The sequence below is a fragment of the Polaribacter pectinis genome, from assembly GCF_014352875.1.
GTDB lineage: Bacteria > Bacteroidota > Bacteroidia > Flavobacteriales > Flavobacteriaceae > Polaribacter > Polaribacter pectinis.
Genome location: NZ_CP060695.1, coordinates 1,082,573 through 1,140,243, shown reverse-complemented (window position 1 = coordinate 1,140,243; position 57,671 = coordinate 1,082,573). Strand labels below are relative to the sequence as shown.

At 29.3% G+C, this 57,671-nt stretch carries 59 protein-coding genes (2 of these 59 running past the window's edge); 20 read left to right on the top strand and 39 right to left on the bottom strand.

Annotated elements, in window-relative coordinates; all coding sequences use genetic code 11:
- The 5 genes from H9W90_RS05395 to H9W90_RS05375 all read left to right on the top strand — a co-directional run.
- Nucleotides 1–261: the end of a hypothetical protein gene (locus tag H9W90_RS05395; protein ID WP_187483434.1), read on the top strand. Its footprint begins 1,086 nt before the window's first position; the window shows 261 of its 1,347 coding nt (coding positions 1,087–1,347); its start codon lies beyond the left edge, outside the window; it ends in the stop codon at nucleotides 259–261.
- A 97-nt stretch (nucleotides 262–358) separates the two neighbouring features.
- Nucleotides 359–1,837 (top strand): cysteine--tRNA ligase, encoded by a 1,479-nt coding sequence (gene cysS / locus H9W90_RS05390; RefSeq protein WP_187483433.1) that lies wholly within the window; start codon nucleotides 359–361, stop codon nucleotides 1,835–1,837.
- Between the two features lie 4 nt (nucleotides 1,838–1,841).
- Complete coding sequence (gene yidD, locus H9W90_RS05385; RefSeq protein WP_187483432.1) at nucleotides 1,842–2,084, top strand: membrane protein insertion efficiency factor YidD; 243 nt, start codon at nucleotides 1,842–1,844, stop codon at nucleotides 2,082–2,084.
- A 51-nt stretch (nucleotides 2,085–2,135) separates the two neighbouring features.
- A complete protein-coding gene (lgt, locus tag H9W90_RS05380; RefSeq protein WP_187483431.1) occupies nucleotides 2,136–2,996 on the top strand; it encodes a prolipoprotein diacylglyceryl transferase in 861 nt (286 codons plus the stop codon).
- A 4-nt stretch (nucleotides 2,997–3,000) separates the two neighbouring features.
- Nucleotides 3,001–3,315 carry a DUF6787 family protein gene (locus H9W90_RS05375; protein WP_187483430.1) on the top strand — a complete coding sequence of 105 codons (315 nt, stop codon included), beginning with the start codon at nucleotides 3,001–3,003 and terminating at the stop codon, nucleotides 3,313–3,315.
- 117 nt (nucleotides 3,316–3,432) lie between these two features.
- Here the strand turns inward: H9W90_RS05375 and H9W90_RS05370 are convergent, their stop codons facing one another.
- Complete coding sequence (locus H9W90_RS05370; RefSeq protein WP_187483429.1) at nucleotides 3,433–3,699, bottom strand: hypothetical protein; 267 nt, start codon at nucleotides 3,697–3,699, stop codon at nucleotides 3,433–3,435.
- 82 nt (nucleotides 3,700–3,781) lie between these two features.
- On the opposite strand from H9W90_RS05370, the gene H9W90_RS05365 reads away from it, so the two are divergent.
- On the top strand, nucleotides 3,782–4,411 hold the full coding sequence (locus H9W90_RS05365; RefSeq protein WP_187483428.1) for an NUDIX hydrolase: 630 nt from the start codon (nucleotides 3,782–3,784) through the stop codon (nucleotides 4,409–4,411).
- Nucleotides 4,412–4,464: 53 nt separating this feature from the next.
- Nucleotides 4,465–5,280, top strand: a complete 816-nt coding sequence (locus tag H9W90_RS05360; protein ID WP_187483427.1) for a lysophospholipid acyltransferase family protein — start codon at nucleotides 4,465–4,467, stop codon at nucleotides 5,278–5,280.
- Nucleotides 5,281–5,421: 141 nt separating this feature from the next.
- Here H9W90_RS05360 and H9W90_RS05355 read toward each other — a convergent pair whose 3' ends face one another.
- The 7 genes from H9W90_RS05355 to H9W90_RS05325 form a co-directional block, all read right to left on the bottom strand.
- Complete coding sequence (locus tag H9W90_RS05355; RefSeq protein ID WP_187483426.1) at nucleotides 5,422–5,793, bottom strand: hypothetical protein; 372 nt, start codon at nucleotides 5,791–5,793, stop codon at nucleotides 5,422–5,424.
- 286 nt (nucleotides 5,794–6,079) lie between these two features.
- Nucleotides 6,080–8,284 (bottom strand): M1 family metallopeptidase, encoded by a 2,205-nt coding sequence (locus tag H9W90_RS05350; protein ID WP_187483425.1) that lies wholly within the window; start codon nucleotides 8,282–8,284, stop codon nucleotides 6,080–6,082.
- A gap of 179 nt (nucleotides 8,285–8,463) precedes the next feature.
- Complete coding sequence (locus H9W90_RS05345; RefSeq protein ID WP_187483424.1) at nucleotides 8,464–10,590, bottom strand: M1 family metallopeptidase; 2,127 nt, start codon at nucleotides 10,588–10,590, stop codon at nucleotides 8,464–8,466.
- Between the two features lie 70 nt (nucleotides 10,591–10,660).
- Nucleotides 10,661–11,158, bottom strand: coding sequence for a DUF6702 family protein (locus H9W90_RS05340; protein ID WP_187483423.1), 498 nt, complete (start codon nucleotides 11,156–11,158; stop codon nucleotides 10,661–10,663).
- A gap of 29 nt (nucleotides 11,159–11,187) precedes the next feature.
- On the bottom strand, nucleotides 11,188–11,994 hold the full coding sequence (locus tag H9W90_RS05335; RefSeq protein ID WP_187483422.1) for a peptidase associated/transthyretin-like domain-containing protein: 807 nt from the start codon (nucleotides 11,992–11,994) through the stop codon (nucleotides 11,188–11,190).
- 9 nt (nucleotides 11,995–12,003) lie between these two features.
- Nucleotides 12,004–12,786 carry a BamP family beta-assembly machinery protein gene (locus H9W90_RS05330; protein ID WP_187483421.1) on the bottom strand — a complete coding sequence of 261 codons (783 nt, stop codon included), beginning with the start codon at nucleotides 12,784–12,786 and terminating at the stop codon, nucleotides 12,004–12,006.
- A 114-nt stretch (nucleotides 12,787–12,900) separates the two neighbouring features.
- Nucleotides 12,901–13,434 (bottom strand): lipocalin family protein, encoded by a 534-nt coding sequence (locus tag H9W90_RS05325; RefSeq protein ID WP_187483420.1) that lies wholly within the window; start codon nucleotides 13,432–13,434, stop codon nucleotides 12,901–12,903.
- A gap of 59 nt (nucleotides 13,435–13,493) precedes the next feature.
- Between H9W90_RS05325 and pepE the strand changes: the two genes are divergently transcribed.
- Complete coding sequence (pepE, locus tag H9W90_RS05320) at nucleotides 13,494–14,198, top strand: dipeptidase PepE (RefSeq protein ID WP_187483419.1); 705 nt, start codon at nucleotides 13,494–13,496, stop codon at nucleotides 14,196–14,198.
- Nucleotides 14,199–14,270: 72 nt separating this feature from the next.
- Here the strand turns inward: pepE and ribB are convergent, their stop codons facing one another.
- From ribB to tpx, 6 genes are all read right to left on the bottom strand, one after another.
- Nucleotides 14,271–15,416, bottom strand: coding sequence for a 3,4-dihydroxy-2-butanone-4-phosphate synthase (ribB, locus tag H9W90_RS05315; RefSeq protein WP_187483418.1), 1,146 nt, complete (start codon nucleotides 15,414–15,416; stop codon nucleotides 14,271–14,273).
- Between the two features lie 4 nt (nucleotides 15,417–15,420).
- Nucleotides 15,421–16,866 (bottom strand): LptF/LptG family permease, encoded by a 1,446-nt coding sequence (locus tag H9W90_RS05310; RefSeq protein ID WP_187483417.1) that lies wholly within the window; start codon nucleotides 16,864–16,866, stop codon nucleotides 15,421–15,423.
- Nucleotides 16,867–16,963: 97 nt separating this feature from the next.
- Nucleotides 16,964–17,620, bottom strand: a complete 657-nt coding sequence (gene lolA1, locus H9W90_RS05305; RefSeq protein ID WP_187483416.1) for an outer membrane lipoprotein periplasmic chaperone LolA1 — start codon at nucleotides 17,618–17,620, stop codon at nucleotides 16,964–16,966.
- Nucleotides 17,621–17,653: 33 nt separating this feature from the next.
- Nucleotides 17,654–20,113: a DNA translocase FtsK gene (locus H9W90_RS05300; protein ID WP_187483415.1), complete on the bottom strand. Its 2,460-nt coding sequence runs from the start codon at nucleotides 20,111–20,113 to the stop codon at nucleotides 17,654–17,656.
- A 42-nt stretch (nucleotides 20,114–20,155) separates the two neighbouring features.
- Nucleotides 20,156–20,536 (bottom strand): diacylglycerol kinase family protein, encoded by a 381-nt coding sequence (locus H9W90_RS05295; protein ID WP_187483414.1) that lies wholly within the window; start codon nucleotides 20,534–20,536, stop codon nucleotides 20,156–20,158.
- 4 nt (nucleotides 20,537–20,540) lie between these two features.
- On the bottom strand, nucleotides 20,541–21,038 hold the full coding sequence (tpx, locus tag H9W90_RS05290; RefSeq protein WP_187483413.1) for a thiol peroxidase: 498 nt from the start codon (nucleotides 21,036–21,038) through the stop codon (nucleotides 20,541–20,543).
- A gap of 129 nt (nucleotides 21,039–21,167) precedes the next feature.
- On the opposite strand from tpx, the gene H9W90_RS05285 reads away from it, so the two are divergent.
- Nucleotides 21,168–22,568, top strand: coding sequence for an MATE family efflux transporter (locus H9W90_RS05285; protein ID WP_187483412.1), 1,401 nt, complete (start codon nucleotides 21,168–21,170; stop codon nucleotides 22,566–22,568).
- Nucleotides 22,569–22,592: 24 nt separating this feature from the next.
- Complete coding sequence (locus tag H9W90_RS05280) at nucleotides 22,593–22,817, top strand: DUF8828 family protein (protein ID WP_187483411.1); 225 nt, start codon at nucleotides 22,593–22,595, stop codon at nucleotides 22,815–22,817.
- A 3-nt stretch (nucleotides 22,818–22,820) separates the two neighbouring features.
- Here the strand turns inward: H9W90_RS05280 and H9W90_RS05275 are convergent, their stop codons facing one another.
- The 3 genes from H9W90_RS05275 to H9W90_RS05265 all read right to left on the bottom strand — a co-directional run bounded on the left by H9W90_RS05275 (nucleotide 22,821) and on the right by H9W90_RS05265 (nucleotide 26,624).
- Nucleotides 22,821–23,291, bottom strand: coding sequence for a hypothetical protein (locus tag H9W90_RS05275; RefSeq protein ID WP_187483410.1), 471 nt, complete (start codon nucleotides 23,289–23,291; stop codon nucleotides 22,821–22,823).
- Between the two features lie 212 nt (nucleotides 23,292–23,503).
- The gene (locus H9W90_RS05270; protein WP_187483409.1) at nucleotides 23,504–24,307 is read right to left on the bottom strand and encodes a CPBP family intramembrane glutamic endopeptidase; all 804 of its coding nucleotides are present in this window, start codon (nucleotides 24,305–24,307) and stop codon (nucleotides 23,504–23,506) included.
- A gap of 109 nt (nucleotides 24,308–24,416) precedes the next feature.
- Entirely contained in the window at nucleotides 24,417–26,624 is a 2,208-nt protein-coding gene (locus tag H9W90_RS05265; protein WP_187483408.1) for an endonuclease MutS2, read from the bottom strand.
- Nucleotides 26,625–26,660: 36 nt separating this feature from the next.
- Between H9W90_RS05265 and H9W90_RS05260 the strand changes: the two genes are divergently transcribed.
- A complete protein-coding gene (locus H9W90_RS05260; protein ID WP_187483407.1) occupies nucleotides 26,661–27,326 on the top strand; it encodes a uracil-DNA glycosylase in 666 nt (221 codons plus the stop codon).
- Between the two features lie 237 nt (nucleotides 27,327–27,563).
- On the opposite strand, the gene H9W90_RS05255 is transcribed toward H9W90_RS05260, so the two are convergent.
- The 10 genes from H9W90_RS05255 to rlmD form a co-directional block, all read right to left on the bottom strand.
- Nucleotides 27,564–27,704, bottom strand: coding sequence for a hypothetical protein (locus tag H9W90_RS05255; protein ID WP_187483406.1), 141 nt, complete (start codon nucleotides 27,702–27,704; stop codon nucleotides 27,564–27,566).
- Nucleotides 27,705–27,721: 17 nt separating this feature from the next.
- The gene (locus tag H9W90_RS05250; protein ID WP_187483405.1) at nucleotides 27,722–28,582 is read right to left on the bottom strand and encodes a substrate-binding domain-containing protein; all 861 of its coding nucleotides are present in this window, start codon (nucleotides 28,580–28,582) and stop codon (nucleotides 27,722–27,724) included.
- Nucleotides 28,583–29,452, bottom strand: a complete 870-nt coding sequence (locus H9W90_RS05245) for a nucleoside phosphorylase (protein WP_187483404.1) — start codon at nucleotides 29,450–29,452, stop codon at nucleotides 28,583–28,585.
- 1 nt (nucleotide 29,453) lies between these two features.
- Nucleotides 29,454–30,398 (bottom strand): DUF1835 domain-containing protein, encoded by a 945-nt coding sequence (locus tag H9W90_RS05240; protein ID WP_187483403.1) that lies wholly within the window; start codon nucleotides 30,396–30,398, stop codon nucleotides 29,454–29,456.
- Between the two features lie 50 nt (nucleotides 30,399–30,448).
- Nucleotides 30,449–30,772: a translation initiation factor gene (locus tag H9W90_RS05235; RefSeq protein ID WP_187483402.1), complete on the bottom strand. Its 324-nt coding sequence runs from the start codon at nucleotides 30,770–30,772 to the stop codon at nucleotides 30,449–30,451.
- Nucleotides 30,773–30,902: 130 nt separating this feature from the next.
- Nucleotides 30,903–31,850, bottom strand: a complete 948-nt coding sequence (locus H9W90_RS05230; protein ID WP_187483401.1) for an isopenicillin N synthase family dioxygenase — start codon at nucleotides 31,848–31,850, stop codon at nucleotides 30,903–30,905.
- 58 nt (nucleotides 31,851–31,908) lie between these two features.
- On the bottom strand, nucleotides 31,909–32,613 hold the full coding sequence (locus tag H9W90_RS05225; protein WP_187483400.1) for a DUF6048 family protein: 705 nt from the start codon (nucleotides 32,611–32,613) through the stop codon (nucleotides 31,909–31,911).
- On the bottom strand, nucleotides 32,594–33,049 hold the full coding sequence (locus tag H9W90_RS05220) for a DUF6452 family protein (protein ID WP_187483399.1): 456 nt from the start codon (nucleotides 33,047–33,049) through the stop codon (nucleotides 32,594–32,596). Before H9W90_RS05220 ends, H9W90_RS05225 begins: the two co-directional genes overlap by 20 nt.
- Before the next feature lie 16 nt (nucleotides 33,050–33,065).
- Nucleotides 33,066–33,356: a 4a-hydroxytetrahydrobiopterin dehydratase gene (locus tag H9W90_RS05215; RefSeq protein ID WP_187483934.1), complete on the bottom strand. Its 291-nt coding sequence runs from the start codon at nucleotides 33,354–33,356 to the stop codon at nucleotides 33,066–33,068.
- A gap of 79 nt (nucleotides 33,357–33,435) precedes the next feature.
- The gene (gene rlmD / locus H9W90_RS05210) at nucleotides 33,436–34,890 is read right to left on the bottom strand and encodes a 23S rRNA (uracil(1939)-C(5))-methyltransferase RlmD (RefSeq protein ID WP_187483398.1); all 1,455 of its coding nucleotides are present in this window, start codon (nucleotides 34,888–34,890) and stop codon (nucleotides 33,436–33,438) included.
- 326 nt (nucleotides 34,891–35,216) lie between these two features.
- Here rlmD and rocD point away from each other — a divergent pair, with 326 nt between their 5' ends.
- Both rocD and H9W90_RS05200 read left to right on the top strand, forming a co-directional pair.
- Complete coding sequence (gene rocD / locus H9W90_RS05205) at nucleotides 35,217–36,491, top strand: ornithine--oxo-acid transaminase (protein WP_187483397.1); 1,275 nt, start codon at nucleotides 35,217–35,219, stop codon at nucleotides 36,489–36,491.
- Between the two features lie 100 nt (nucleotides 36,492–36,591).
- Nucleotides 36,592–37,044, top strand: coding sequence for a DUF5362 family protein (locus tag H9W90_RS05200; protein WP_187483396.1), 453 nt, complete (start codon nucleotides 36,592–36,594; stop codon nucleotides 37,042–37,044).
- 65 nt (nucleotides 37,045–37,109) lie between these two features.
- Here the strand turns inward: H9W90_RS05200 and H9W90_RS05195 are convergent, their stop codons facing one another.
- On the bottom strand, nucleotides 37,110–39,734 hold the full coding sequence (locus tag H9W90_RS05195; protein ID WP_187483395.1) for an AsmA-like C-terminal region-containing protein: 2,625 nt from the start codon (nucleotides 39,732–39,734) through the stop codon (nucleotides 37,110–37,112).
- Nucleotides 39,735–39,865: 131 nt separating this feature from the next.
- Nucleotides 39,866–40,189 carry a YbaB/EbfC family nucleoid-associated protein gene (locus H9W90_RS05190; RefSeq protein ID WP_187483394.1) on the bottom strand — a complete coding sequence of 108 codons (324 nt, stop codon included), beginning with the start codon at nucleotides 40,187–40,189 and terminating at the stop codon, nucleotides 39,866–39,868.
- 69 nt (nucleotides 40,190–40,258) lie between these two features.
- Here H9W90_RS05190 and H9W90_RS05185 point away from each other — a divergent pair, with 69 nt between their 5' ends.
- The 3 genes from H9W90_RS05185 (at nucleotide 40,259) to capB (ending at nucleotide 44,874) form a co-directional block, all read left to right on the top strand.
- A complete protein-coding gene (locus tag H9W90_RS05185; protein WP_437440068.1) occupies nucleotides 40,259–42,442 on the top strand; it encodes a S9 family peptidase in 2,184 nt (727 codons plus the stop codon).
- Nucleotides 42,443–42,542: 100 nt separating this feature from the next.
- The gene (capA, locus tag H9W90_RS05180) at nucleotides 42,543–43,541 is read left to right on the top strand and encodes a cysteate synthase (RefSeq protein WP_187483393.1); all 999 of its coding nucleotides are present in this window, start codon (nucleotides 42,543–42,545) and stop codon (nucleotides 43,539–43,541) included.
- 85 nt (nucleotides 43,542–43,626) lie between these two features.
- Nucleotides 43,627–44,874, top strand: coding sequence for a cysteate-C-fatty acyltransferase (gene capB / locus H9W90_RS05175; RefSeq protein ID WP_187483392.1), 1,248 nt, complete (start codon nucleotides 43,627–43,629; stop codon nucleotides 44,872–44,874).
- Between the two features lie 72 nt (nucleotides 44,875–44,946).
- Here the strand turns inward: capB and H9W90_RS05170 are convergent, their stop codons facing one another.
- A complete protein-coding gene (locus H9W90_RS05170) occupies nucleotides 44,947–45,888 on the bottom strand; it encodes a hydrogen peroxide-inducible genes activator (RefSeq protein WP_187483391.1) in 942 nt (313 codons plus the stop codon).
- Between the two features lie 117 nt (nucleotides 45,889–46,005).
- On the opposite strand from H9W90_RS05170, the gene H9W90_RS05165 reads away from it, so the two are divergent.
- Nucleotides 46,006–46,479 carry a Dps family protein gene (locus H9W90_RS05165; RefSeq protein ID WP_187483390.1) on the top strand — a complete coding sequence of 158 codons (474 nt, stop codon included), beginning with the start codon at nucleotides 46,006–46,008 and terminating at the stop codon, nucleotides 46,477–46,479.
- 52 nt (nucleotides 46,480–46,531) lie between these two features.
- Here the strand turns inward: H9W90_RS05165 and H9W90_RS15390 are convergent, their stop codons facing one another.
- The 3 genes from H9W90_RS15390 to H9W90_RS05150 all read right to left on the bottom strand — a co-directional run bounded on the left by H9W90_RS15390 (nucleotide 46,532) and on the right by H9W90_RS05150 (nucleotide 49,201).
- A complete protein-coding gene (locus H9W90_RS15390; RefSeq protein ID WP_254712529.1) occupies nucleotides 46,532–47,173 on the bottom strand; it encodes an acyloxyacyl hydrolase in 642 nt (213 codons plus the stop codon).
- A gap of 3 nt (nucleotides 47,174–47,176) precedes the next feature.
- A complete protein-coding gene (locus H9W90_RS05155) occupies nucleotides 47,177–48,064 on the bottom strand; it encodes a 3-hydroxybutyryl-CoA dehydrogenase (protein WP_187483389.1) in 888 nt (295 codons plus the stop codon).
- Between the two features lie 177 nt (nucleotides 48,065–48,241).
- The gene (locus tag H9W90_RS05150) at nucleotides 48,242–49,201 is read right to left on the bottom strand and encodes a Gfo/Idh/MocA family protein (protein ID WP_187483388.1); all 960 of its coding nucleotides are present in this window, start codon (nucleotides 49,199–49,201) and stop codon (nucleotides 48,242–48,244) included.
- Between the two features lie 117 nt (nucleotides 49,202–49,318).
- Between H9W90_RS05150 and H9W90_RS05145 the strand changes: the two genes are divergently transcribed.
- Entirely contained in the window at nucleotides 49,319–49,960 is a 642-nt protein-coding gene (locus H9W90_RS05145) for a protein-L-isoaspartate(D-aspartate) O-methyltransferase (RefSeq protein WP_187483387.1), read from the top strand.
- A gap of 42 nt (nucleotides 49,961–50,002) precedes the next feature.
- On the opposite strand, the gene H9W90_RS05140 is transcribed toward H9W90_RS05145, so the two are convergent.
- The 3 genes from H9W90_RS05140 to H9W90_RS05130 form a co-directional block, all read right to left on the bottom strand.
- Complete coding sequence (locus H9W90_RS05140; RefSeq protein WP_187483386.1) at nucleotides 50,003–50,431, bottom strand: DUF2147 domain-containing protein; 429 nt, start codon at nucleotides 50,429–50,431, stop codon at nucleotides 50,003–50,005.
- Nucleotides 50,432–50,494: 63 nt separating this feature from the next.
- On the bottom strand, nucleotides 50,495–51,019 hold the full coding sequence (locus tag H9W90_RS05135) for a KdsC family phosphatase (protein ID WP_187483385.1): 525 nt from the start codon (nucleotides 51,017–51,019) through the stop codon (nucleotides 50,495–50,497).
- A complete protein-coding gene (locus tag H9W90_RS05130) occupies nucleotides 51,009–51,704 on the bottom strand; it encodes a Rossmann-like and DUF2520 domain-containing protein (RefSeq protein ID WP_187483384.1) in 696 nt (231 codons plus the stop codon). Before H9W90_RS05130 ends, H9W90_RS05135 begins: the two co-directional genes overlap by 11 nt.
- 74 nt (nucleotides 51,705–51,778) lie before the next feature.
- Between H9W90_RS05130 and H9W90_RS05125 the strand changes: the two genes are divergently transcribed.
- Nucleotides 51,779–52,936, top strand: a complete 1,158-nt coding sequence (locus H9W90_RS05125) for a trans-sulfuration enzyme family protein (protein ID WP_187483383.1) — start codon at nucleotides 51,779–51,781, stop codon at nucleotides 52,934–52,936.
- On the opposite strand, the gene H9W90_RS05120 is transcribed toward H9W90_RS05125, so the two are convergent.
- The 3 genes from H9W90_RS05120 to H9W90_RS05110 form a co-directional block, all read right to left on the bottom strand.
- Nucleotides 52,933–53,613, bottom strand: a complete 681-nt coding sequence (locus tag H9W90_RS05120) for a DUF2490 domain-containing protein (protein ID WP_187483382.1) — start codon at nucleotides 53,611–53,613, stop codon at nucleotides 52,933–52,935. The genes H9W90_RS05125 and H9W90_RS05120 overlap by 4 nt on opposite strands.
- 67 nt (nucleotides 53,614–53,680) lie before the next feature.
- Entirely contained in the window at nucleotides 53,681–55,309 is a 1,629-nt protein-coding gene (gene pckA, locus H9W90_RS05115; protein WP_187483381.1) for a phosphoenolpyruvate carboxykinase (ATP), read from the bottom strand.
- A gap of 26 nt (nucleotides 55,310–55,335) precedes the next feature.
- A complete protein-coding gene (locus tag H9W90_RS05110; protein ID WP_254712528.1) occupies nucleotides 55,336–57,177 on the bottom strand; it encodes an SLC13 family permease in 1,842 nt (613 codons plus the stop codon).
- A 298-nt stretch (nucleotides 57,178–57,475) separates the two neighbouring features.
- Here H9W90_RS05110 and bshB1 point away from each other — a divergent pair, with 298 nt between their 5' ends.
- Nucleotides 57,476–57,671, top strand: partial view of a bacillithiol biosynthesis deacetylase BshB1 gene (gene bshB1 / locus H9W90_RS05105; RefSeq protein ID WP_187483380.1) — the 5' end (the start) only. 521 nt of this gene lie beyond the right edge of the window; 196 of the gene's 717 nt are visible here — the first part of the coding sequence; its start codon is at nucleotides 57,476–57,478; its stop codon lies beyond the right edge, outside the window.

The window sequence follows — 57,671 nt, the reverse complement described above, 5'->3', positions numbered from 1 at the left end:
AAAATAAATAACGACGTAAATTTTTCTGATAAATTCGGGAAAGTTACAGTTGAGAGTTTCAATCCAAATTTTGGAGAATTTGTTTTAAATTTAAGTAATTCTGAAGCAATTCTTAATTTAGGAGAAGTTCATTCGAATTTTAAATACCAAGTAAATAAAGTAAAATTAAATAACGAACGTGTAAAATATTTTAAAAACAATAACAAAACAGCTAATTTACTGAAAGTTAATGGTGAATATAGTAGTATTGTTATTAAGTAAAATGCCTCTTCACTTTTTATTAAACTTCACTTAAATTCCATTTCTCTATTCTCTATAAAGTGCCTATCTTTATCCACTGTAAATAGTCACTTTTTTAATGGAACGCTACAAAGAAAATCAATTGAAAATATACAATTCTCTCTCTAAAAAGAAAGAGGATTTTAAACCCATAACAGAAGGTTACGTAGGCATGTATGTCTGTGGGCCAACAGTTTATAGCAATGCACATTTAGGAAACGTAAGAACTTTTATGTTTTTTGATGTTGTTTATAGATATTTATTGCATTTAGGTTACAAAGTACGTTATGTGCGTAATATTACAGATGCTGGGCATTTAGAAAACGATGATGATGAAAGCGAAGATAAAATTGCGAAAAAAGCACGTATCGAAAAAATTGAGCCAATGGAAGTTGTGCAACGTTACACAGTCGATTTTCATAATGTGCTTAAAAACTACAACTTTTTACCACCAAGTATAGAGCCAACTGCAACTGGACATATTGTTGAACAAATAGAAATGATTAAAGAAATCATTGAAAAAGGTTTAGCGTATGAAGTAAATGGTTCTGTTTATTTTGATGTTTTAGAATATAATAAGACAAATCATTATGGAATTCTTTCAGGAAGAAAAGTGGAAGATTTAATTCATAATACAAGAGCTTTAGACGGGCAATCAGACAAGAAAAATCCACAAGATTTTGCACTTTGGAAAAAAGCAGAAGAACGTCATATTATGCGTTGGCCTTCTCCTTGGAGCGATGGTTTTCCTGGTTGGCATTTAGAATGTTCTGTAATGAGTACAAAATATTTAGGCGAAAGTTTCGATATTCATGGAGGAGGAATGGACTTAAAATTTCCACATCACGAATGTGAAATTGCACAATCGCAAACATGTTCTGGCGTAACTCCAGTAAATTATTGGATGCACACAAACATGTTGTTGTTAAATAGCCAGAAAATGGCAAAATCGACAGGAAATTTTATTTTACCAAACGAAATTTTATCAGGAGAAAACGATATTTTACCAAAAGCATTTTCAGCATCTGTAGTTCGTTTTTTTAACATGCAAGCCAATTATAGAAGTATTTTAGATTTTTCTGGTGACGCTTTAGAAGCATCAGAAAAAGGACATGCTAAATTAATGGAAGCTGTTAATTTTGTAGATAAAATTGAAGCTGAAAAAACATCAACATTCGACGTTCAAAATTGGAAAAAAGATTGTTATGCTGCAATGAACGACGATTTTAATACACCAATTTTAATTTCACATTTGTTTGATGCTGTAAAATTAATCAATCAAATTAAAGAGAAAAACGCAAGTTTAACTTCAGAAGATGTAGAAGAATTAAAAACGACTTTAAATAGTTTTGTTTTTGATGTTTTAGGTTTAATGAATGAAAATTCTCAAGACAATTCAGAAAAGATAAATGGAGTAGTGGAGTTGTTAATTAAATTGAGAAAAGAAGCAAGAGAAAATAAAGATTGGGCATTGTCAGACCAAATTAGAGACGAATTAATTGCATTAGGTATACAATTAAAAGATGGAAAAGAAGGTACAACGTTTTCAGTAAATTAAACGTTTGAAAAAAATACTTTCATATCCATTTATTTTGTTAGTTCGTTTTTATCAAACAGCAATTTCGCCATTTACACCCGCAACTTGTAGATATTCTCCAACGTGTTCACACTACACAATAGAAGCTTTACAAAAACACGGTTTATTTTCTGGAGGTTGGTTAGCGTTAAAAAGAATTTTTAGTTGTCATCCTTGGGGAGGAAGTGGTTATGATCCTGTTCCAGAAAAATTAGAAGAAAAAAAATAGAAGTTATATTTTAACTTTGAATTATAAATTTTAAACTTTGAATAAAAGAGTATGAGTTTTTTAGCAATTGAGTGGAACCCTTCTATAGGAATAGATTTAGGTTTTTTTGTAGTTCGTTGGTACAGTTTAATGTTTGTAGCGGCTTTTTTATTGGGATTAAGATTAATGAAAAAAATCTATATAGACGATAAAACTCCATTAGAAAAGTTAGACGTATTATTTATGTACGTTTTTATTTCGATGTTAATAGGAATGCGTTTAGGCGATGTTTTCTTTTATAGTTGGGATTATTACCAAAATCATTTATTAGAAATATTTTTACCAATAAAAGAAAGTGCAAACGACTCTTTATTCGGCATTATAAAAGGTTGGAAATTTACAGGTTTTACAGGTTTTGCAAGTCATGGAGCAGCAATTGGTATTCCTATTGCAATGTATTTCTATGCAAAAAAACACTTAAAGAAACCATGGTTATTTATTTTAGATAGATTGGCTATTATGGTTGCTTTAGCTGGCTTTTTCATTCGTTTGGGTAACTTTTTCAATTCAGAAATTTACGGAAAAGAAACAGGATCTAATTTTGGAGTCATTTTTAAAGCAGCAGGAGAAACCACAGCAAGACACCCAACACAATTATATGAAGCGTTCAGTTATTTAGCCTTATTTTTTGTAATGTGGCACTTATTCTGGAAAACAAAAAGAAGAGAACAAATAGGGTACCTTTTTGGTTTATTTATGGTAGTTCTTTGGTCTTTACGTTTTGTAATAGAATTTTTAAAAGAACCTCAAGTTCAACAAAGAGGAGAAGAATGGTTGTTCAGTCCGCTAAATACAGGTCAAGTTTTAAGTATTCCTTTAGTTTTAATAGGAGTTTGGTTAATGTTGAGGAAATCTAAAAAAGAAGTTCAATAAGTTTATGGATAAATTAAAAGAACGCTGGGGAATTGAAAGTAATTGGTCTCTTTTAGCAATATTTATAGTTTTTGCAATTAATGGTTCGTTTGCAGCTTGGGTTGCAAAACCTGTCACTAATTTTTTAGGCTTAAATCCTGATACTATATCTGGTTTTATTTATTGGCCATTAAGAATTTTATTAATCTTCCCAATTTATCAATTAACCTTACCAATTGTGGGTTGGTTATTTGGGCAATTCAAATTCTTTTGGGCTTTCGAAAAGAAGTTTTTAAGTAGATTAGGTTTAGGCTTCTTGTTTAAAACTAAAGAAGATTAATTTTTAGGGCGTTTTAACGGGCTTTCCACTATATCTTTTTGCTGAAAAAGCAAAAAGGATGTCGTTTCAATCCCTAACGCGCTCATTTACTAACCAATAGCAATTAAGAGAACTTATTTAAACTTCAATAATTTCTTCGTTTTTCCTTTTATTAATTCCGTAACTATAAATCCACATAATAGTAAATGTTGGTATAATATCTAACGGGAGTATCTCTTCTAAAAAAGAAATAATACCGGCAACTTTACCTTCTTTTCCTTTGTACATTTTTGTCATTATATAACCAGAAAGTGGTGCCCAAGCTAAATCTAAAAAAGGAATTGGTATAAAACCAATAGCATCTAAAACAAGACTAGCAGCTAATTTTTTGTATTTGTTATTCATACTTTAGTCTATTCAAATTTCTTGCCAAAAAATATTCAATTTCTAAAGAAAGCCATAATTTAGCTAAAAATAGATATTTCAAGTGAAATTTAATCAATTTATACAAAAAATAGAATCTTTAAAGTCTTTAGAATTAGGAGGTTTAGAAGCACAATTTAAACTTGCGCCAGAACTTCGTTTAAGGTATGATGCAGATAAAATAAAAGCAAATAACCCAAGAAAAGCTGCAGTATTGGCATTGTTTTATCCAAATAAAGACAATCAAACAACTTTTCTATTAACAGAAAGAGCAAGTTATAAAGGCACACATTCTGCACAAATAAGTTTTCCTGGTGGTAAATTAGATACTTCCGATGCAAATTTAGAAGAAGCTGCTTTAAGAGAAGCTTTTGAAGAAGTAGGAGTTATGCCCAATTCTGTAGAAATTATTAGAGAACTAACAGATGTATATATACCACCAAGTAATTTTTTAGCAACTCCTTTTATAGGTTTTGTAGAAGAAAAACCTCTTTTTACTACCAATTATGAAGTAGAAAAAACCATAGAAGTTTTAGTAGCCGATTTATTAAATGATGCTTATTTAACAACTGTTAATTTAAGTACATCTTACATGGATAAAATTGATGTACCTTGCTTTAAACTTAACAATAATATTGTTTGGGGAGCAACTGCTATGATGCTTTCGGAAATTAAAGAACTTTTAAAGCTTTAAACTTTGTTAATAGTTTTGTAAATTTGTTATAAACCAAGTAAAAACAAACTATAATGCCCTTATTTAAGAGGAATATCTTTGGTCATATCTTATTTTTAAAAAAGATGATCATAAGAATTTTTGGACTAATTTCTCATGGAAGATATCGTAAGTTTAATAATTTACAGATTGAAGGATCAGAAATTTTAAGAAAATTACCAGAAAGAAATGTGTTGTTTATTTCTAATCATCAAACGTATTTTGCAGATGTTGCAGCTATGTTTCATGTATTTAACGCTTCTTTAAGTGGTAGAGATGATACCATAAAAAATGTTGGGTATATTTGGAATCCAAAATTGAACATCTATTTTGTTGCTGCAGGAGAAACTATGAAATCTGGTATTTTACCAAAAATATTTGCCTATGCAGGTTCCGTTTCTATAGATAGAACGTGGAGAAGCAAAGGTAAAGACGTAAACAGACAAGTAAAAAACTCTGATATTTCTAACATTTCTAAAGCCATAAAAGATGGTTGGGTAATTACGTTTCCTCAAGGAACAACTACGCCTTTTAAACCAATTAGAAGAGGAACAGCACATCTTATAAAAACTTGTAAACCAATTGTTGTACCAATTGTTATAGACGGTTTTAGACGTTCTTTTGATAAAAAAGGATTAAATATAAAAAAGCGTAATGTTTTACAATCTATGGTTATTAAAGAACCGTTAGAAATAGATTATGAAAACGAAGACATTGCAGAAATAGTAACAAAGATTGAGTACGCAATTGAACAGCATCCTTCATTTTTAAAAGTATTATCTCCTAATGAAGCAGAAGAATATATTAAAGAAGAAGAAGAGTTAAATAAAAAACGTGAGTTTTGGTCTTAAACTAATTCTTTAAAATGTATAAAAAAAAAGCATCCAATTTGCTGAATTTGTTTCAGTAAATTGGATGCTTTTTTTATGATTAGCTAATCAATCTTGTTTTATATTCACATAGTATTTACTCCAGAAAATTGAATTTTAAAACTAATTTAATTTAGGGAATGTACAATTTGAACCAGATCTTGCCGCTAGTATAGTGTATCTACCATTTGAATAGCATTTATGATGATATACAGTTTTGCCTGGTTTTACATTAATTACATATGGACTCGTTGAATTTAAATTACCATTAGTATCTCTTAAATAAAAAGCAACTCTAATTGAATAAGGATAAGGGTTTGTATACCATATTTTTAAGGAAGTACGAGAGCCACAAGCTGCATCTCTTTTTCCTCTAAAATTTCTATTAAAGGTTTCGTCCCACCAACAATCAGAATTTGTTAACTCATTTTCAAAGGAAAAACTCCTCCTATTTGATGTTAATTCATTATCATTTTTATTTAAAGTAAATGACATTAGTATTATTGAACTTGCTACAATTAAAATAGCCGTAATTGCTTTTTTCATAAGTTTAATTTTTACATTTAAACAAAAATATATACAACTATTATGAAATCAATACCTAGAAATAGGTATTTTTATAACTAGTTCATTTACATTGATTTACTTTTTAATTAACGATTTTTATCTAAAAAAAAAGTCTTTAATTATTATATAAAAATTTATATGTAAAAAACATTTTACATAAAAAAGCCTCACAAATTAGTGAGGCTTCTTTACTGTATAAATTACTAAAAGTTATTTATTGTTTTACTTTATCTTTAAACTGTTCAAATTTATCAGCTTCTGGTTTTGGCCAGCTGTTGTTAGAAGTGTCTACATCTGCAGTTTCAAAATCTGGATCTACAACAATTTTTGTAATCTCTTTTGTAGATGCAAATACTCTTTTTGCACTTGTATCATCTTTCATCCAGATTTGTGCTGGGAAAGTTTCTCTTTTTGTAGTACCATCTGCATATGTTAATTCAACAATAAGAGGCATTATTAAACCTCCTGGTTTTTCAAACTCTACAGAATAGATGTAAGAAGGTACTTCTTTACCATCAGCATATTTATTCATAGCTGTAGCGTTAGCATCTTCTTTTTTATCAGTAATATATACCAAATCTCCTAAACCATCGAAATATTGCTTGTACTGTACTTTTAATTTTTCTACTCTTTCACTTGGTTTATCAGTTAAATATAAAGGCTTAACGTTCTTAATACCAATATCTGTAACATCTGTAGTGTAAAACCAACCTCTAAAAAACCAATCTAAATCCATTGCAGAAGCATCTTCCATAGATCTAAAGAAATCTTCTGGAGTTGGGTGTTTAAACATCCATCTTTGAGAATAAGTTCTAAATGCATGGTCAAACAATTCTGGTCCCATAATTGTTTTTCTTAATATGTATAAACCTGCAGCAGGTTTAGAATATGCATTTGGCCCAAACTGTTTTACATAATCTCCTTGAGACATAATAGGAGAGATGTTAGACTGATCTCCACCCATATATCTTGTAATATCTTTTGCAGGGTTTGAAGCAAATAATTCTGCATCATAGACGTCTTCTGCTAAAATTTCTACGAAAGAGTTTAAACCTTCATCCATCCAAGTCCATTGTCTTTCATCAGAATTTACAATCATTGGAAAAAAGTTGTGTCCAACTTCATGTACAATTACACCAATCATTCCTTTTTTAGTTCTGTCTGAATATGTTCCATCTGGATTTGGTCTACCAAAATTGAAACAAATCATTGGGTATTCCATTCCTTGTCTTTCTGAATGTACAGAAACTGCTTTAGGATAAGGATAATCGAAAGTTAATTTAGAATATTCTATTAAAGTAGTAGCGACTGCTCTTGTAGAGTGCTCTTCCCATAAAGGGTTTCCTTCTTTAGGATATAAAGAAGTTGCCATAACAGTTTTACCGTTAATGTTTACAGCCATTGCATCCCAAATGTATTTTCTAGAAGTTGCAAAAGCATAATCTCTTACGTTTTTCGCTTTAAATTTCCATGTTTTGGTTCCTGTTGCACGCCCTTTCTCTGCTTTTTCAGCTTCTGCTTGGGTAACAATCATTACTGGATTGTCGAAAGTTTTTCTTGCTTTTTCTAAACGATTTCTTTGTGTTTTAGTTAACACATTTTTTTCGTTTTGTAAAGATCCTGTAGCTTCTACAATATGATCTGCAGGTACAGTTAAATTAACTTCGTAGTCTCCAAATTCTAATGCAAATTCTGAACGTCCCCAGAATTGCATATTTTGCCATCCTTCTACATTATTATAAACAGCTAATCTTGGAAAAAATTGAGCAATTGTATAGTTGTTGTTTCCGTCAGGAAAAGTTTCTAAACCAGAACGTCCACCATCTTTATTAATATCATTGATTAAGTAATTCCACTGAATTCTAAATTCGAATGTTTTACCAGGAGCCAAAGCTTTTGGTAAATTAATACGCATCATGGTTCTGTTAATAGTGTGTGATAAAGGTTTACCATCACTTTCTACTTTTGTAATATTGTAACCAAAACCTTTCTTTTGTTCCATATAAGAACTTTTAAAATTGTCTGGAGTAATAAAAGCAGATGCATTGTTAGATTTTGCTAATGGAGTTTTAGAATCGTCAGCTCTCATGTTTTGGTCTAACTGTACCCATAAATATTCTAAATGATCTTTAGAATTATTGTGGTATGTAATTTCCTCATCACCATAAATTCTGTTTGCACTTTCGTCTAAACGAATGTCCATAACATAATCTACTTTTTGTTGTGTGTATTGATGACCAGGTGCACCTGAAGCTGCATGTTGATCGTTTGGGGTTGCCAAAACATCTTTCATTTGTCTGAACTTGTTTTGGTCTGTGTGCCCTTGTTGTGTTTTCTTCTCTTCTTTTTGATTTTCTTGCGCTATAGCTGAAAAACTAATAAAGAAAAGAGAAAATACTAATAAAGATATTTTTTTCATTTATTTTGATTTGATTAAAAAATGTGAACGAAATTAAGGATAAGTTAGCTAATGATTAAAATTTGAGGGTTTTTTTAACAAATATTTACCAATTATTTTAGTTCTCTAATTTTTTTAAATTTATTAGATAAAAAAAAAGCGATATTAAAATATCGCTTTTATAAAAATAGCAGGAAATATTATCCTTTGATTTTGTTTTTAAACTTCTCGAACTTATTTTCTTTTTCTCTAGGAAAACTGTTGTTAGAGGTATCTACATCTGCAGTTTCTAAATCTGGATCTATGGTAATATTTGTAATTTCTTTCGTTGAAGAAAATACCTTTGTAACTTCTGTATCATTATATCTCCAAATTTGTGCAGGATAAGTTTTTCTTTCTTTTGTACCATCTTTGTATGTAAATTCTACAATAATTGGCATTACCAAACCACCTGGTTTGTTGTAAGTAATTTCATAATGGAATTTAGAATCTGTGTTTTTATTTGTAAAACTTAATCCACCTGAAGTGTCTTCTACAAATTCTACAGAATCATCACTTACATTTGTTTGATATTTTTTAACACCTTTAATACCAATATCTGTTACATCTGTTGTGTAAAACCATCCTCTCCAAAACCAATCTAAATCTACACCAGAAGCATCTTCCATTGTTCTAAAGAAATCTGCTGGAGTAGGGTGCTTAAACATCCATCTTTGCGAATAGGTTTTAAAAGCGTGGTCAAATAATTCTTTACCCATTATTGTTTCACGCAAAATCCATAATGCAGTTGCAGGTTTTCCGTAGGCGTTATTTCCAAATTCGTAAACATTGTCTCCTTTTGTCATAATTGGAGCAATTCTAGATTGATCTCCGCTCATATATTTTACAATATTTTTAGGATAACCTCTTACAATTGGAAAATCTTTGTCGTAGTCTAATTCTGCCAACATTTCCATATAAGAATTTAAACCTTCATCCATCCAAGTCCATTGTCTTTCATCAGAATTAACAATCATTGGAAAGAAGTTATGACCTACTTCATGAATAGTTACTTTTATCATTCTATATTTTACTCTGTCAGAATAAGTTCCATCTGGATTTGGTCTTCCTGGGTTGAAACAAATTTGTGGATATTCCATTCCCATTTGTCCATCAACAGAAATTGCTTTATGATATGGATAATCGAATGTGTATTTAGAATATGTTTTTAAAGTTTGTGCAACCGCTCTTGTAGAATGGTCTCCATATAAAGGATTTGCCTCTTTAGAATATAAAGATTCTGCCATTACAGTTTTACCATTAATGTTCACTGCCATTGCATCGAAAATGAATTTTCTTGAAGTTGCAAATGCATAATCTCTAACGTTTTTAGCAACAAATTTCCATGTTTTTGTCTTTGTAGATCTACTTTTTTCAATTTCTGTAGCTTCTTCTTGGGTTCTAATTATTACAGGATTATCAAACGTCTTTCTTGCTTTTTCAATTCTTTTTAATTCTGTTTTAGAAAAAACATCTTTTGGGTTTTGTAAAACACCTGTTGCCCCTAACATGTGATCATCTGGAGTTGTAATATTTACTGTAAAATCTCCAAATTCTAAGGCAAACTCACTTCTTCCCCAAAACTGATCATTTTGCCAACCTTCTACATTGTCGTACACACACATTCTAGGGTAGAACTGCGCTATTACATAGTTGTTGTTTCCGTCTTCAGGAAAGTGCTCGAAACCAGATCTTCCACCATCTGTTCTGTGGTTATTAATGTTGTACCACCATTTAATTTTAAACTTAAAAGTTTCTCCAGAAGCTAAAGGTTTGGCTAAATTAATTCGCATCATGGTCTGATTAATTGTATGAGATAAATCACTACCATTCATGTTTTTAACACTCATTATCTTAAAACCACCATCGAAAGGTGTTTCTGGAAAATTTCTATTAAATCTACTTTTACTTAATTTTTTTGGAATTTTTCCTGATTGAATATCTGGAGTTTTAGAGTCTGCTGCACGCATATTCTGGTCTAATTGCACCCATAAATAAGCAAGTTCATCTGCAGAATTATTATGATAAGTAATAATTTCGTTTCCAGAAATTCTTTGTTTATCATCGTCCAACACAATGTCCATAGCATAATCTACCTTTTGTTGTGTGTAGTTTTTACCTGGAGCACCAGAAGCTGTACGTTGGCTATTTGGTGTTGCCAACTCATCTTTTAATTGCTTAAATTTATTCTGATTTGTGTGCCCTTGTTTTGTTATCTGCTTTTCTTGTGAAAATAAAGATGTAGCAACAAAAAACACTGAAAATAGAAGTAAAGATATTTTTTTCATTTTGTACTTAATTAAGTTGAATTAATTCTCGTACAAATTAAGGAATCCTAAATAGAAAAGTTAAAAAAGGTTAAAATTTTAACAAACCTTTATCACTTTTGGCAGTTAACATAATACTTTTATGCTTTTTACCTACTTTAGACTTAATTAAGTTTTGCTGTTCTGGAAAATGTGTTGTTAATATTTTATTAGATACATCAATAGTTGTTACGTTTTCGATATTTTCTATTTCTAAATAAAAATAGACCAAATCTCCATCATATTCTTTACCTATATAGTTGAACTCTTTAGCAGTGTTATCAATTTTAAAATGCAATTTGTTACGTAAATATTTTTCAAAATATACGTCATTATTTTTTAATTCTTTTTCTGTAGTAAGTTGTAAATCTATATTATAGTCTTTGTTTAAAGCAGTTTCTATGTCATCCATAAAAACATTAATAATAATTTGTACAGATTTAGCTTCGCTCTTATAATTAATCTGCGTTAAACTTAAATAATACTTGTGTGCAGAAAAAGAAAGAAGCGGAATTATTAATACGAGGATAAATGTTTTGTTAATTCTCATGAAAGGTATAAATCAATTATTGCGCCAAATTACTCTTTTTCTATGATTTTTAAATAACTAATACTTTCTCTTTGTAAAATTTTAATTACTTCTAAATTCTTACCTTCTTTATGTAGTTTTTCTATACCTAAAGGATTGCAATATTCTAAAAAATGAAAGTACTTTTCTATTGGTATTTTTAGTTTTTCAAAGAAAAATTTCTCACCTAATTCAGATAATATTTTATAAGGAAATGCTTTTTTAATGGCTAATTCTTTTCTTAATGCCCATAAGCGTTCAGAGTATTTAAAAGGTATAATTGCGGCAGCACCAACTCCAACAAAATTAGCTGTTGGATCTGTATTAACTACTTGTGGTCTAACTCTTTTATCTATATAATCATCTCCTTCTACAATTTTCATGTTTACTTTAGAGAAATCCATTGCTTCTCTTAATAAAGAGTCTTTTCTGTTGCTGGGAACATCTTTTGTATCTATACCTAATCTGCCTGTTAAATTATGTCTTTTTAAATCGAATTCATCTAAAATATAAGTGTTAGATTTTAAAATAATGGTTAAATTTTTATCTGTTAAATTATTTTTTGTGATGATAATTTTCTTGGCAATATGTTGTACAGAAGAAATTCTTAAAGAGTCTCCTTCAGATACAAATATTCGAAAGCCACCATTGTCTGAAGAAAATGTACCTTGATTGGTATTTAAATTAATAATATTGGCATTTTTAACAACACCAACAGAGTCAAGTATTTTTCCATTGATAACTGTTTTTCTTTTTTGTGAAAAAAAAGTGGTTGATAATGAAATTAATAGAAATGTTAAAAGTATTTTTTTTGCCATATAGTTGTGCTATTTTTTTGTTAAAAATAAATTTTCGTTTAATATTTTATGCGGATAATCTTTTCCTTCTCTTATTAAAAGTTTTGTTAAGTTAATGCTATTCTCATTCTTAAAGATACTAATTATGTTTTTATCTACACAATAATTTAAAAACTGATTGATATATTCTTTTTTAATTTTTAGATCTGTAATGAAAAAATCGTCTGTATATTTTTTTCTTATTTTTAAAAGATAATCATCTTCATCTACTAGTTTTTTTAGTAGCTTTTGTCTTTTGTTATTTCCGTTAATACTATTTATTAAATTGTCTATACTTACAACTCCACCAGATTTAAATTTTACAATAGAATTATCTTTTTCCACTTTAGTATTTGCAAAAGGCAATCTTAAAGTTTCAGCATTTACAACTGGGCCATTGTATGTGGTAATTTCTTTATCTTGATAAAAAATACTTCTTGGTTTTTCTAAAGTAAATTCATTTAAAGTATACGTTTTTTCATTTATTGAAATTGTGAAATTTATATCTGATAAAATTTTATCTGTAATTAGAATGAATTTTTCTTGTAGGTTAATATGAGATACTAAAAGGCTATCTCCTAATTTTACTGGAATTTCAAAATAACCGTTATCATTTGTAATAGTACCAATATCAGTATTTGTATTTATAACATGAACATCTGCAATAATTAGGCTATCTAAAACAACTTTTCCCTTTAAAATTGTTCTTTTTTCTTGTGCGTTAATTGTAGTTATTACAAAAAACGAACTAATTAATATAAATAGTTTTCTCATCACTACAAAGAAAGTAGAAGTGCTTCTTAAAAGTGTATTAATGGAATTGTAAACTTATGTTAAATAAAAAAACATCGCAAATAGCGATGTTTTAATATGAAAAATAACTAAAATTTATTTTTCTAATTCGATATATATAGTTGCTTTTATGGTAACAGTTTCACCATTATCAGTTTCGGTTTCATTAATCTCACCTTTTAATCTTAAAAAGTTAGTAGAAAACTCTTCAACATTTAAAACTGTTGGTAAATTTCCGTTTTCAGTAATTGAAATTGTATTACCATTTAAAGACCAATCTACTGAAGTTATGGGAGATAAATCTGTATCTATTTCTTGTTCTTCAACTTGATTTTGACCTAAAAAAGTGGCAGTTGTAACAAATTTATATTTTCCATTTAAATTCAATTTATTTGGATTTTCAGAAAAAATATATCTAAAATCAAGCTCTTTTGCTATTCCAGAATAATTAGCAGTTAAGGTTTGTCCTTGAGTGGTAATACTTAAGCTTCCGTCTTCAATAGTTTGTTTGGTTAAGTTCCAGGTACCTAATAAATCTGCATCTGTAATGTTAAGAGTTGGGTTGTTGTTTGTTTCACAACTTGTTAAAAAAGTAACAAGTGCTAGAAATAATAAAATTTTTGTTTTCATAATTTATCTTTTTACGAAAGTACAAAAATCAATTTGTATAAAATTCCTATTTTTGATGTATGAAAAAAATGATTATTGCAAGTACTTCTACTGTTTATGGTAGTTCTTATCTAGAATATTTATTACCAACTTTAAAAACTTTCTTTAAAGGTGTTCATACGCTTGTATTTATACCTTTTGCTAGACCTGGAGGAGTTTCTTATGATGGTTACACAGAAGTTGTGCAAAAAGCATTTTCTAAAATTGATATTAATGTAAAAGGTGTTCACGAATATAATAATGTGAATGACGCAATTTTAAACGCTGAAGCAATTTTTACTGGTGGAGGAAACACGTTTGAGCTTGTTAATCAGTTGTATAAAAACGATATTATTGATACTTTAAAAAAAGTAATTAATAACGGAACTCCGTATTTAGGAACTAGTGCAGGTAGTAATATTTGTGGTATAAGTATGATGAATACCAATGATATGCCAATTGTTTATCCGCCAAGCTTTGTTACTTTAGGTTGTATTCCTTTTAATATTAACGCTCATTATTTAGATCCTATTGAAGGCTCTAAACATATGGGAGAAACAAGAGAAACACGTATTAAAGAATATCATGTTTTTAATGAAGTTCCTGTGTTAGGTTTGCGTGAAGGAAGTTGGCTTTCTGTTGAAGGTAATTCAATTACTCTAAAAGGAGAACATTCTGCAAGGTTGTTTCAACAAAATTTGAAACCTGTTGAATTAGAAAGTGGAGTAGAAGTGGCTCTTAGATGAACAAAGTAATATTTATAAAAACAAAAAGGCTCAATTTTTAAAAATTGAGCCTTTGTTTATTGTTGTTTTTAATTAATACTGAACATAATCTACAATCTCTAAACCATAACCAATCATACCTACACGTTTTGTTTGTTGTGTATTTGTAATTAATTTTAATTTACTGATATTTAAATCGTGTAAAATTTGAGCTCCAATTCCAAAATCTTTATTATCCATTTTTATTTCTGGAGCTTTCATTTGTCCATTTTGCTGACTTTCCTTTAAAATAGATAATCTACTTAATAAGTTTTGAGATTGATTTTGCTGATTGATAAACAAAATAGCGCCTTTACCATCTTCATTAATCACTTTAAACATTTGGTCTAGTTTTTTATCAGCATTATTAGTTAAAGTTCCAAGTATATCGTTATTTACTAATGTAGAATTTACTCTAGTTAAAATAGAATCTTCTTTTGTCCAAGAACCTTTTGTTAACGCAATATGAACTTGGTTATTTGTAGTCTGTTGGTAAGCTCTTAATCTAAAGTCACCAAATCTTGTAGAAATATCAAAATCTTCTTTCTTTTCAATTAAAGAATCATGTTCCATTCTGTAAGCAACCAAATCTTCAATAGAAACAATTTTAATATCAAACTTTTTGGCAACTTTTAAAAGTTCTGGTAAACGTGCCATTGTACCATCTTCATTCATTATTTCTACAATAACACCAGCTGGTTGTAAACCTGCTAAACGTGCAAAATCTATAGCAGCTTCTGTATGGCCTGTTCTACGCAATACACCACCTTCTTTAGCTTTTAAAGGAAAAATATGACCTGGTCTAGCCAAATCAAAAGGTTTTGTTTCTTTATCTATTATTGCTTGTATGGTTAGCGCTCTATCTGCAGCAGAAATACCAGTAGTAACACCTTTACCACGTAAATCTACAGAAACCGTAAATGCAGTTTCCATAGGATCTGTGTTGTTGTGTACCATCATTCCTAATTCTAACTCTTTACAACGTTTTTCTGTTAAAGGAGCACAAATTAATCCACGACCATGAGTTGCCATAAAATTAATCATTTCTGGAGTTGCTTTTTCTGCTGCTGCTAAAAAATCACCTTCATTTTCTCTGTTTTCATCGTCAACAACAATAATAACCTTACCATCTCTAATATCTTGTATTGCTTCTTGTATGGTGTTTAATTTTGTGTCTTTATTTGTTTGTTGTAGTGTCATTTTGTTAAGAGTCTTTTTTAGACGTTAATTTTTTAAAGAAATTTGTAATTGGTAAAATAATAGCATCTGTGTTAAAAACACCTTTATCTCTTGTGGCTCTTCTAGTTAATAAAATTGCTAAAGGAACCATTATTATTGCTGCAATCCAAGAACCTAAAAATGAAGAGATAGAACTTTCTTCTGCTAAATTTTTACCAAATGTATTGGTAAAGAAATAAGTTACATAAATTCCTATGGCAAGTATCATAGGCAAACCAAAACCTCCTTTTCTAATGATAGAACCTAAAGGTGCTCCAATAAAAAATAAGATTAAACAAGATAATGAAAATGCAATTCTGTTGTAATATTCAGTGTCAAAAAAGTTTAATGTTTTTCGTTTAAACTTAATAGTTGCCATGTTATTTTTAAGAGAGTTTAAGGCTCTACTTGTTTTGGTAGTTGCAGAGTTTAAAATAGAAACTTGACTTTTTAAATCGAAATTTTCTAAAATAACTGGATTCGCATTTTTATTTTTTAAAGAATCTGGATATTTATATAATTCTTTTGCAAAAACACTGGAGTAAATATTTTTTGCTCTTAAAGATAATGTTTCGTCATAACTTGCTTTTAAATCTGGAATAGTGTCTTTTAATTGATTTAAACTTAACATGTTATAGCTATTCTTATATTTTTCATCTGTAAGACCAGAATCTCCACTAACATCAGATATATCTATATTTAACTCATATTCTTCAAAAGTTGCACTAGATGCAGGCATTTTTTTACGTTTCGATAATGGTGTATTAGATCTTATATGTTCTTCATAATAATAACCGTCATATAAAATAAAGGTCATGTATCTACTTCCTTCTTCAGATAGTATTTTTCCTCTTTCTGCAGTAATTACTTTTTGGTTTCCTCTGTTTCCAGATAAATCATAAATTAAAACTTTCTTTAATAAGTTTTCTTCTTCTCCGTATTTTTCATCAAATTTTATTTGATAACCTGGAATATCACTATTAAAACTTCCTGGTACTAAAGCCAAAGCAGGTTTTTTCTTTTTAATATTTAGGTATAAATTTTTCTGTTTTAAAATTGCATACGGATAAATATTGTTAAGAAACAAAAAGTTGATACCGCTTAACAAAATTGTAAGAAATACTAAAGGTCTAACCAAACGTTGTAGTGAAATTCCGGCAGATTTTGCAGCAGCAAACTCATAGTTTTCACCCAAATTACCCAAAGCCATAATTGATGATAAAAGTACGCCAATTGGCAATGCTTGTGGCGTAATAATTAGGGTAGTGTAGTATAAGAATTTTAAAATAAATGGTAAGCTAATACCTTTACCAGCAATGTTTTCGAAGGTTTGCCACAACACTTGCATTACTAAAACAAAAAGCACAATAAGAAACGTTGCAACAAAGGGTCTTAAAAACGTTTTTAAAATGTATTTGTCTAAAATTTTCATTTTCTTGTAATCAAAACAAAAACCCAAACTTAATTTTGGGTTTTGCAAAAGTAGTTTCTTCTAAATAAAGAACCTATTAAATTTCTGTTAATTGAAACTAGTCTATTGTATAACTCTGACTTAAATATTTAGCTTTATCAAACTTAAAAAAGTTTTCTGATAATTGTTGGTTACTCTTAAACTGTGTAATTGTAAATGTAGTTTTAGAATTGTTAGAACCAGTTTGAATTAATTTATATATATGCTTTGTTTTTGCATCTATACCTAACTCAACTTTAATTATATCAGAGTTGCTATCTATAGGATTTAAAGTTACAAACTGAATTTTTCTTCCATTAACATTTTTTAAGTCTCCCATTTCAAAATTATATCCTTCTTTATAAAAGGTTAGTAATTTAGAAGGGTATATAAAACCATCATCTCCACTCATATCTCCATCAGTAATAGAAATTTCCTTTTCATCAGTATTAATTACATATAATTTTTCACCATCATATAAGAATTTATTACCTAAATAATTTAGGCTGTATTTTTCTCCTTGTAAATTAATATCACCTCTAATTGGTGGTTCATCTCCTTCTTTTATACCCGCATCTTCGTTACTTAATGTTTGGCTAAAACCAATATACATATTTTTATATGCGCCCATTTTGGAAGAAACTTCATCTAGCAAAGATTTTGCTTTTGCAGCTTCTTGAGAAAATGTAATGGTTGTAATAAATAAACTTAAAAATAAGATTCCTATTTTTTTCATAATTATAATTCTTGTCATCTCGCAAATGAGAGATTATTGATTTTTTTCGTTTTCTAATAATTGGTCTAAAGCTACTATATCTGTAACAAGTACTTGTCTGGCTTTACTTCCTTCAAAACCACCAACAATTCCTGCCGCTTCTAACTGGTCTATTAATCTACCAGCTCTATTGTAGCCTAATTTTAATTTTCTTTGCAATAAAGAAGCAGAACCTTGTTGTGCAATTACAATAATTTCTGCAGCTTCTCTAAACAGTTTGTCTCTGTCTGCTATATCAATATCAACAGTTGTGCCACTTTCATCATCTACATATTCTGGTAATAAATAAGCTTCTGCATACGCTTTTTGAGAACCAATAAAATCAGTAATTTTTTCTACTTCTGGTGTATCTACAAAAGCACATTGTATTCTATTAATATCATTTCCTGCAGTATATAATAAATCTCCACGACCAATCAATTGATCTGCACCACCAGCATCTAAAATGGTTCTAGAATCTATTTTAGAAGTTACTCTAAATGCAATTCTTGCAGGGAAATTGGCTTTAATAATACCTGTAATTACGTTTACAGAAGGTCTTTGCGTAGCAACAATTAAATGGATACCAATTGCTCTAGCAAGTTGTGCCAAACGTGCAATTGGGGTTTCTACTTCTTTACCAGCAGTCATTATTAAATCTGCAAATTCATCAATAACCAAAACTATATATGGTAAAAATTGATGCCCGTCATTCGGGTTTAATTTGCGTTGTTTAAACTTTACATTGTATTCTTTAATGTTTCTAACCATTGCTGCTTTTAACAAGTCGTAACGATTGTCCATTTCTATACAAAGCGAGTTTAATGTATGTACAACTTTGGTAGTGTCAGTAATTATAGCTTCTTCTACATCTGGTAATTTTGCCAGATAATGACGCTCTATTTTGTTAAATAAAGTTAATTCTACTTTCTTTGGATCTACCAAAATGAATTTTACTTCAGCAGGATGTTTCTTATATAAAAGTGAAGTTAAAACAGCATTTAAACCAACAGATTTTCCTTGTCCTGTTGCACCTGCCATTAAAAGGTGAGGCATTTTAGCTAAATCGACCACAAAAGTTTCATTAGAAATAGTTTTACCTAAAGCAATAGGTAATTCCATTGGAGATTCTTGAAATTTCTTTGATGAAATAACAGAATGCATAGAAACTATGGTAGATTTTTTATTTGGCACTTCTATACCAATAGTACCTTTACCAGGAATTGGTGCAATAATTCTAATTCCTAAAGCAGATAAAGACAAAGCAATATCGTCTTCTAGATTTTTAATTTTAGAAATTCTAATTCCTGCTTCTGGTACAATTTCATATAGAGTAATTGTAGGTCCTACAGTTGCTTTAATTTCTGCAATACCAATTTTGTAGTTTTTTAAAGTTTCTACAATTCTATCTTTATTAGCTTCTAATTCTTCTGGGTCAATAGAAATTGTTTCATTATATTGTTTTAATAAATTAAAAGTTGGGAATTTAAAATTAGCCAATTCTAAAGTTGGGTCAAATTCACCAAAATCTTTTACTAATTTATCTGATAAGTTTTCGGTAGAATGTTCTTCTTCTCTTCCAATAGCAATATCAATTCCTACATCATTTATATCTTCAACAGTTTCTTCTACCTTTAATTCTGGTTCTAGTTCTTTTTCTACTTTTAAGGTAAGTTCTTCTTTTTTAGAACCAACATCTGAATGTTTAGAAATAGTAGGTTTTAAATTCTCTACTGAAAGCTCAAATTCAGATTTTTCTTTTGTTTCTTTAATTGTATTTTTTAATTCAATATTTTGATTTTCAGTTTTTTCTGAATCATCATCTAAAGTTTTAGTTTCATTTTCTGAAGCAAGTCTTTTTTCTTGGTTTTCTATTCTTTTTTGCTTCATTTTTTCAATAAATGCATCAAAAGTTAGTTTGTAACGGACAACTAAATACGCAATTAAAAAGAAAGCTAAAACAATTGTTAAACCCGTTTTACCAATAAAAGCTTGTAAATATTCATTTATTTCAAAACCTACAATACCAGATAATAGTGCATATTTTTTATGTAGAAAACCTAAAGTTATAGAAATCCATAACATGGCTAATAAACCCCAATTCCAAGAGATAATAATTTTAGAAAATTTCTTTTGAAAAATAATATAAATTCCGCTTAAAAAAACTTGAAAAGCAATTAAAAATGCGCCAATTCCAAAACCTTTATAGATAAAAAAATGACTTAAGCTTGCGCCAATTTTACCTAATAAGTTTTTACTTCTAACTGTTTTATCTGTTAATTTTGTAAGAGTACTTTGGTCTTCTTGCCAATTAAAGAAAAAAGAAATAAAAGCAATTGTTAAGAAAATAGAGAAAAAAACAAGAAAAGAGCCCAAAATTGTTTGAGCTTGTCTTGTTTTTAAAAAAGCGAAAATACTCGGTTTTATATCCGAAGAAATAGGTGCTATTTTTTTACTGGTTCTTTTTTTAGCCATTAAATGGTTTGGTAATTTTTTAAAAGTAAATATATGTATTTGCTAAAATAATAAATTGATTCTTGGAATATAGATAAAACCTGCAACAATTAAAGAGATAAATGCAGCAAAACTTGGTGCGCCTGCTGCAATATCTTTTATAAGTCCTATTTTTTTATGGTATTCTGGATGAATAAAATCTGCTATTTCTTCTATGGCAGTGTTAGCAGCTTCTGCAACTAAAACAAGGCCAATAGCTAAAAATTGAATCATCCATTCTACATTAGAAATATCAAAATAAAATCCAAGAATAGTGGCAAAAATAGCTATACAGAGCTGTGCTTTTATGCTGTCTTCTGTTGTCATTAAAAGCCACATTCCTCTCAAGGCAAATTTTAAACTACGAATTCTTCCTCTTAAAAAACCATCATTCGGATTTTTCATTCTGTTAGATTGCTTTTAACGCAGCTTCGTAATTTGGTTCATCTACAATTTCAGAAACTTGTTCTGTATAAGAAACATTTCCTTTTTCATCTAAAATAACAATTGCTCTAGAGTGTAAGTGGGCTAGTGGTCCGTTTGCAATTTCTAAATTATATTCTTTTCCAAAGTTTCCTGTTGCAAAATCAGATAACATTACAACATTTTCAATTCCTTCTGCACCACAAAAACGGGCTTGAGCAAAAGGCAAATCTTTAGAAATACATAATACTGCTGTATTTTCTAAATCTGCTGCTTTTTTATTAAATTCTCTTACAGAAGTTGCACAAGTTCCTGTATCTACACTAGGAAAAATGTTTAAAATTACTTTTTTACCAGCAAAATCTGCCAAAGTTTTAGTAGATAAATCTACGCCAGTTAATTTAAAATCTGGTGCTTTAGAGCCAATTTCAGGTAAATTTCCTACTGTGTTTATTGCGTTTCCTTTTAATGTTATATCTGCCATTTCTGTATGTTTTTAGAAACTCAAAAGTAACTATTTTTATTGTAAATATTTAATGAAAAACGGATAAGTTCATTCTTATATTTTCTTACTTTAATACTTATCTTCGCAGTCGTAAAACGCAAATTTTAAGTGAATATTTCTCAATATACATCTGAATTTAAATATAATTGGAAACTTGCAGCGCCTGTAATGTTAGGTATGTTGGGGCACACCTTTGTAAGTTTTATAGATAATATTATGGTTGGCCAAATAGGAACTGCAGAATTAGCAGCAGTTTCTTTAGGTAATAGTTTTATGTTTATTGCCATGTCTATTGGTATTGGATTCTCTACAGCAATTACACCTTTAATTGCAGAAGCAGATTCCGCAAATAATCTTCAACAAGCAAGATCTACCTACAAACATGGTTTGTTTTTGTGTACTGTTTTAGGAATTTTAATGTTTTTAGTGGTTTTCTTTTCCAAACCGTTAATGCATTTAATGCAACAACCAGAAGAAGTTGTGGCTTTGGCAATTCCGTATTTAGATTTGGTGGCTTTTTCCTTAATTCCATTGATAATTTTTCAAGCCATAAAACAATTTAGTGATGGAATGTCTATGACTAAATACCCAATGTATGCAACCTTATTAGCAAACATTGTAAACGTAGTTTTAAACTATTTATTAATTTTTGGAAAATTCGGATTTCCAGAAATGGGAATTGTTGGTGCGGCTTATGGTACGTTGGCTTCACGAATAATAATGGTAATTTACTTATGGGTTTTATTGCGTTACAAAAAACGTTCTGCACAAATAGTAAAAGATATTAAGTTCTTTGTATTAGACGTTTTAATGATTAAAAGAATTATTAATTTAGGTTCTTTAAGTGCTATGCAAATGTTTTTTGAAGTAGCCATATTTACGGCAGCAATTTGGTTAAGTGGTTTGTTGGGTAAAAATCCTCAAGCTGCAAACCAGATTGCACTAAACTTGTCTTCAATGACATTTATGGTTGCCATGGGTTTAAGTGTTGCTTCTATGATTAGAGTAGGTAACCAAAAAGGATTACAGAACTATAAAGAATTGCGTAGAATTGCATTTTCTATTTTTTTACTGGGCATTTTATTAGCAATTTTCTTTGCTTTATTGTTCTTTATTTTTCATAAAAGTTTGCCTAATATTTATGTAGATTTAAGTGATACTGAAAACTATGTAGATAATATGGAAGTACTTTCAATAGCATCTAACTTATTATTAGCGGCTGCTTTCTTTCAGATTTCAGATAGCATACAAGTTGTGGTTTTAGGAGCTTTACGTGGTTTACAAGATGTTAAAATACCAACAATTCTAACTTTTGTTTCTTATTGGGTGGTTGGTTTTCCTGTTTCTTACTTTTTAGGAAAAGAAGAAATGTATGGAAGTTTCGGAATTTGGTTAGGTTTATTAGCAGGATTATCAACAGCATCAGTTCTGTTGTTTATACGTTTTAATTCGTTAACTTTAAGATTGATAAAAGAAAAACAAGATTCACAAAAAATACAAGGTGTTTAATAGCCTTGCTAAAAAATAATATATATGGAATTACCTAAATTTTTACTAGCAGATAATAGCAATTTTCCAGATGATGTTTTTGTATTGCATACAGAATATCCTCGTTTTTTAATTAATTTAAAAGATGATGAAGTTGAATGGTTTGAAGACCTAACAGGAGAAAATGAAGAAGATGTAGCAACAGAATTAGCCGATTTAATGGACAAAGCTGGTCTTTTTTATGATGAAGAAATGAAAGGATTTGAATAGTTTTTAAATGAAGCTCAACAAAGCTGTCTTTAAAAGATGTAAATCATTCATATAATTGTTATGAGTAGTTTTACAACTGTTTATGCTGCTCTCAATTTCTACTATAGAATTTGATGGGTTTTCTAAACAAATGGCAAACTCTTTTTCTAGATTTCCTTTTTCATGATCTAAAAGGTAAATTTTAGAAATTACTTGGTTTATTTCGTTTAGAATTCTTTTTATTTCTAAATTATCTATTTGTATAGAAGAAACTAATTGATTGAATTTTAAATTAGAATTTGAGTGCGCACAACCAAGTCTATAGGCTCTTTTAGAACTATTACATAAAGCTACTCTTTCATAAATTTCTTTGTTAGAAACTATTTTCTTTACAGGATGTTTTGTTTTAGAATCTAGTTTTACCAACTCATGTTTAAGCCCACATTTAAAAACGGTAAATTTTTCTAACTCATTTTTTATTTCAGGAATTGTCATAAATTTTACACTAATAAGATGAGTGCAAAATAGTAGAATTTATTGTGTTATATAAGCGTTAAAATACCTGATTATTTATTAAGTGAAAGTTAAGAGTTTGGAAGATTCGTTAACGTTGTTGTATAAGAAAAGTTGCGGTTTTGTCAGCGAGGAATTTCCGAAGGAAATTCAGAAGTTGGCAAAAATGCAACTGCCTTTGATTAAGCACTAATTTAGCAATTTTTTTTATACGGTGTTGCCAGTAGTTTTTTTATTCCGAAATATGTTATTCCAATTCCTATTAAAAACATAATCCAATATATAAAATTAAAATTCAAGTCTAACAACCACCTGTCAAAAGTAAAGTCAAATACGTATAAAGTCTGAACCAATAAATTGACTAAAAAATGCAATAAAATTGAGTAACCTATTTTTTTTGTTTTTATAAAAATCAAACTGCTTATTATTCCAAAAATAAAAGAAGGAATTAAATTAAAAGGTGTCTCAATGTGAATGATTGCAAAACATAAACTTGAAATTATGATTCCAATCTTTTGACTGTTTCTTTCAAGTAATTTTTTCAATAAGAATTTTCTAAAGAATAATTCTTCGCAAATAGGCGAGATTATTAGAGTTGAAATTGCTCCATATAAAAAGGCTGGATTAAATCCATTAAAAGTGCTAAAATCAGTTTCAAATTCAGAGTAGTTTAAATAATTCCATATTCTTTCTAAATCCCAAAATGGTCTATCTAATAACTGAAGCCCAAGAACAATTAAAATTAAATAAGGCAAAAATTTTAGCTCGTAGTTTTTGAAATTCAGCGTATTTTTAATTTTTGTTTTAGGTTTCCAAAAAAAAATAAACATAACTACATAAGCTACAAGAAAAGATATGACAGTAGTTATTCCAATGTGTTTATGTAAATATTCAGGTATTAATTCAGTTTTATAGAATATAAATCCAAATCCAACTTGAGTCAAGCTAAACACAAAAATCAATAGTAAAGTTAGTAAGATTGCTTTAAGTATTGTCATTTCTCAAATTACTGGCAACGTTAACGCTGATATGATTTCGTTTTAATGACTTATATCAGTAGTTAGCGAAGTTGGGGTTTTTTAAGGAGAAATAAAAGAGTGAAAACACCTAATTTTTTGCCTTTTCTACCAATTCTATTTTATCTACAGAAGTTTTAGTAGTAAAAACTCCGTAATTTATGGTAACATTTTTTCTGTCTATTTTATCTATGGTACCTACAGAATTTGAATCTATTATTCTTACTCTATCATTTAATTTGTAAACATATTCAGACTTTGCTTTGGCAATTTTAGCAGCTTCAATTTTTTTCTCTTTTCTAACTTCAACTACTTTTTCTAAAACCTCTTTTTCAACCTTTTTTATAACTTCTTGCAGTTGTTTTTCAACAACTTTTGCTTTTTGTTTTTGGGTTTTTGTTTTTGGTTTTATTGGGTTTTTCTTTGCGTACTTTACCTTTTCATCTGCAACCCATTTATTAAAGCTTGCATTTAACTCTTTCTTGTTGTTGGTTTGAAAGTATTTGTTAATCAGTTCATTAGTTTTTCTTCCTAAAGAAAGCATTTTCTGATTTTGGTCATACAATTCTTGAAAACCTGCCAATTTAGCTTGTACTTTTTCTTCTTTTTCTTGAAGATTTTCTAAATGTTCTTGGCCTTTTACTTTTTGTTTTTCTAGATTATTAGAGTTTTTCTCTAATCTATTGCGTTCTTTCTGAAGTTTAGAAATGGTTTTATCTAAACGTACTTTTTCAGTTTCTACACGTTTTTTTGCTTTGTTAATAATGCTATAAGGAATTCCGTTTTTTTGCGCAACTTCAAACGTAAAAGAACTACCTGCTTGTCCTATAAATAGTTTGTATAATGGTTCTAGAGAACGTTCGTCAAACTGCATATTTGCATTGGTTACGTTATCTAACTCATTTGCCAAAACTTTTAAGTTGGAGTAGTGGGTTGTAATAATTCCGAATGCTTTTTTAGTGTAAAATTCTTCCAGAAAAATTTCTGCCAATGCACCACCTAATTCAGGGTCAGAACCTGTACCAAATTCATCAATTAAAAACAAAGTGTTTTCATTACACTTTCGTAAAAAATAACGCATGTTTTTTAAACGATAGCTATAAGTACTTAATTGATTTTCAATAGATTGATTATCTCCAATATCGGTTAAAACAGTATCGAAAATATAAGTCTGACTACGTTCGTCTACAGGAATTAAAATACCACTTTGTAGCATTACTTGTAACAAGCCAATGGTTTTTAAAGTAATACTTTTTCCACCAGCATTAGGCCCAGAAATAACTATAATTTGTTGTTTTTCATTGAGTTCTAATGTTTGAGAAACCGTTTTTATATTTTGCGCATTATTTTTTCTCCATAAAATAGGATGATATGCATTCTTAAAGTAAATCTTTTTTTCTCTAGATATTTTAGGCAAAATAGCATTCATTTCTCTTGCATATTTTGCTTTGGCACCAACTGAATCTATATGTGTTAAAAAAGAAACATATTCTTCTAAAAGTGGTGTAAAAGGACGTATAGTTTCTGCTAAAGCTCTTAATATTTTTACAACTTCTTGTTTTTCTTCATAGACTAAATTTTGAAATTCTCTACTGTAAGAAAGTGTTGCTTGTGGTGCAATATAAACGATATTACCAGATTTAGATGAACCTAATAAACTACCAGCAACTTTTCTTCTGTGCATTGCAGACACAGCTAAAACACGCTGGTTGTCTACAACGGTTTCTTTAATATCATCTAAATAACCTGCAGCAATAGATTTACTTAATGCGCTAGAAAAACTTGCACCAATTTTACCACGAATGTTATTAATATCTCTTCTAATTTGTTTTAAACTTGCAGAAGCATTGTTTTTTACTTCACCAGAAATGTCAATTATTTTTTTAATTTCATCATCTACAAAAGTGGTGAATTCTATTTTTTGAGAAAGATCAAAAAAAGTAGGAAACTGCACTTTAAACTTCTTAAAAAACTTTATTAATTCGTTTACTGTTAGAGAAGTAGTTGCAATTTTTAAAAATGCATCTGTTTCTATAAAGCTATTTTCTATTGCTAGACGTTTAATTTTTTCAGTTACATTATCGAAACCATGATTTGGAACTCTGTTTTCGCTTTCGAAAGAAGAAACATATTCATTAACCAAATGTAATTCTTCAAATAATTCTTTTTTATTTGTAATTGGTAAAGTTTCTAATACTTTTTCTTTTCCTAAACCAGAGATACAATGTTCTGCAACATGTTGTAAAACCGTTGAAAATTCTAAATCTTGTAATGTTTTTTCTGAAATATTAGTTCTCAAATTTGTAATTTTGATTCACTACAAAAATAACAAAGAATGCAAGTAAAAATAGCCGATAGCTGGAAAAATATTTTACAAAAAGAATTTAAAAAAAAATATTTTATAGATTTAATCAGTTTTGTTAAAAATGAATATGAAAATCATACTTGTTATCCAAAAGACGAAGATATTTTTGCTGCTTTTGATTTTTGTTCCTTTAAAGATTTAAAAGTGGTTATTATTGGTCAAGATCCTTATCATGGACCAGAACAAGCAAATGGTTTGTGCTTTTCTGTAAAAGACGGAATAAAGCATCCACCTTCTTTAATTAATATTTTTAAAGAGATTTCTACGGATTTAGAAACTGAATACCCTGAAAGTGGAAATTTAGAAAAATGGGCAAAACAAGGTGTTTTATTATTGAACGCTACTTTAACTGTAAGAGCTCATGAAGCTGGAAGTCACCAAAAACAAGGTTGGGAAACGTTTACAGATGAAGTGATTAAACAAATTTCTAATGAAAACGAAAATATTGTTTTTTTGCTTTGGGGCGGATTTGCAAAGAAAAAAGCGAAGTTGATTGATAAAAAGAAACATCATATTTTAGAATCTGGTCATCCTTCTCCTTTAAGTGCCAACAGAGGTTATTGGTTTGGAAATAAACATTTTTCTAAAACAAATGAAATTTTAAGAGATTTAGGGAAAGAAGAGATTAGTTGGTAGTTTTATTCGTCATTGTTAGGAACGAAGTAATCTATCTTTTTAATTTATAGATAAGCTATTACTATTTTAGAATTAGCTAATTGTCTTTAAACAAGTTTAGCCCTGATTGAACGGCTTGTCTGAGCTCTTTTTTCTTTTTCAGAAAAAAAGCGAGTAGTGAAAGCAGGAAATAGCTTCAACAAAAAAATCCGCCAAAAAAGCGGATTCATTGAATTTGAAATTAAGAAACAAACGAATTTATATTAGATCTGCTTGTTTTAATGTTGTTTGAGTAGTTGTTTCAGCATCTGCCAAACCACAAGATTTGGAAGTACTTCTACAAGAAGAAAAACAAATAATCCCTAAAACACAAATTGCAACAAATACTACTTTTTTCATTTTTACTATTTTATGGGTTAAATGTACATATTTTTTACAAAATCTGTAGAGTTTTTCTTCTTTTTGATAACGTTAAAACGTACCATTTTATTTTGAATGCGGGTAATTAAGTTTTTGGTGATTGGTTTTCCATCATTCCATTCAGTTATTTTTAACCATTTTTGGATATCTTCTAACTGTTGCTCATATCTGATTGATAGTGTTTTATCAATGTTTTCTATGTCTTTAAAGTCTTTAGTTTGATTATTAATAATATCTAAAACTTTTTTAACTTCATTAAAATTATTTTCTAAAACTTCATTTCTAACAGCAACTACAAAACATGGCCAAGGAGTAGGGCAATCTCCAACTCTTCTAAAAGTACCATTATCTACCAACGGTTTTGTGGTAAAATGTTCCCACATAAAATAATCTGCTTCTCCGTTTGTTAAAGCGTCAATTCCGCCTTGTAAATTACCAATTACTTTAAATTTAAGGTTTTTAACATCCCAACCTTGGTTATGTGCATTTACAATTGCCATTAAATGAGAACCGGAACCAAACCTACTAATTGCAATTGTTGCGTGTTCTAAATCTTCAATTTTTTTAAATTTTGATTTTGCACCTACATGAATTCCCCAAATTAAAGGAGTTTTTACAAACGTTTGTACAATTTTAGAAGGATTTCCATCTGCAATATCTTTAATAATACCTTCTGTTAAAACAATGGCAATATCTACATTTCCGTTTCTTAAAGCTTTGCACATTTGTCCTGTTCCTCCAGGATAATCTTGCCAACGTAAATTGATATTTTCTTTTGTGTATTCTTTATTTTTAAGCGTTAAATACCAAGGGTAATTAAAGTGTTCTGGAACTCCGCCAACTTTTAAATCTGTCATTTACTCCACTAATTTATCAAGTGTATATTCTATTAAATCTACTACAACTTGTTTGTAATCTTTGCTAAAAGTACCATTTGCTCTGTTAGCAATAATTGCATTCATAGAAACTGCATTATGGCCTAATAATTTAGACAAACCATAAATTGCAGAAGTTTCCATTTCTAAATTTGTAATTCTATTTCCTTTAAAATTGAAAGAATCTATTTTATTATTTAATTCTTTGTCTTGTAAACCTAAACGTAAAACGCGTCCTTGCGGTCCATAAAAACCTCCAGCAGTTGCTGTAATTCCAGAATAAGTTTTATCAGATTTTAATTTGTTTTCTAATTCTGTACTATTAGAAATTAATATTGGATGCGATTTTTTTGCGCTCCAATTAGTATGTTTTACAAAAGCGTTTTCTATTTCAGTATTCGAAATTTCCTCAATTTGATAGGAGTGAAGCATTCCATTTAAATCTAATCCATGAGAACTCATTAGAAATGAATCTACAGGAATGTCTTTTTGTAAAGAACCAGAAGTACCAATTCTAACAATATTTAAAACTGTTAAGTTTTTTTTGATTTGTCTTGTTTGTAAATCGATGTTTACTAGTGCATCTAATTCATTTAAAACAATATCTATATTATCAGGACCAATTCCGGTTGAAATTACTGAAAGTCTTTTACCTTTATAACTTCCTGTGGAAGTTTTAAATTCTCTTTTTTGAGTTGTAAATTCTATAGAATCGAAACTCTTTGTAATTTTATCGACTCTATCTTGGTCGCCAACAAAAATTATATCTGTAGCAATATTTTCTGGTCTTAAATTTAGATGATATACACTACCATCGGGATTTAAGATGAGTTCAGATTCTTTAATACTCATACTATGATGTTATTTGAAGCAGCTTTTCTGAATTGTTATTATATAAAAAACTGTATTTTTTAGAGCCGCCAAGATACGAAATATCATTACGTAATTTGCCGTAAAAATTAACTTGATTTTCTAAAACCTCTTTTCCTTTTTCAGAAAGTTGAACTGGGTTAAATGAAGAGAATAATTTATTAAGGTTATTTATTTTATGTTCATACTGTAAATCTCCAAAGCCATAAACTTCTTGTTCTTTTAAAAGTTGATTAACTAGGTCGTTTTTTGTTGAAAAATGATGATTATTTACAGTTTTTAAAATTGTATTTTCAATTTTATTTAGACCATTTTCTATAGAAGGAAAACGCTGTAAATGAGCTTCTAAAGCAGTTGCTAAATATTGAAAAGGAGACATTGGATTGAATTTATAAATCGTTTCCAAACGAAGTGGACTATCTGAACAATACAATTGCCAAATATAATCTGCATATTCAATGTCGTCTTGTGTTAATTCTATTTTATCTTTATAATGTTGATGAATTTGTTCTTTAGATAATTCAGGTAAACTAAACATTTTTTGAGAACCTTTTACTTTTCCGCTACAAACAAGAGAAATATGATACCCTTTTCTGTAACGTTTTAGCCAACTGATAACTGCAATCATATTAATTTGGCAGAATAAATCGTGCTCAAACCACAAAACAATTTCTTTTTGCTCTTTTTTATTACATAGGTTTCTGTACTCTTTTACCGTATAATTTATAAATTTCTGTTTGCTGACTTTGTATGAGGTTTTAAAGAACTCAAATCTATTTTTCCAGAAATTTTCACTTCCAACATCTGTAGTAGTTTTTCCTTCACACAACATTTCTCGCCATGTAATAAACTCTCCAGAAAATTTCAGTTTTTGAAGATAATTAGTAGTAGTATCTCCGTTTGTGATATGTAATATTGAATTCCTCATAATTAAAAAACAACGTTTTTAGTGTTGTTTTATTGTATTCAGTATAAAAATTAACCGCCAACGCGTTTTACTTTAAACCCTTTGTTGGTTAACATTTTCATTATTTTATCTCTAAAATCTCCTTGAATAATGATTTTATCATCTTTAAAACTACCACCAACAGAGAGTTTTGTCTTAATTTCTTTGGCAAGAATTTTAAAATCTTCTGTTGCTCCTGTATAACCCTCTAAAATAGTAATTGGTTTTCCTTTACGTTTTTCATACTTACAAATAATTGGATCATCTTGCATCCAAATATTTGTTTTTTCTTTTACCACTTCTTCAGTTTCCTTGTGTTCTGGAAACAAATTTTTTAGTTGATCTTTTAAATCCATAAAAAGCCTTTTAATTTCCCCAAAGGGGAAAAACTCGTGCTGGTAACTTTGAGTATATTTTTATTGTTTTTATTCGGCATATTTCCCATAATACATTCCTTCCCTTTTGGAAGGTTAGGATGGGCTTTTCTTATTTTTTTAAGCCTAATTCTCTTAAACGTTCGTCTAAAAACTCACCAGCAGTAATATCATCAAACTGTTTTGGATTGTTTTCATCTATACAATTTTCTAAAACATCTAATTTCATATCAGAAATTGGGTGCATAAAAAACGGAATTGAATAACGAGAAGTTCCCCACATTTCTTTTGGCGGATTTACAACTCTGTGAATAGTAGATTTTAATTTATTGTTACTGTGACGAGATAGCATATCTCCAACATTTATCATTAATTCATCTGGTTCTGCCATAGCATCTATCCATTCTCCTTTATGATTTTGAACCTGCAAACCTTTTCCTTGCGCACCCATTAATAAAGTAATTAAATTAATGTCTCCATGAGCAGCAGCTCTTTCTGCGCCTTTAGGTTCTGTTTGAATTGGTGGATAATGAATTGGACGAAGAATACTATTTCCGTTTTTTATATAATTATCGAAATAAGTTTCTTCTAAACCTAAATGCAATGCTAATGAACGTAAAACATACTTTGCTGTTTTTTCTAGCATTTGGTAGGTTTCTTTTCCTACTTCATTAAATTTTGGAAGTTCTTCTACTTGAACATTTTTTGGGTATTCTTTTGCGTATTTAGAATCTTCATCTACATATTGGCCAAAATGCCAAAATTCCTTTAAATCTCCTTCTTTTTTTCCTTTTGCAGATTCTTTTCCGAAAGAAACATAACCTCTTTGTCCTCCAATTCCTGGAATTTCGTATTTCTCTTTAGTTTCAGTTGGTAAATCGAAAAAATTCTTAATTTCTGAATATAAATCAGAGACTAATTTATCATCTAAAAAATGACCTTTTAATGCTACAAAACCTATGTTTTCATATGCATGACCAATTTCATTTATAAATTTTTGTTTGCGGCTTTCATCATTAGATAAAAAGTCATTTAGATTTACGCTAGGTATTTTATTCATATTTATATTTTTGTAAGACCGAGGTTAAATTTACTAAAAAATAATAAATCTTACTATTTTATTTTTTTGAGAACGGAATTAAGTAAGATAGTGTGTAGTTAAACCCAAATCCAGTATTGCTTTCAAAGATTCTATTAAAGCCTGGTGAATATAAAGTTTTAAAATTTTCTGGATCTTTTACACTCATTAAAACTTTATAAGAAACACTAAAACTTACAAAGAAATTATTGAAAGTTTCTACTTTAATTCCCATAATAAATTCAGACCAATGTGCATTTAAACCACTTGCTGTTTGTGGCACAATAACCGAATTTGCAGGAAAATAAGTGCTATTTACATTGGGTGTGTAAGAATTTAAAGTTTGGTCAAATAAACTAAAACCATATCTATATCCTAAAGAGATTTCGTTATTCATATCTAACCAATTCTCGTAAGCGTTATAGTTAAAACCTAATCTAATATAACTTCCTTTGGCTGTAGAGTTTGTATAATCTTCATCATTAGTTTCTTCTTCATATCCTAATTCTGCAGCAACATAAAAACGTTTAGAAATTCTATAATCTCCAACAAGTTCAAAACCACTATATGCTCCATCTATATTAGATTTTATAGGTTTACTAATATCTACACCTAAACGAAGTCCGTATTTAGATTTATAAATAATAGTATCTTTTTCAGTATTATTTTTGGTTGTTTTTTTGTCTTGTGAAAATCCATTAACAAAAACAAAAAACAAACAAATGCTAATGAAATATTTGTACATGTGTTTCATCTTGATTGTCTATGGTTGTTAATGTTGTTGGTGTAAAATCTAATATCCAATTATTTTCTGATGTAAATGTAATACCATTAAAAATAACTTTATAGCCGCAAGAACGAGAAACGTAAACTTCTTGTGGTGTGTAGTTAACTGTAAATTTATCTACGCTTGTACCATTAGAAAAATTATAAATTGTTTCGGTAGCTAAAGTGTTTAAAGGAATAATGATGGAATTCTCTCTTGAACCTTCATATATACTGTCTTTTCCATCTACCCAAACATATAATGTTGTAATGTCTTTTAAGGTTTCTCTACTGGTATTATTGTAAAAATCGATTACTAATTTTGGTGTAACCGGGTTTTGAATACAAAAATCATCTTTCTCGCAAGCAGAAAAAATGACAATTGATAGTAATAATAAAACAAGTGTTTTTTTCAAAGGATAATTTTTAAATCTATTCTTCTTCAACTTCTACAATTTTGTTGATTGCTGCTGCTAATTTAAAATCTAACTCTGTAACTCCATCTGCATCGTGCGTTGTTAATGTAATATCTAAAGTATTATAAACATTCGTCCATTCTGGATGATGATTTAAAGCTTCGCACTCAAAGGCAATTCTGTTCATTGCAGACATACAATCTTTAAAATTATCGAACTCGAAATCTGTATGTAAAGCGTTGTCGTAATATTCCCATTCAAGTAGAGTTTCTAATTTCTCTTCAATAGCTGAATCTGAAAGTTTTATTTTTTTCAAAGTATTTTTATTTAAGTTTTAAATATATAATTATTGATGCTAATATTGATTAAAATGATGTTAAAACTAATTAACTCTTTTCAAACAAAACCACAGTTTCAATATGACTCGTATGTGGAAATTGATCTACCAAACTAATCTTTTTAATTAAATAACCAGCTTCTCTTAACAATTCTGTATCTCTAGCCTGTGTTGCAGGATTACAAGAAACATACACCATTCTATCTGCATTTAAATTGATGATTTTCTGCAATGTTTTTGGTGCAATTCCTGCTCTTGCAGGATCTAAAATAATCGTTTTTATTTTATTTTGATATTCAGGATGCGCAATTAAAAATTTACCAACATCTGCTGCAAAGAATTTTAAACCTTCAATATTATTTCTTTTGGCGTTTTTCTTTGCGTCTGCAATTGCGGAAGCTACAATATCTACACCAACTATTTTTGCGTTTTCGCTTTTAGAAGCAACAATTTGCCCTATTGTTCCTGTACCACAGAATAAATCCATAACCACAGTATTGTCTACTTTAGATTTGTCTTCTAAAACATATTCTACCACTTTGTTATAGAGTTTTTCTGCACATTTTGGGTTGGTTTGAAAAAAGCTTTTCATGCTGATTTCAAAATTTAAACCTAATAATTCTTCTACGATTTTGTCTTTTCCATAAACGAGTTCTAAACTTCCTGAAGTTGCGATTGTTCTGTCGCCAGTTTCGTCGTTAATTGTGTGTAGAAGTCCAGCTAAACGTTCTCCAAAAATATCTTTTAGGAAATTTGCGAATTTTTGTAAATCGAACTTATCCAAATCAGGAGAAGTTGTTACTAAATTACATAATAACTCGTCTGTTTTAAAAGATTTACGAACTACAAAATATCTGAAGAAACCTTCTTTTTTAGGTCCATGCCAAGGATCTAAACCAGTTTCAATACAATATTGACGAATGTTTTTTAGATTGTCTTCCATTTGTTTGTCGAACAAACCAGAATCTTTCTCTAAATTATCGCCCATCCACCAAACTCCACGTCTTTTAAAACCTAAAGTAAACTCGTCTTTATCGGTTTTATGTATTCTGTCATAACCAATTGCAGAGAAACCATATTCCATTTTATTTCTGTAATGAAATACGTTTGGCGAGGTTACAAATTCGTCGAATAAATCTTCTATATTTTCTACTTTTCCTATTCTTTTGAATAAAGATAAAGTACTTTCTTTTTTATATCTATGTTGAAGCTCAATTGGTAATTGAATGTAAGGCGCTCCAGGAATGTCTTGAAATTCCACTTCTACTTCGTCTTCAGATGGTTCTAAAACATCAATTAATTTAGCTTCTGCGTAGTTTTTGCTGGATTTGCTAATTTGTGCTTTTACCAATTGCCCAGGCAACGTATTTGGAACAAATACAACGAAACTTCCTTCTTCGGAATGAATTCTGGCAATTCCTTTTCCTCCGAAAGCGTAATCTTCAATTTTTAATTCTAAAACTTGATTCTTTTTTACAAATTTGTTGCGTTCTCTACGTGGCATTTTCAATTATTTTGGATTGCAAAATTAAGGAAAAGATATTGATAGATTAGCATTATGTTTTGAAGTTATTACTTTTATAATTTAACAGGTTGCGTTAGGGATTGAACGGTTTGTTTGAGCTCTTTTTTCTTTTTCAGAAAAAAAGCGAGTAGTGAAAGCCCGACCTTTTTAGGGAACGCCCAAATAATTTTTATTTCGAAGTTTTATTTTACTACTTTTGTAAAACTTCGGGGATGATTTCTTTCCCACGCTGAATTTTCAGTTCTTGCTGAAAGGATAAAGGTAGAATAGGAATGGTTTTTTTTATAAATTTTAAAACAATAAAAATGGCTGTTTTAGACAAATTAACTTCGCAAGAAGCAATCGAATTAGAGAACAAATATGGAGCGCACAACTATCATCCACTTCCTGTGGTTTTGAGTAGAGGAGAAGGCGTGTATGTTTGGGATGTGGAAGGAAAAAAATATTATGATTTTTTATCGGCTTATTCTGCTGTAAATCAAGGGCATTGTCATCCGAAAATTGTGGATGCAATGACGAATCAAGCAAAAACGTTGAGTTTAACTTCGCGTGCATTTTATAATGATATGCTTGGTAGATATGAAAAATTTGCAACCGAATATTTTGGTTTCGACAAATTATTACCAATGAATACTGGTGCAGAAGCTGTGGAAACTGCTTTAAAAATTGCCAGAAAATGGGCGTATGAAGTAAAAGGAATTGATGAAAATAAAGCACAAATTATTGTTTGTGAGAATAATTTTCATGGTAGAACAACTACAATAATATCATTTTCTAACGACCCTGTTGCTCGTAAAAACTTTGGTCCTTATACAAAAGGTTTTATAAAAATTGAATATGATAATTTACAGGAATTACAAGAAACGCTAGAAAGTAGTAACAATATTGCTGCATTTTTGGTGGAACCAATTCAAGGTGAAGCTGGTGTTTATGTTCCTTCTGATGGTTATTTAGCGGCTGCAAAGAAAATGTGTGAAGACCACAACGTTCTATTTATTGCAGATGAAGTACAAACAGGAATTGCAAGAACGGGTCGTTTATTAGCTACTTGTGGAAATTGTTCTTGTCCAGAGAAAAATTGTTCTGGAACTCCAGAAATAAAACCAGATGTTTTAATTCTTGGAAAAGCACTTTCTGGTGGAGCATATCCTGTTTCTGCGGTTTTAGCAAATGACAGTGTTATGAATGTGATTCGTCCTGGAAACCATGGTTCTACTTTTGGTGGAAACCCAATTGCTGCTGCTGTTGCAATGGCTGCACTAAAAGTTGTTGCTGATGAAAAATTAGCAATTAATGCTGATAAATTAGGTGAAATTTTTAGAGCTGAATTAACAGAATTCTGTAAAAACAATCATTTAGTGGAATCTGTAAGAGGTAGAGGATTGTTAAACGCAATTTTAATTAACGATTCTGAAGATAGTTCTACTGCTTGGGATATTTGTATTAAATTACGTGATAACGGTTTATTAGCAAAGCCAACACATGGAAATATTATTCGTTTTGCGCCACCTTTAGTAATGACTGAAGAGCAATTAATGGATTGTATTTCTATAATTAAGAAAACAATTTCTGAATTTTAGAAATCACTTTTTATAACATTTAATATTTAGCCGCAAATTCACAAATTTGTGGCTATTTTTTTTATTATTTTTGAAGAATACTAACTAAAAAAAAAATATTATGCAAAATGCAATTACAGAATTAGAGCAATTAACTTTAACAAGTTCCGCAAAAAGCTTTTTAAGAGAAACCGCTAAATGGTGTAAATTTTTATCAATATTGGGTTTTGTATTTGTGGGAATTATGATAATTGCTAGCTTTTTTATAGGTTCTCTATACAATAATATGCCTCAAGCACAAGGAATGCCTTTTGATTTTAGAGCAATGATGACTGGAATGTATTTAGTTCTTGGTCTAATTTATATTTTTCCGATCTACTATTTATATCAATTTTCTGTAAAAATGAAAAAGGCTTTAATATCTAAAGATGATGAAGTTTTGGCCAAAGCATTCGAAATGTTGAAATCGCATTATAAATTTGTTGGAGTGTTAGCCATTATTCTATTATCACTTTATGTTTTAGCAATAGTTATTGGGTTAATTGCAGCATTATCTTCTGGTTCAGCTTTCTAAAAATAAGAATTAACTAAAAAAAAAGGGAAGCTTATTGCTTCCCTTTTTTACTTTTAGTTATAAAGTTAATTTTTCTTTTTAACAGTATCTTTTTTCTTGTTTCCAAAAAGACCTCCAAGAACATTTTTAATTTTATCTTTAGTATCGTTCTTTGTTACAGTAGAATCTTTTTTAATTGAGTCATTTTTTTGGGTTCCTAAACCTAATAAATCGGTTAATTTGTCTTTTCCTTTATCAATAAGACTTTGTTTTTGTTTTTCTACAATATTCTTCATTAAAGTAGCAGTTGCATCTTTTATATTAGTAGAAAAATTAGGACTAGAAAAACTACCTGTTAAATTGGTTGTTACAGGAATCGTTTTTATATCTGCTGCATCTTTTGGTGTTAATTTTGCCAATGCATTTGTAACCGTAGTTCCTAAATATTTTACGGGTAAATCGAAAACAACATTGTAATTCATAGTATTATCGAAACCATGTTTACCATCAATTACAATACCAATGTCTTTATATTTAAGATCTATAGGTTTTACACTAACTTCACCATTATTAAAGGTAAAAAGTGCATTAATTCCATCTAAATTTAAGTTGTCTAGGTTAATAAAATCAACATTTTTATCTAGTAAAGAAAGTGCTTTCGATTTATTACCTTTAATTTTTGGGTTTAATAATTTCCCAAATAAATCTCCAGTAATTGATTTTAAATTAGGACTCATATTTTCGTCTAAAATTCCAGAAACTTTAACGGTCGAATTTATTTTACCTTCGATACTTTTAGCAATTGGAGCAATAGATTTTAACATTTCTAATTGCGTAAAAGAATCTGCAATGTTTAGTTGATTCAAGTTTAAATCCATAGAGAAATTAGCCTCTTTTCCTTTGGTAGAAACAGTACCATTCATACCAATATTTCCTCCAAAAATATCTGAATTCAAGTTTTTTAAATTAACGGATTCATCTTTTATAAAAACATCTCCAGAAACATTAGAAAGTGTAATGTTATCATATAAAACTGTCTTTGCTTTTGCATTTAATTTAATATCTAAAAATGCAGGAATTTTTAAAGTTGAAGTAGCGCTAGTTTCTGTTTCAGCAGTTTCTTTAGATAAGAAGTCATTCACTTTAAAGTTAGAAGAATTCAAGTTAAAATCTCCTTTTAACGTCTGGTCTTTAAATAAGAAACCGTAAAAATTCTCTAAATTTCCTTTTATCGATAAATCTGAAGTTCCTGTTTTTGCTATAAATTCATTTAATTTAATTGAATTTGTATTGAATATAACTGAAGCATTGTCTATTAAAAAAGCATTTGCCACATCTTTTCCTTCATATTTAAATTTACTAACAGAAAGATTTCCTTCGTTTTTAATGTTTTGATAATTTCCTTTTTCAACAGAATTCATATCAAAACTCGATTTTATATCTGCCTTTAAAATTCCAGCTAATTCTTTTTCTAGTGGAGCAGGATATACTTTACCAATATTTGCTAAATTAATAGTTCCTTTTGCTGCAATATTTATATTTGGGTTTGTTGTTATATTTCTGACACTACCATTTGCAGAAAACGCATCTTCATCAATTTTAAAATTTAATTTATTAATGTCTACATAGGTATCTTTTGTGTTCCCTGTTTTGTTAATTATTTTTGAATCTATTGTAATGTTTTTAACCGATTTTGGTAAATCAGCATATTTAAACATTGCATTTTCTGATTTTATTGAAATATCAAAAGCCGGAATTGTTGTTTCAGATAAAGCTCCTTTCACAACTCCATTCATATCAAAATTACCTTCAGTTTTAATCGTTTTTAAATTCCCAGAATATTGTGCAGGCATTAATGCTAAAGCATTTTTAAAAGATGATGTTGGTGTTTTAAAACTAATATCATACAACTGGTTTTCTTCTATAAGTTGAATAAATCCATCAAATTCTAATGGCAGTTGATTTATGTAACCTGTATTTTCTTTAAAAGTGTATTTGCTATTTTTTAAATCTATTCCTAAAACCGCATTTAACTTTACAGCAACATTTTTAATATAGTTTACATTCTCCATATCAAAAGATAATTTAGCTGTAGTTTCTGTATCTAAATCTAAAATATCTTTTGCAAAGTTTCCTTTTCCTGTATGATAAATACTATCTAATTGAAGTTTCATGTTAGAACTTTCATCTAAATAATTAAATTGTAAATTATCTACTTTATAATCTTGAATGTTAAAAGAAAATGAACTTGAATTCTCGGCTGAATTTACAGCTTCATTTTTTATAGCAATATCATAATTACCTACATTTTCTTTATTGAAAATAATATTTACTTTTCCGTTTGAAGCTTCAATGCTTTGTAAATCAATGGTTTCATTGGTGTTTTTAAAAAGCTCAGTAATTTTCATGTCTAAACTTAATGTTTTAGCATTGAATAAAGTATCACCTAAAAAAGGGGCTTTATTTGCTACAGAAATATCATTAACTTTTAAACTAGCTAGAGGAAAACTTCTAAATAAACTTAAATCTGATTCTTTAAAAGTTACGGTTGCATTTATACTATTGTTAATGGTATTGGTTACCATTTGTACAATTTTATCTTTAAATAAAAACGGAATAGAAACCAGTGCAATTATTAACACTAAAAAGATGGAAACAATCCATTTTAAAACTTTTTTGGTAGTAGATTTCTTTATTTCTTTTTTGTTCATATTATTCATTAATTATATAAAGCAAAAATACCTCTTTCACAGAGGTATCTTTGTTTAAATGATGTTAAAAGTAACTCAAATGAAAAATAGTTAAATAATTTTTCGAAAAAGTTATTTTACAATTACAAATATTATTTGAACATATCCATTCCTGGAATGTTTGGCATTCCTGCTTTTGCGGCAACAGCCATTTCATCTTCGTTTATTTTTGTCGCTTTTTCAATTGCTTTATTTAACGTAAGTATTAAATAATCTTCTAATTCTTCTGCATCCGAAAGTAAAGAATCATCAATAGAAATTGCTTTTATTTTTCTGTTTGCAGTTAATGTTACTTTAATTTTTCCATCAGAAGAAACTTCATCAACCAAAACAGAATCTAATCTATTTTTAGTTTTTTCTACTTCTTGTTGCGCTTCTTTAAGCTTGTCCATCATTCCAGATAAGTCTCCAAACATAGTTTTTAAATTTAAGATTTTGTTAACTGCAAAATTAGTAAATTCACAGAGAATTTTAATCAACTAAAAATGAGAAAAATATTTATTTATACGTTGTTATTAAGTCTTACTTTTGCAACCGCTTGTAAAAATAAAACAATGAAAAGTACAGACGCAAAAATGCCTGTGGCAGAGAAGCAGCCTACAAAATTAGAAAAACACGGAGATGTTAGAATAGATAATTATTTTTGGATGCGTTTATCTGATGAACAAAAATTGTCTGAAGTAAAAGACGAACAAACTCAAAAAGTAATTAATTATTTAGATGCAGAAAATACATATTATGATGATGTAACTGGTTATACCAAAAATTTTCAAGAAAAATTATTCGAAGAAATGAAAGGTAGAATTAAAGAAGATGATTCTTCTGTGCCTTACAAAGACAATGGTTATTTTTACATAACTCGTTTCGAAAAAGGAATGCAATATCCTATATACAGTAGAAAAAAGGAAACTTTAGAAGCAGAAGAAAATGTACTTTTTAACGTTAATGAAATGGCTAATGACTATGATTATTATCAATTAGGAGGTTTAAATGTTTCTCCTGATAATAAAATGGCTGTTTTTGCTACAGATACTGTTAGTAGAAGACAATATTTTTTAAGAATAAAAAATTTAGAAACAGGCGAAATCTATAAAGATATTATAGACAATACAACTGGTGGATCTGTTTGGGCAAATGATAATAAAACAATTTTTTATACAAAGAAAGATCCTTTAACTTTAAGAAGTGAAAAGATTTTTAGACATGTTTTAGGGACACCAACTTCTGAAGACGTAGAAGTTTTTCATGAAAAAGATGATACTTTTGGAACGTATGTAACTAAATCAAAATCAAAAAAATACATTATTATTGGTTCTTACAGCACTGTTTCTACAGAAGCACAATATTTAGATGCTGATAACCCAACTGGAAATTTTAAAATTATTCAACCAAGAGAAAGAGATTTAGAATATAATGTTTCTCATTATGGAGATGATTTTTATCTACTAACAAATAAAGATGGCGCAACTAATTTTAAGTTGATGAAAACTCCAGTTTCTAAAACAAGTAAAGAAAATTGGGTAGATGTAATTCCGCACAGAGAAGATACTTTGTTAGAAGATTTCTCAATATTTAAAGAGTATTTAGTTTTAGAAGAAAGTACAAACGGATTAAACAGAATTCGTATAAAACGTTGGGATAATAAAGAAGATTATTATTTACCTTTTAATGAGGAAACGTATTCTGTTGGTGTGTATTCTAATCCAGATTTTGATACAGATATTATAAGATATTCTTATAATTCATTTACAACTCCGAGTTCAATTATCGACTTTAATATGAGCGATAAATCGAAAGATATTAAAAAGGAACAAGAAGTTTTAGGAGGTAAATTCAATAAAGAAAATTACAAAAGCAAGCGTGTTTGGGCAACTGCAAGAGATGGAAAAAAGGTAGCTATTTCTTTAGTTTATCATAAAGATACAGAGTTAAATTCTGAAACACCATTATTACAATATGCTTATGGTTCTTATGGATATACGATTCCAGATAGTTTTTCTACAACACGTTTAAGCCTTTTAGATAGAGGTTTTGTGTATGCCTTGGCTCATATTCGTGGAAGTCAATATTTAGGAAGAGAATGGTATGAAGATGGAAAAATGTTGCATAAGAAAAACACATTTACAGATTTTATAGATTGTTCTAAATTTTTAATTGAAAACAACTATACCTCAGAAAAGCATTTATATGCAATGGGAGGTTCTGCAGGTGGATTATTAATGGGAGCAATTGTAAATATGAATCCAGAATTGTACAATGGAATAATTGCAGCAGTGCCATTTGTAGATGTAATTTCTACAATGTTAGATGATTCTATTCCTTTAACAACAGGAGAATATGACGAATGGGGAAATCCTAATGATAAAGAATATTACGATTATATAAAATCATATTCGCCTTATGATCAAATTGAAGCAAAAGAATATCCAAATATGTTGGTAACAACTGGTTTTCATGATTCTCAAGTTCAATATTGGGAGCCAGCAAAATGGGTTGCCAAACTTCGAGAATTAAAAACCGACAAAAATTTGTTATTATTGCATACAAACATGGAAGCTGGTCATGGAGGTGCTTCTGGAAGGTTTGATGCTTTAAAAGAGACAGCAAAAGACTATACTTTCTTTTTGGCTTTAGAAAATAAATTAGAAGCAGATTTAATTAAGCCTTAAAATCAATTTTATATTTCGGTTTGATAATGTACTTTTGCATCCGGTAAAAGATAAACCTCATAAGTTTTAAAACATGTGAGGTTTTTCATGAAAAGATAGAATGACTAGAAATAACGGAATAAATAATAGCATTTTAGAATTAGTGGGAGAAACCCCATTAATTAAACTTCATAAAATAACAAAAAAGCTAAAAGGCTCTTATTTTGCTAAAATAGAAGCTTTTAATCCTGGTCATTCTGCAAAAGATAGAATTGCATTACACATTGTTAATACTGCAGAGAAGAAAGGTATTCTTAAAAAAGGAGCAACAATTGTAGAAACTACTTCAGGTAATACTGGTTTTAGTTTGGCAATGATAAGTTTGGTAAAAGGTTACAAATGTATTTTAGCGGTAAGTGATAAATCTTCTCAAGATAAAATAGAGTTGCTAAAAACAATGGGAGCAGAAGTGCATGTTTGTCCTGCAAATGTTCCGCCAGAAGATCCAAGGTCTTATTATGAAGTTGCAAAAACTATTCATAAAAAAACGAAGAATTCTGTATATATCAATCAATATTTTAATGAGTTAAATATTGAAGCACATTATAGAACTACAGGTCCAGAAATTTGGAAACAAACTGAAGGAAAAATCACGCATTTAGTTGTTGCAAGTGGAACAGGAGGCACTATTTCTGGAACAGGAAAGTACTTAAAAGAGCAAAACCCAAATATTAAAGTTTTAGGAGTAGATGCTATTGGTTCTGTTTTAAAAAAATATCATGAAACTAAAGAGCTAGATTTAAACGAGGTTAGTCCATATAAAATTGAAGGTTTAGGTAAAAATTTAATACCTACTGCAACAGATTTTGATGTAATTGATGTATACGAAAAAGTTTCCGACAAAGATGCAGCTATACAAGCAAGAGAAACTTTAAAAAAAGAAGGTTTATTTTGTGGATATACAACAGGTGCAGTTGTGCAAGCAACTAAACAATATGCAGCTTTAGATATGTTTGATGAAAACAGTTTTGTAGTTTTAATTTTTCCAGATCATGGTTCTAGATATCTCAATAAAATCTACAGTAATTCTTGGATGCAAGAACAAGGTTTTTTAGAATAGGTATTCAAATTTCTCTTCATTTTTTCAAATTGCATACCCTGTTTTATTTTGTTAACTTTGCAAACTTCAAAAACAGATGACAAACATGGCGACAGATTTATTTGATAGAATTATAAAAGATAAAGGCCCTTTAGGTAAATGGGCGCAACAAGCAGAAGGTTATTATGTATTTCCAAAGTTAGAAGGTCCTATTTCAAATAGAATGTCTTTTAATGGTAAAAAAGTAGTTACCTGGAGTATAAATGATTATTTAGGATTAGCAAATCATCCAGAAGTTTTAAAAGTTGATGGAGAAGCTGCAGCAGAACATGGTATGGCTTATCCAATGGGAGCTAGAATGATGTCTGGACATACTAAATTTCACGAACAATTAGAAGTTGAATGTGCAGAATTTGTAGAAAAAGAAGCTGCTTATTTAGTTAACTTTGGTTACCAAGGTATGGTTTCTGCAATAGACGCATTGGTTTCTAAAGATGATATTATTGTGTATGATATGGATACACATGCTTGTATTATAGATGGTGTTCGTTTACATGCTGGAAAACGTTTTGTATATCGTCATAACGATATGGAAAGTTTTGAGAAAAACATAAAGCGTGCTAAAAGAATGGCAGATAAAACTGGTGGAGGAATTTTAGTAATTTCTGAAGGAGTTTTTGGAATGCGTGGTGAACAAGGTCGTTTAAAAGAAATAGTTTCCTTTAAAAAAGAATACAACTTTAGACTTTTAGTAGATGATGCTCATGGTTTTGGTACTTTGGGTAAAGATGGCAAAGGAACTGGTTTCGAACAAGGAATACAAGATGAAATAGATGTATATTTTGCAACCTTTGCAAAATCTATGGCAGGTATTGGCGCTTTCTTTGCAGGAGATAAAGATGTAATACAATATTTACAATACAATATGCGTTCTCAAATGTTTGCTAAATCATTACCAATGGCAATGGTAAAAGGAGCATTAAAACGTTTAGATATGTTACGTACAATGCCAGAATTAAAAACAAAGTTGTGGGAAAACACCAATGCTTTACAATCTGGTTTAAGAAATGCTGGTTTCGATTTAGGAACTACACAAACATGTATAACTCCAGTATTTTTAAAAGGAGATATACCTGAAGCAATGGCAATGGTAAATGATTTACGTGAAAACCACGGAATTTTCTGTTCTATTGTTGTGTATCCTGTAATACCAAAAGGATTAATTATTTTAAGATTAATTCCAACTGCAACACACACACAAGAAGATATAGATGAAACAATTACCGCATTTTCAGCAATTAGAGAATTGTTAGAAAACGGTACGTATAAAAAGATTGCAACATCTATGGTGTAATTTTTAAAAATTTTAAAAAAGAAAATCCAGCATAAGCTGGATTTTTTTTTGTTAAAAGTAATAATATTGAATTTAATTTTTCTGAAGTGGACTAATAATTTTTACATCAGAAAAAGAAATAGCACCTCTAATGACACCATCAATACTCTTTTTTAAAGCTTCTATTAACTGCATTTTTAATTGAGATTTATGGTAGATTAAACTTACTTCTCTTGCAGGTGGTGGATTTGTAAATTCGCGTAAATGAGATTTATCAACATCATTCAAATCTAGTGTATGTAAATAGGGTAGAAGTGTCATTCCTAAACCTTCTTTGGTTAGTTTAATTAATGTATCAAAACTTCCACTTGCTAATTGAAATGATTTTTTGTTATCAGTTTTAAAAGTTCTACACAAATTAATTACACTTTCCTTAAAACAATGTCCATCTTCTAACAATAAAATATCATCCATCTCTAATTCATCAGGATTTATTACTTTTTCATTAAAAAGACGATGATTTTGCGGAACTAAACCAACAAAAGGCTCGTAATATAAAGGTCTTTCTTTAATAGATTCGTTCTCTAGAGGTGTCGCAGCAATAGCAGCGTCTATATGTCCGTCTGTTAGTTTTCTAATAATTTCTTCAGTTGTTAACTCTTCTATAATTAGTTTTACTTTCGGGTATTTCTTTGTGAAATTATTTAAGAACATTGGTAATAAGGTAGGCATAATTGTTGGAATAATCCCCAATTTAAACTCACCTCCAATAAAACCTTTTTGTTGATGTACAATGTCTAAAATTCTATTGCTTTCATCTACAATAACTTTAGCTTGTTCTACAATTTTTTTTCCAACTTGTGTTAATTCGATTGGTTTTTTAGACCTATTAAATATTTTTACATCCAATTCGTCTTCTAATTTCTGAATTTGCATGCTTAATGTAGGTTGAGTTACAAAACTATGTTCTGCTGCAACCGTAAAATTTTGATATTCTGATACGGATAAGACGTATTTCAATTGGGTGATTGTCATTGGTATAATAAATTTTGATAAAGATATTAAAACTATCAATAATAATTATAGTTTACCGACATAAATTTCTAGTAAATTTGTAATAGCAAAAACTAAGAACACAAAATTATAAATAAAATGAACAAATCAATATTAGGATTAGATAAAAAAGAAAGCGCAAATTTAGTAGATAATTTGAATGGATTATTATCGAATTTTCAAATATACTATCAGAATTTAAGAGGCTTACATTGGAATATTAAAGGAAAAAATTTCTTTGAATTGCATGTTAAATTTGAAGAGTTTTATACAGATTCTCAAGTAAAAATAGATGATATAGCTGAACGTATTTTAACTTTGCAAGGCAAGCCATTACACACTTTTACAGATTATATAGATAATTCTTCTGTACCAGTTGGTAAGGATATTTCTAATGATGTAGAAGCAGTTAATTTGATTGTAAATTCTTTATCTGAATTATTAAAAATAGAAAGAGAAATTTTAGATTTATCAGACGAAGCAAATGATGAAGGAACAAATTCTATGATGAGTGATTTTATTGCTGAACAAGAAAAAACAATTTGGATGTTGAACTCTTGGTTAGGTAAATAGTAAATTAAAAATTTTATTTTATAAAAAGGGAACTCAATTTGAGTTTCCTTTTTTATAATTTATAAGAAAAACCTATTTCCATACCTAAAATATTGTAGCCATCATTAGGTGATAGAAAATTTAAGTTGGAAACATGTCCGAAATTAGAACCTAGATATAAAAATGTTTTGTTAGAAGTTTGATATGAAAAACCAACAGAAAAATTTTCAATAAAAGTAAAACCTTTAGCTAATCTTTCACTTCTTGTATCAATATAAGAGAAGCCCAAACTTATTGTTCCTTGTAAATCTAACTTATTAGTTAACTTTTTTTTAGCAGCAAAACCAAATTCTATAGCATATAAATGCATGTTTTTTTTTCGACTAAATTCTTCTCTTTTTTGTAGATAATCATCTTCATCAGGTTCTACATAAAATAAATTTAAAAGTTGATGTTTTAAAAACTGAAATTGAGGTTGCACAATTAATTCAATTTCTAAACCTTTCCAATTGCCTAATTTATAAAAAGCCTGTCCTTTATAAGTATTTGTTGAATAAGAATAGTCTTTATCATTAAATATAAAATTTTCTTCAGTGCCATAATTGTATAAAACACCTATTTTATAAGGTATTAGTCTGTTTTTTTTTACTTTTTGTGCGTAAAAGGAAATTGAAAAACAAAATAGCAATACAACTAAAGAAAATTTATTCTTCATCGATTAAGAAAACATTTTAGCAACAGTTTCCGCTTTTCTGCTCTCTGAATAATCATAAAATCCTTCGCCAGATTTTATTCCTAATTTTCCAGCCATTACCATATTTACTAGTAACGGACAAGGAGCATATTTAGGGTTTTTAAAACCATCATGCATTACATTTAAAATAGACAAACAAACATCTAAACCAATAAAATCTGCCAATTGTAAAGGTCCCATTGGATGTGCCATTCCTAACATCATAACTGTGTCAATTTCTTTAACACCAGCAACGCCATTATAAAGCGTTTCAATAGACTCGTTAATCATTGGCATTAAGATTCTGTTGGCAACAAAACCAGGATAATCATTCACTTCAACTGGAATTTTATTCACTTTTTTAGACAAATCTACAATCGTATTCATCACATCATCAGTAGTATTGTAACCTCTAATAATTTCTACCAATTTCATAATTGGAACAGGATTCATAAAGTGCATTCCAATTACTTTTTCCGGTCTATTGGTAACTGCTGCAATTTGTGTAATAGAAATTGATGAAGTATTTGTCGCTAAAATTGTGTTTTCGTCGCAAACTTCATCCAATTCTTTAAATATTTTCGATTTTAAAGAAACATTTTCTGTGGCAGCTTCCACAACTAAATCTACATTTTTAGCACCATCTTTTATTGCTGTAAAAGTGGTAATGTTTGCTAATGTTTGTGTTTTATCAGCTTCAGAAATTTTTTCTTTGGCAACCATTCTGTCTAAATTTTTAGAGATTGTTGCCATTCCTTTGTCCAATGCTCCTTGCGAAACATCGATTAAATGTACATTATAATTGAATTGTGCAAATGTATGTGCGATTCCATTTCCCATGGTTCCAGCACCAATTACTGCTATGTTTTTCATATAAAAATCCCATCCTAACCTTCCCAAAGGGAAGGAATTCTTACTCGGGCGAATAAAAATTTAATTATTAAAAAAGTCAATTTAAATATCATAAAATGATATTATTTAAGTTTATTTTAAGTAAGTCAATCCTCAAGAGTGTTTCCTTCCCTTTGGGAAGGATTAAGGATGGGCTTTCTAAAAACAGTCAATTACCATTTGAGCAACACGTAAAGCTTCAGTTCCTGCGCTTAAAGAAACTACTGGTTTTGTTCCATTTTCAATTGCATCAGCAAAAGATTCTAACTCGTCTAGAATTGCGTTATTTGCTTCCACTTCAGGATTATCAAAATAAATTTGTTTTTTTACACCTTCTGCATTTTGTAGAATCATCGCAAATTCATCCGGATTTTCAGGAACATCTTTCATTCTTACAACTTCAGAAACTTTCTCTAAAAAATCAACAGATATATAAGCGTCTTTTTGAAAAAATCTTGATTTACGCATGTTCTTCATCGAAATTCTGCTTGCGGTTAAATTTGCAACACAACCATTTTCGAACTCAATTCTTGCGTTTGCAATATCAGGCGTTTCAGAAATTACAGAAATTCCACTTGCGTGAACATTCTTCACTTTAGAATCTACCACAGAAAGAATAATATCAATATCATGAATCATTAAATCTAAAACCACAGGAACATCTGTTCCTCTTGGATTAAATTCAGCCAATCTGTGTGTTTCAATAAACATTGGGTTGTTTATTTTATCACTTACAGCAGTAAAAGCAGGGTTAAAACGTTCTACATGCCCCACTTGACCAATTACATGATATTGGCTTGCTAACGTTTTTATTGCTTCTGCTTCTAAAACAGTTTTGGTAATTGGTTTTTCAACAAAAATATGACAGCCTTTTTCAATGGCCATTTTTGCACATTCGAAATGAGATAAAGTTGGAGTTACAATATCTACAACTTCTACAGCATCCATTAAACTTTCCATAGAATCGAACAATTTGTAACCATATTCTTTGGCTACTTTTTGCGCATTTTCTGTAAAAGGATCGTAAAAACCGACCAACTCATATTTTTCAGATTCTTGTAATAAACGAAGATGTATTTTTCCTAGATGTCCAGCACCTAAAACTCCAGCTTTTAGCATAAATTCTTGTTTTAGTTTGAATTACGATTGTTAAAAAATCGACAAAAACAAAGATACGATTTTATAGGAATGTATTTAGATTTATTCCTATTTTTAGCTTTTAGAAAACTCTTATAAGTGAAAGATACTTCAAAACATCAAGGTCGTAGAAATCAGTTAGCTACTGTTTTAAAAGCAAAAGGTATTACAGACGAAAATGTATTAAATGCTGTGCGTAAAATTCCACGACATTTATTTATAGACTCAAGTTTCGAAGATCATGCTTATCAAGATAAGGCATTCCCAATTGCTGCAGATCAAACCATTTCTCAACCTTATACAGTTGCTTTTCAATCGCAAACTTTAGAAATAAAACCAGAGGACAAAGTGTTGGAAATTGGAACTGGTTCTGGATATCAAACCGCAGTTTTATTGGAATTAAAAGCAGAAGTTTATTCAATAGAAAGACAAAAAGAATTGTTTAAAAGAACCTCTTTATTTTTACCAAAATTAGGTTATAAACCCAAGAAATTTATTTTTGGAGATGGTTATAAAGGTTTAAAAGAAAAAGCACCTTTTGATAAAATTATTGTAACTGCTGGTGCACCTTATGTTCCAAATCCTTTATTATCGCAATTAAAAATAGGAGGGAAGTTGTTAATTCCTGTGGGAGACAAAACACAAATTATGACTTTATTTATCAGAAAGTCTGCTAAAGAATTCGAAAAACATGAGTTAGGTGATTTTGCTTTTGTGCCTATGTTAGAAGAGAAAAACTAAAGAAATTACTTATAAAGTTTTAAGGATTCTATTCTATAAAAACTATTTCGCTCTTTCCCAATAAGCCGTTTTACCGAAAAGAGAAAAACCAATATAACCACGAAGTTTTAATTTGTTTGGTTTTACTAATTTAATATAGCATTTGTATGTATTTCCATTTCTTGGATCTACAATTGTACCTCCAGACCATTCATCTTTATCTTCTTCTTTTTCTAAACCAGATAAGATGTCTAAACCCATAATTGGTTTATCTTTATATTCACCTTCGCAATCTACACAACGTGCATCTTTTCTATCAGGATTCATTATTTCTACAACTTTTGCAAACGCTTTTCCGTCTTTTTCATAGATTTCTAAAACAGAATCAACAACACCTTCTTCACTTCTAGAATTCCATTTGCCAAAAATTGTTTGAGAACTTATAGATATAGTAGTTGCAATAAATAAAAATGTAAAAAATAATTTTTTCATGGTTAACAAAGATATAATGTTGATAATTTATTAAAAACTGGATTTGAAAGATACAAGAAAAAATTATAAACTGGCATCGAAATTTTCATCCCATTTTTGTTGTACTCGTAAAACTTGTTCGATAACATCTCTCACACAACCTTCACCACCTTTTTTATTAGAAATGTATTTAGAAAGACTTTGTATTTCTTGAACAGCATCATTTGGGCAAGCTGGCAACCCAACCAATTTCATTACAGGATAATCTGGAACATCATCTCCCATATATAATACATTTTCTGGTTGTAAATTGTATTTTTCTACCAATTCTTGATATTGTTTAATTTTATCATGAGCCCCCAAATAAATGTCTTCTATACCTAAAGCAGCCAACCTTTTTCTAACACCTTCATTAGTTCCTCCAGAAATAATACAAACTCTAAATCCTTTATTTAAAGCGTTTTTCATGGCATAACCATCTTTTACATTCATGTGTCTTACTAATTCTCCATCTGGCATTATGGTTAACATTCCGTTTGTAAGAACTCCATCTACATCAAAAATGAAAGTATTTATTTTTGGTAATAATTGTTTAAAGCTAATTTCCATTTTGGATTGATTTTGTTATGATTTTATAGATTTTTTGTTGCTCTTTATTTAACAAATCTAAATGATTCTTTATTGTTTTTTTGTCTTTTCTAATTGCAGGTCCAGTTTGTGCTTCTTCTGGTGATAATGTTTTAATTTTTACAGCAGTTTCTTGAATTAAAGGTTGTAAAATTTCAAAAGGAACATTATTTTTATTGCAAATATCATTCCCAATTTTATACATGTTATTGGTGAAATTATTTACAAAAACAGCAGCAACATGAATTGCTTTTCGTTGTTCAGAATTAATAGGATAAATATTATTGCCTAAAGATTTTGCTAATTTTTCTAACAATTGATAGTCACTTTCTTTTTCTGCTTCTAAACAGAAAGGAACTTCAGGAAAATTAATTTTTTTATCTTTAGAAAATGTTTGTAGCATGTAAAAAACACCTTTATTGGTTTTGTTTTTTAAATCAGACATAGAAACACTTCCAGAAGTATGTACTACAAAAGAGTTTTTAATTTTTGATGAAATTTCTGCAATTACATCATCTGAAACAGCAATGATTGTTATATCTGCTTGAGGTATATTTTCTAATTTCCTTGAATTAATTTGAGTAACAGCTATTGTATCAACATTTAAAAATGCATTGTATAAATGTGTTCCTACATTTCCATTACCTATTATAACTACTGAAATCATGAAAGCGAAGATATTGAAATTATTTAGAGGATTGCAAATGGAATTTGTAATTTAGCATCAACAATACCATTTTAATGAAGAATTCAAAAAAACTAGGAATAAATACAATTTGCGCACATGTTGGCGAAGTAAAAGACGAGCAATTTAAAGGAGCTATTTCTCCTATTTTTATGTCTACTTCTTATGCTTTTGATGGTGTAGATACAAAACGTTACCCACGATACTTTAATACGCCAAATCAAGAAATGTTATGCAAAAAAATTGCAGCTTTAGAAAAAACAGACAATGCTTTAATTTTTGGTTCTGGAATGGCCGCAATAAGCCATACTTTATTTGCTTTTTTACAAAAAGGAGATCATATTATTTTACAACAAACATTGTATGGAGGAACGTACAATTTTGTTGTTGAAGAGTTTGATAAATTCGGAATCGAATATTCTTTCACTAAAAGTTTATCAATCACAGATTTTGAGAAAGAAATCAAAAAAAACACGAAGGTTATTTATATAGAAACGCCATCCAATCCGTTATTAACAATTACAGATATGAAAGCAGTTTCTAAATTGGCAAAAAAGAAAGGAATTGTAACAATGATAGACAATACTTTTGCTTCGCCTGTAAATCAAACTCCTGTAGATTTCGGGATCGATATTATAATTCATTCTGCTACAAAATATATGGGTGGACATTCAGATATTCTGGCAGGAGCAGTTGCAGCTTCAGAAGAACACATTTTAAGAGTTTGGAATGTTGCTAAAAATTTAGGTGGAAGTTTAAGTGACTTTACAGTTTGGATGCTAGAAAGAAGCTTAAAAACAATGAGTTTACGTGTAAAACGCCAGAATAAAAATGCTTTAAAAATGGCGAAGTATTTAGCGGTAAATCCAGATGTGTATCATGTTTATTATCCTGGTTTAAAAGGACACCCAGATTATAAATTAGCAAAAAAACAAATGAAAAACTTTGGTGGTATGTTATCTTTTGAATTTGTAGATGGAATTGATGCTATGAAATTTCAAAATAATTTAAAGTTGATAAAACCTTCAATGAGTTTGGCTGGTGTAGAAAGCACAATGTTAAGTCCAACTCATACTTCTCATGCATTGTTATCTGCAGAAGAAAGAGCAATACAAGGCATTAAAGATGGTCTCATTCGTTTTTCTGTTGGAATAGAAGAAACCAAAGATTTAATTGCAGACATTGAACAAGCAATTGAAAAAGCAAAGAATTAAATCTTTGCTTTTTTTCTAAAATCTGTTTTCAAAAACAAACCAACTTGTAATCTGTCTAAATGGAGGTCATTTATGTAATGACCCAAATAGCCTACTTCTAAAGAAATAGCTTTTGAAGCTTTTAATCCGAAGGCAGAATAAAACCTGTTTTCTGCATATAGATTTCCGTTAAAATTAAAGAAAGATTCATTACTTGCTGTTATGTAAAACCTTTTATTTAAAGAGATTTTAGTTTTTAATCTATATCTAACTCTGTTTCTTAATGATTTTATTCCCATAGAATTTAGGTGTCTGTGTTCAATTCTCAATCGATGAGAAAATGGAAGTTTAAAATGTTTAGTTACATACAAAATCTGTTCATAATGTCTGTTTTCTATGGTGTTAGGGTCTACATCTGGATCAAAAGTTCTGTCAATATCTAAATACATATAACTTATTGTTGCTATAAATTTTTTAGAAATTTTATAGTTAACACCAACATTATAAAGTATTAAATTATAGTTTTGAAAAGTTTGATAGTTTCTCTCTTCAAACCCTGTTAAAACGCTCCAATTATTTGAAATTGTATGATTACCATAATACATATACCAGCTTCCAAATTTTTTTTCTGATTTAGTTTGGGCGTTAAAATTTAAGAATGAAAAAATTAAGATACCTATTAAAATTACCTTCTTCATAATTACTTACTATTTAAAAAGGCTAGGTTTTCCAATTCTCATAAGAAAAACCTAGCCTAAAAAGAAACTACATATGATCTAAATGATGATGTTCATCGATTAATGGACCACCTTCTATAATTTGTTCTGAAGCTTCATTAGCAAATTTTTCGAAGTTTAAGTGGAAGAAATGTGCTAAATGGATTGCTTTACTAATGTAAGCACCTTTTTGTAACCAAGTGTTCATTGGGTCTAACATTTCTGTTGGAACATTAGGACAATATTTTGGCATAAATAAACCAAAAATTGGATGTTGTTCAAATTCTACATTATCTAAACTTCCGTTTAAGATTTCTGTAATCATAGCTCTTGTATATTTTAATTTAATACGAGAACCAATTCCATGAGGCCCACCAGACCAACCTGTATTAATTAACCAAACATTTACACCAGCATCTGTCATTTTTTTACTTAACATTTCTGCATATTTGGTTGGGTGCAATGGCATAAAAGGTTCGCCAAAACAAGCAGAGAAAGAAGGTACTGGTTCTGTTATACCAGCTTCTGTACCTGCTACTTTTGCAGTGTAACCAGATATAAAGTGATAAGCAGCTTGCCCTGGAGTTAATTTAGAAACTGGAGGTAAAACACCAAAAGCATCACAAGTTAAAAAGAAAATGTTTTTAGGATTTCCTGCAAATGAAGGTTCTTGGATATTATCTATATGATATATAGGGTAGCTTACACGTGTATTTTGTGTGATTTCGCCACTCATGTAATCTACATCGTTATTATCGTTAAAAACAACATTTTCTAGCAAAGCACCAGGTTTTATTGCTCTAAAAATATCTGGTTCTTTTTCTTCTGTTAGGTCTATAACTTTTGCATAACAACCACCTTCAAAATTAAAAATATTATTTTCTGCTGTCCATCCATGCTCATCATCACCAATTAATTTTCTATTTGGATCTGCAGATAATGTTGTTTTTCCTGTTCCAGATAATCCGAAGAAAATAGCTGTATCTCCATTTTCGCCAACATTTGCAGAACAATGCATTGGTAAAACATTTCTCTCAATTGGTAAGATTAAGTTTAATGCAGAGAAAATACCTTTTTTCATTTCTCCTGTATATGCAGAACCACCAATTAAAGCTATTTTTTTTGTAAAATTAATAATAGAAAAATTTCCTTGACGAATACCGTAAGCTTTTGGGTCTTCACAAACATAACCTGGTGCACATAAAATTAACCAATCTTCATCAAAAACTTTTTGTTCTTCTTCAGAAGGTCTCAAAAACATATTGTAAACAAATAAGTTAGACCAAGGAAATTCTGTTATAGTTCTAATATTTGTTTTGTAAGTTGGGTCTGCACATACATAACCATCTCTTACATACAATTCTCTATTTGATAAATATTCTTGTACATTGATTTGAAGTTTATTAAAGTTTTCTGAAGAAATAGGTTTGTTGGTTTTTCCCCACCAAACTTTGTCTGCTGTATACTCATCTTTTACAATAAATCTGTCTTGAGGAGATCTACCTGTAAATTTTCCAGTATTAATTGCCAAAGTTCCGTTTTTTGTTTCTCTTCCCATTCCTTTTTCTACAGTTATTCTCTGAAGTTCTTCTGGTGGTAAGTTCCATTTTGTAGTTACGTTTTTGATACCGTAAACTCCTAAATCTGATTTTTCTGGAATAATTGATTTTGTTTTCATAATAGTTTCATTTAAAAATTATTGTATTAAAATGGCCAAATAATTGGCACGAGAATTAATGTTGTTATCAAAAAGAGTATTAAAAGAGGAAAACCAACTTTAAAATAATCTGAAAATTTATATCCGCCAGAACTCATAACCATTGCATTTGTTGTGGTTCCTATAGGTGTTAAAAAAGCCGTTGAAGCGCTTATTGCAATAGTAATTAATAATGGTTCTGGTGATATTTGTAATGTTGTTGCTGCTAATAAAACAATTGGTGCCATTAAAACTGCTGTTGCAGAATTGTTAATAAACTGACTAAATGTTGTAGTTAGTAAGAAGATTCCTCCTAATAATAACGTAGGATTTTCTTTTCCCAATAGGCTAATAATTGAATTAGATATTAATTCTGCTGTTCCTGTTTTTTGTATAGCAACTCCCATTGGAATCATTGCAGCTATCATAATAACACTTGTCCAACTAATTGTTTTGTATGCTTTAGAAAAAGGAACACAACCTGTAAATAATACAATTCCTGCAGAAATTAAGGCTGCAATAGCACCTGGAACTACTTTTAGAACTAACATAATAATCATTAAGATTAATGCTCCTAAAGCTATATATGATTTTGGAGTAAGTTCATCTACATCTTTTAACATTTCTTCTGGTCTACCAACCAAAACCACATTTTTATGTTGATTTTTTAATTTTTCGATGTTTTCCCAAGGACCTCTTATTATAAAACTATCTCCAGCTTTTACAGTTATTAAATCTTCTAAATATGGTTTTCTATATCTAGATGTTGCTAATAATTGAATACCATATCTTTTAAAGTATTCATGTAATTTTATTTCTCTACCAACTAAACGAGATTTAGGTGTAATTAAGACTTCAGACATACCAACTTCTTGGTTTATTAAATTGTATCTTAATTCGCTTTCTGCAGATTCTTTTGGCAACAACCCTAATCTAAAATAAATCATTAGTTTGTTAATATCTTCAGTATTTCCTTTTACAGTAATAATATCATGATATCTCAATTCTGTATCATTTTCAGGAAACTCTATATAAGGTTGCGTGCCCTTTAATCTATTTGGATGTCTTCTTTTTAATCGAATAATATTAACTTTATGGGTGTTTTCTAAATCCCATTGACTAATTTTTGTATTTAATAATGGAGAAATTGAACGTATTCTTAATCTGTAATAATCGTTTTCTATTTGATATGCTTCAATCCATTCATGTAAAGTAGAATCTATGTTTATGGGTTTATTATTTGTTTTATTTTCTGGTAAAAGTTTAAAACCTATGTATCTAAAATATAAGATTGCTATTATTAAAAGAGGTAAACCTATTAAACCAAATTCGAAGAAAGAAAATCCATCATATCCAGCTTCAATTAAAGCATTGTTAGCTATTATATTTGGTGGAGTTCCTGTTAAAGTTAATAAACCACCAGTATTAGATCCAAATGCAACCGGAATTAATATTTTAGAAGGCATTGTACCAATGCTCCAAGCAGAAGAGATAGATGCTGGTAGCAAGGTAGCTACTGTACCTGTGTTACTCACAAAACCAGACAGCACTCCAGAGCCTAATGTAATAATTACTAATAATTTAGGAATGCTTTTTCCTGCCAGTTCTATTAGTTTTTTTCCAGCTAAAGCGGTCCAACCAGTTTGTGACAATCCTTCTCCAATAATAAATAATGAAGCTATCATTACAACTGTAGGGTTACTAAAACCGCTTAAAGTTTCATTTAAATTTAGAATTCCACATAAAAATAAACTTAACATAGAAACTAATGCAACTACATCTGGTGAGTATTTACCCCAAACAAATAAAGCAATTGTAATTATTAATATTATAAGCATTGTGTAAATCATAATCTCACTATTTTTATAGTTGTTATCTTTTGATACAGTAAATTTATGGTCAAAACAAAGTTTTTAATATGATATAAATCATACTTTCCAATTCAGTCTAATTATTACGATTTTATTAAAATTTAGGCGATAAGTATGAAAGAACAGAACAACGAAAACGTAATAGATATAGAAGCTTTCTATGGTTTCCTTAAAAAAGAGTTATTTTTGATATGAAAATATATCTATTATTAGCTTAAAATTGTAAAAATTTACTGTAGTTGGCGTCAGATAGATAAAAATAAAGAATAAAATATACATGAAATTAGACATATTAGCTTTTGGAGCACACCCAGATGATGTAGAATTAGGTTGCGGAGCAACAATAGCAAAAGAAATTTCTTTGGGAAAAAATGTAGGAATTGTAGATTTAACTCGTGGTGAATTAGGTACTCGTGGTTCAGCAGATTTAAGAGATAAAGAAGCAGCAAATGCGGCTAAAATATTAGGAGTTT

What these genes read in the sequence shown, in the direction of transcription:
- cysS (WP_187483433.1), top strand. Translation starts at nt 359, where the DNA reads ATGGAACGCTACAAAGAAAATCAATTGAAAATATACAATTCTCTCTCT.
- lgt (WP_187483431.1), top strand. Translation starts at nt 2,136, where the DNA reads ATGAGTTTTTTAGCAATTGAGTGGAACCCTTCTATAGGAATAGATTTA.
- H9W90_RS05375 (WP_187483430.1), top strand. Translation starts at nt 3,001, where the DNA reads ATGGATAAATTAAAAGAACGCTGGGGAATTGAAAGTAATTGGTCTCTT.
- H9W90_RS05370 (WP_187483429.1), bottom strand. Translation starts at nt 3,699, where the DNA reads ATGAATAACAAATACAAAAAATTAGCTGCTAGTCTTGTTTTAGATGCT.
- H9W90_RS05360 (WP_187483427.1), top strand. Translation starts at nt 4,465, where the DNA reads ATGCCCTTATTTAAGAGGAATATCTTTGGTCATATCTTATTTTTAAAA.
- H9W90_RS05355 (WP_187483426.1), bottom strand. Translation starts at nt 5,793, where the DNA reads ATGTCATTTACTTTAAATAAAAATGATAATGAATTAACATCAAATAGG.
- H9W90_RS05350 (WP_187483425.1), bottom strand. Translation starts at nt 8,284, where the DNA reads ATGAAAAAAATATCTTTATTAGTATTTTCTCTTTTCTTTATTAGTTTT.
- H9W90_RS05345 (WP_187483424.1), bottom strand. Translation starts at nt 10,590, where the DNA reads ATGAAAAAAATATCTTTACTTCTATTTTCAGTGTTTTTTGTTGCTACA.
- H9W90_RS05340 (WP_187483423.1), bottom strand. Translation starts at nt 11,158, where the DNA reads ATGAGAATTAACAAAACATTTATCCTCGTATTAATAATTCCGCTTCTT.
- H9W90_RS05335 (WP_187483422.1), bottom strand. Translation starts at nt 11,994, where the DNA reads ATGGCAAAAAAAATACTTTTAACATTTCTATTAATTTCATTATCAACC.
- H9W90_RS05330 (WP_187483421.1), bottom strand. Translation starts at nt 12,786, where the DNA reads ATGAGAAAACTATTTATATTAATTAGTTCGTTTTTTGTAATAACTACA.
- H9W90_RS05325 (WP_187483420.1), bottom strand. Translation starts at nt 13,434, where the DNA reads ATGAAAACAAAAATTTTATTATTTCTAGCACTTGTTACTTTTTTAACA.
- pepE (WP_187483419.1), top strand. Translation starts at nt 13,494, where the DNA reads ATGAAAAAAATGATTATTGCAAGTACTTCTACTGTTTATGGTAGTTCT.
- ribB (WP_187483418.1), bottom strand. Translation starts at nt 15,416, where the DNA reads ATGACACTACAACAAACAAATAAAGACACAAAATTAAACACCATACAA.
- H9W90_RS05310 (WP_187483417.1), bottom strand. Translation starts at nt 16,866, where the DNA reads ATGAAAATTTTAGACAAATACATTTTAAAAACGTTTTTAAGACCCTTT.
- lolA1 (WP_187483416.1), bottom strand. Translation starts at nt 17,620, where the DNA reads ATGAAAAAAATAGGAATCTTATTTTTAAGTTTATTTATTACAACCATT.
- H9W90_RS05300 (WP_187483415.1), bottom strand. Translation starts at nt 20,113, where the DNA reads ATGGCTAAAAAAAGAACCAGTAAAAAAATAGCACCTATTTCTTCGGAT.
- H9W90_RS05295 (WP_187483414.1), bottom strand. Translation starts at nt 20,536, where the DNA reads ATGAAAAATCCGAATGATGGTTTTTTAAGAGGAAGAATTCGTAGTTTA.
- tpx (WP_187483413.1), bottom strand. Translation starts at nt 21,038, where the DNA reads ATGGCAGATATAACATTAAAAGGAAACGCAATAAACACAGTAGGAAAT.
- H9W90_RS05280 (WP_187483411.1), top strand. Translation starts at nt 22,593, where the DNA reads ATGGAATTACCTAAATTTTTACTAGCAGATAATAGCAATTTTCCAGAT.
- H9W90_RS05275 (WP_187483410.1), bottom strand. Translation starts at nt 23,291, where the DNA reads ATGACAATTCCTGAAATAAAAAATGAGTTAGAAAAATTTACCGTTTTT.
- H9W90_RS05270 (WP_187483409.1), bottom strand. Translation starts at nt 24,307, where the DNA reads ATGACAATACTTAAAGCAATCTTACTAACTTTACTATTGATTTTTGTG.
- H9W90_RS05260 (WP_187483407.1), top strand. Translation starts at nt 26,661, where the DNA reads ATGCAAGTAAAAATAGCCGATAGCTGGAAAAATATTTTACAAAAAGAA.
- H9W90_RS05255 (WP_187483406.1), bottom strand. Translation starts at nt 27,704, where the DNA reads ATGAAAAAAGTAGTATTTGTTGCAATTTGTGTTTTAGGGATTATTTGT.
- H9W90_RS05250 (WP_187483405.1), bottom strand. Translation starts at nt 28,582, where the DNA reads ATGACAGATTTAAAAGTTGGCGGAGTTCCAGAACACTTTAATTACCCT.
- H9W90_RS05245 (WP_187483404.1), bottom strand. Translation starts at nt 29,452, where the DNA reads ATGAGTATTAAAGAATCTGAACTCATCTTAAATCCCGATGGTAGTGTA.
- H9W90_RS05240 (WP_187483403.1), bottom strand. Translation starts at nt 30,398, where the DNA reads ATGAGGAATTCAATATTACATATCACAAACGGAGATACTACTACTAAT.
- H9W90_RS05235 (WP_187483402.1), bottom strand. Translation starts at nt 30,772, where the DNA reads ATGGATTTAAAAGATCAACTAAAAAATTTGTTTCCAGAACACAAGGAA.
- H9W90_RS05230 (WP_187483401.1), bottom strand. Translation starts at nt 31,850, where the DNA reads ATGAATAAAATACCTAGCGTAAATCTAAATGACTTTTTATCTAATGAT.
- H9W90_RS05225 (WP_187483400.1), bottom strand. Translation starts at nt 32,613, where the DNA reads ATGTACAAATATTTCATTAGCATTTGTTTGTTTTTTGTTTTTGTTAAT.
- rlmD (WP_187483398.1), bottom strand. Translation starts at nt 34,890, where the DNA reads ATGCCACGTAGAGAACGCAACAAATTTGTAAAAAAGAATCAAGTTTTA.
- rocD (WP_187483397.1), top strand. Translation starts at nt 35,217, where the DNA reads ATGGCTGTTTTAGACAAATTAACTTCGCAAGAAGCAATCGAATTAGAG.
- H9W90_RS05200 (WP_187483396.1), top strand. Translation starts at nt 36,592, where the DNA reads ATGCAAAATGCAATTACAGAATTAGAGCAATTAACTTTAACAAGTTCC.
- H9W90_RS05195 (WP_187483395.1), bottom strand. Translation starts at nt 39,734, where the DNA reads ATGAACAAAAAAGAAATAAAGAAATCTACTACCAAAAAAGTTTTAAAA.
- H9W90_RS05190 (WP_187483394.1), bottom strand. Translation starts at nt 40,189, where the DNA reads ATGTTTGGAGACTTATCTGGAATGATGGACAAGCTTAAAGAAGCGCAA.
- H9W90_RS05185 (WP_437440068.1), top strand. Translation starts at nt 40,259, where the DNA reads ATGAGAAAAATATTTATTTATACGTTGTTATTAAGTCTTACTTTTGCA.
- capA (WP_187483393.1), top strand. Translation starts at nt 42,543, where the DNA reads ATGACTAGAAATAACGGAATAAATAATAGCATTTTAGAATTAGTGGGA.
- capB (WP_187483392.1), top strand. Translation starts at nt 43,627, where the DNA reads ATGGCGACAGATTTATTTGATAGAATTATAAAAGATAAAGGCCCTTTA.
- H9W90_RS05170 (WP_187483391.1), bottom strand. Translation starts at nt 45,888, where the DNA reads ATGACAATCACCCAATTGAAATACGTCTTATCCGTATCAGAATATCAA.
- H9W90_RS05165 (WP_187483390.1), top strand. Translation starts at nt 46,006, where the DNA reads ATGAACAAATCAATATTAGGATTAGATAAAAAAGAAAGCGCAAATTTA.
- H9W90_RS15390 (WP_254712529.1), bottom strand. Translation starts at nt 47,173, where the DNA reads ATGAAGAATAAATTTTCTTTAGTTGTATTGCTATTTTGTTTTTCAATT.
- H9W90_RS05155 (WP_187483389.1), bottom strand. Translation starts at nt 48,064, where the DNA reads ATGAAAAACATAGCAGTAATTGGTGCTGGAACCATGGGAAATGGAATC.
- H9W90_RS05150 (WP_187483388.1), bottom strand. Translation starts at nt 49,201, where the DNA reads ATGCTAAAAGCTGGAGTTTTAGGTGCTGGACATCTAGGAAAAATACAT.
- H9W90_RS05140 (WP_187483386.1), bottom strand. Translation starts at nt 50,431, where the DNA reads ATGAAAAAATTATTTTTTACATTTTTATTTATTGCAACTACTATATCT.
- H9W90_RS05135 (WP_187483385.1), bottom strand. Translation starts at nt 51,019, where the DNA reads ATGGAAATTAGCTTTAAACAATTATTACCAAAAATAAATACTTTCATT.
- H9W90_RS05130 (WP_187483384.1), bottom strand. Translation starts at nt 51,704, where the DNA reads ATGATTTCAGTAGTTATAATAGGTAATGGAAATGTAGGAACACATTTA.
- H9W90_RS05125 (WP_187483383.1), top strand. Translation starts at nt 51,779, where the DNA reads ATGAAGAATTCAAAAAAACTAGGAATAAATACAATTTGCGCACATGTT.
- H9W90_RS05120 (WP_187483382.1), bottom strand. Translation starts at nt 53,613, where the DNA reads ATGAAGAAGGTAATTTTAATAGGTATCTTAATTTTTTCATTCTTAAAT.
- pckA (WP_187483381.1), bottom strand. Translation starts at nt 55,309, where the DNA reads ATGAAAACAAAATCAATTATTCCAGAAAAATCAGATTTAGGAGTTTAC.
- H9W90_RS05110 (WP_254712528.1), bottom strand. Translation starts at nt 57,177, where the DNA reads ATGATTTACACAATGCTTATAATATTAATAATTACAATTGCTTTATTT.